Origin of the sequence: Streptomyces sp. NPDC058620, assembly GCF_042717135.1 — a bacterium.
Lineage (GTDB): Bacteria > Actinomycetota > Actinomycetes > Streptomycetales > Streptomycetaceae > Streptomyces.
In genome coordinates this window covers 56,829-108,864 of record NZ_JBHXQO010000001.1, presented here as the reverse complement: position 1 = coordinate 108,864, position 52,036 = coordinate 56,829, and the positions used below count along the sequence as shown (strand labels likewise).

Sequence of the window (52,036 nt, the reverse complement as noted above, 5' to 3'; positions counted from 1 at the left end):
AAGCCACGTCCTCACATCACGCTGGGCGGGTCAGCGAGACCCCCCGCTGCCGCTGCGCCCCCCGGGGGGCGACCCCCCGGGGCGGCGCGGCGGAGCCGGTCTACGGGGTGGGGTAGGCGAACCGGGTGGCCAGGCCGTTGCGCCGGACGTCGGACCAGGTGGTGGTGTCGGCGCAGATGCCGCAGCCTGATCCGAGGAACTCGGCGCCCGCCGTCCGGTCCCCCATCAGGTGCGCGCGGAACCAGGCGGTGGTCGGCGCGGCGAAGGGGCCGGGGTCGCCCACGACCGTGAAGTGGCCGGCCCCGCGCAACTCGCCGTAGATGGCCGGGATGTGGTCGGCGGCGTTGTAGAACGCCTTGACGAGGAACGGGAAGACGACGCTGTCGTTCTGGCCGGCCAGGAGGAGGGCCGGGACCCGCACGTCGTTGATGTCGGCCAGCGGCCCCGGCTGGATCGGCAAGATGGTGTCCACACGGGGGTCCGCGCCGACGACGATGGCAGCCGCCCCGCCCTGTGAGTGACCCGAGGCACCGATGTGTCCGAGGTCGACACGGTCGCGGAAGATGCTGTCGGGGTCGGCGTTCCTGCGCGTCAGCATGTCGATGCCGGCGCGCATGGAGACGCCGAGGTTGGACTGCGGAGTGTTGGCGGCGGCGACGACGAAGCCCTGGCTCGCCCAGTGGAGCAGCAGGTCCCGGTAGACGACGGGGAAGGCGAACGTGCCGTTGCCCCACACGATCACGGGGTGGCGGCGGTCGCTCCGCGCGATGTCACGCGGGTAGTACAGGGTGGTCACCGCCCCGACCTCCACGGCGGTGGCGTAGGGGCCCGGGGCCCCCAAGTCACTGGGGGCCGAGATGGCGTCGGTGGGGGTGGACGCCGATGCGGCGCCCCCACCGGCGAGGGCGGACAGGGCGAGGGTGAGCGCGATCAACGGGACGAGAAGGTTCTTTCTCCACACCACGGCGACTCCAGACGTCAAGGTGAACCGGACGTTTCGTCCGGCTCACATCTGCGTGTGATCGCATCCTGAAGCAGCGTCCGGCGGCCGTCTCTGCGCAATCGCGGCAATCACCGACGGCCGGGTTCGTGCAAGGTGCCGAAAGCCGTGACACCGGTGTCCGTCGACCGCAGGCACCGCGGCGCGACCGGCGCGCTCAGCGTCCGCCCTCGCGCCGCAGGGTCGCCGCGAGGTGGTGCTGGAGCGGCTGACCGACCGCAGCGAGGTCGTGGACGAAGTCGAGCGTGTCCTCGTCCGTCAGGGTGTAGCGGCGCCGGGTGGCCGCGACCTCCTTGGCGGTGGGCGTGCGGGCCACCTGCTGCGTGGCGAGGTCCACCGAGCCGTCGCCCGCACGGCCGGTGGAGATCTCCGCGATGCCGGTGGGCTGCGTGATGAGCGCCTCGACGTGCCCGTCGGGCTGCAGTCGCCACCAGCCGCTCTCCCGGGCCGACGGCCGCAGCGGCGTGTTGTCCGCGTCGAGCAGCCAGGCGCGTGCCTCGTAGTGCAGGAAGGGCCGCCCGTCATGGCTGAAGGTCACCTCCTGCGCGTACGCGAACTCCGCGTCGAGCGTCGGGTATCCGCCGCGGCCCCGGCCGGTCCAGGTGCCCAGGAACCCGAGCACCGGCGCGAGCAGCGGATGCGGCGCCGGCACGTCGTCCGCTCGGAGGGCGTCGGGAAACGGGTACTTCTGAACGGGGTCGGACATGAGGTGCGCTCCTTGGTCGGGGCCGGTGCCGAAGGGCAGCCTAGGGCCTGGCGTTCGGACCAGGCCGGAACAGGCCGGATCAGGCCGGAACAGGCCGGAACAGGCCGGAACAGGGAGCGGGGTCCGGTGCGTGCAGCTCGCCTCCGGACGGCCGGTCGACCTGGATGCGGTTGACCGGGGCGAATAGTTACGGGAGCGTAACTTACCGATGAGTTACCTTCGGTACGCCCAGGTTGCTAGCTTGCGCTCACCTTCATCGGAGCAGAGCGAGGAGTGAATTGTGAGCCGCAGGAGCACCCGTTCGCGTTCCACTTCCGGCACCGCACGTCCGGCGGTCACCCCCCATCGACGGCAGGGGCCGGGCACCTTGCGCGTGCTGGCCGTCGCGGTGGCGGCGGCGGCCTGCGTGGGGACGTACGCCGTCCCGGCGTCCGCCGATGCCACGGACTCCGAGCCCGTGGTGTCCAGGGGGGTGACCATTCCAGCCTTCTACAACCCGCCGACCGAACTGCCCACGTCCAACGGCGCGTTGATCAGGAGCGAGCCACTGCCGCTCGGTCTGTCCATTCCCGGCCTGGACGGCCGCCCGATGCCGGGCACGGCGACCCGGCTGATGTACAGGTCCACGGATTCTGGCGGACAGCCCGTCGCGGTGACCGGTGCCTACATCGAACCGTCCGCCGCCTGGAAGGGCACCGGCCCGCGCCCGCTGGTGGCGGTGGCCTCGGGCACCGTGGGCCAGGGCGACCAGTGCGCACCCTCACTGTCCCTCCAGTACCCGCTGAACCTGACCGGCGAGACCGTATCGGTCGGTTACGAGGCCCTGGCGATCTACCGCCTGCTCTCCACCGGAGCCGCGGTGGTGGTCACCGACTACGTCGGCCTCGGCACCACCGACCGGCTCCACACCTACGTCAACCGCCTCGACCAGGGCCACGCGCTGCTGGACGCGGCCCGCGCCGCGCGCGCCGTGCCGGGAGCGTCGGTCACGGCCGATTCGCGCGTCGGCCTGTACGGCTACAGCCAGGGCGGCGGCGCCAGCGCATCGGCCGCCGAACTCCAGCCCACGTACGCACCCGACGTCAAGGTCGCCGGCACCTACGCAGGCGCGCCGCCCGCGGACCTGACAGCCGTCATGAAGGGGATCGACGGCAGCGCCCTGGCCGGTGCGCTGGCCTGGTCGGTCAACGGCTTCGCGCAGGCCGACCCCGATCTGCGCGAGGTCGTCGAGGCGAACATCAACGCCACGGGCCGGGCCGCGCTGAAGGACGCCTCGACCATGTGCGTCGGCGACGCGATCTTCGGCTACGGCTTCACGAAGAGCGCCAAGTGGACCACCAGCGGCACGTCCCTCGGCGACATCATCGCCGCGGAGCCACGGGCGCAGGCGGCACTCGACAAGCAGCGCATCGGCGCTTCGAAGCCCGTGGGGCCGGTGCGGGTGGCGACCGGCGTCCAGGACGACATCGTGCCGCACGGCCAGGCCCGCCGGCTGGCCGTGGACTGGTGCCGCAAGGGGGCCGCCGTCACCTACGACGCCATCGAGCTGCCCAACCTGGGCGACAAGCTCCTCACGAACCACCTGGTGCCTCTCATCACCGACCAGGGCGAGGCGATCTCCTGGCTGACCGACCGCCTCTCGGGCAAGGCCGCCGTCTCCAACTGCTGGACGATGCCCTTCCAGCGCTGACCGGACACGGCTGTCGAGCGCGCCCGCGCTTAGCAGCCGCACACCGCCCGGCCGGACCGCTCGCACCGCCCGACCGGGCAGACTGTGCGGTCCGGCCGGGCAGACTGTGCGGATGAACGACTATCCCGCGGTGGACCGCGAGCCCGCGCCCGGACACTACGGACGCCTGCGTGTACAAACATCCGCTCTCGACCCGGCCCGCTGGCTCACCGAACGCGCCCCGGGGCACGGCGACTTCGGTACGGTGGCGGGCGTCTCGGCGCCCGGGTTCGACGCATACGCCAGGGTTCTGCACCCGGCTTCCCTGGACGAGCGGCCGGTGCGGTGGGCGGCGGTGGCCGCCGCGTACGGACGCGAGGTGCCGGCGGGCGCCCGCTGGCACGAGGTGGTCGGGATGGACCTCGACTACCACAACGCCTCCGAGTACGGTCTGCCCGGCGTCTGGGACGAGCATCCGGCGGAGGGTCCGACGCCGCCCGCGGTCGCCGAGACCCTGATCCCCGTCCTGGCCCGGCACACCGCGACGCCCGAACGCTGCTGGTTCGGGCTGTGGCACGGCTACGGGCGGTGGGACTTCGGCCACGTACCGACGTTCGTGACTCCCGAACGGGATGAAGTGCTGCTCTCCGGCACGCTGGCCGACGCAGTCTCCCCCGTGTCCCTGGACGAGTTCGCCGAACTGCCCGACCTGTGGTGGCCGCACGACCGTGCCTGGTGTCTGGGCGGTGACGTGGACCTGGTCAGCACCTACATCGGCGGGTCCCGCGAACTGATCGCCGAGCTGCTGGCCGCACCGGACCTGGAGACACAGCCGGTGGCGCCCGGCGACAGAGTGGGCTGAGCCGTCGTTCCCATGGGCACAGCGAAAATCCCCGGCCCGCAATTGCGGACCGGGGATTTTCACGAGTATATTGAGTGTTTCTGTGCGCTCACAGAAAAGGCCCCACACCGGGGGCCACTAAGCAACACCATATCCGGCAGGGAGTCATGTTGTCAACTCGGGAAAGCGCCGAATTGCATAAGGAGCAGGAATTCATCGGCCGGCTCTACGACCGGGTCGACGTGCTGCGCGGAGTCGCCGCCGAGCACGTCGAGGACGCGCTGACGCCGGTGGGCACCGGTATGCAGGCCCGTCTCGAACGCGAGGTGCTCGTCGCCGAACGCTCAGGTCTGCTCGCCGCCCTGAATGCGGTGGACGGCTCTCTCTGCTTCGGCCGTATCGATCTCTCCGACGGCGCCGCGCACCATATCGGCCGTATCGGAATTCGCGAGGACGACCCCGCGCACACACCTCTTCTGATCGATTGGCGTGCGCCGGTCGCCCGCCCCTTCTATCTGGCCACCGGTCACACACCCATGGGGCTGCGCCGTCGCAGGCACATCACCACCGAGGGCCGCGTCGTCACCGAGCTGCACGACGAGATCCTCGACCTCGGCGACCGGGAGCGCACCGGTTTCGAGGACCCGAGCGGTGACGCCGTGCTGCTCGCCGCCCTGAGCTCCGCCCGCACCGGCCGCATGGGCGACATCGTGCGGACCATCCAGGCGGAACAGGACCGCATCATCCGCGCCCCGCACCAGGGCGTCCTCGTCGTGGAGGGCGGTCCCGGCACGGGCAAGACGGCGGTGGCGCTGCACCGTGCGGCCTTCCTGCTGTACGAGCACCGCGAGCTGCTCGCCAAGCGCGCCATCCTCATCGTGGGCCCCAATCCGGCGTTCCTGAGCTACATCGGCGAGGTGCTGCCGGCGCTCGGCGAGACCGGTGTCCTGCTCGCCACGCAGGGCGAACTCTTCCCAGGGGTTCACGCACGGGGCACGGACACGCCACGCGCCGCCGCCGTCAAGGGCGGTGCGCCGATGGCGGAGGCGCTCGCCCTCGCCGTCCGCGACCGGCAGCGGCTGCCCGAGCCCGGCGCCCCGCTGGTCGTCCCGAACGACGACGGGGACCTCGTCCTGGACTGGGAGATCGCCTACGAGGCCCGTCAGGCGGCCCGCGACACACGCCTTCCGCACAACCTCGCGCGTCCCCACTTCGCCTTCCGGATCATCGACGCCCTCACCTCGCAGCTCACCGAGCGCATCGGCGCCGACCCCTACGGCGGCCCCAACTTCCTGGGCCCGGACGACATCGCCCAGCTCGGCAAGGCCGTCGCGGTCAGCAGGGAGGTGCACTCCGCCATCGATGAGCTGTGGCCCGCGCTCACCCCTGAGGGGTTCGTGACCGACTATCTGGCCGAGCCCGTGTACGTACCGGAGGCGGATGCGGAAGCCATCCGGCGTGCGCCCGGCGAAGGAGCGTGGACGCCCGCGGACGTTCCGCTCCTCGACGAGGCGGCGGAACTCATCGGGGTGGACGACAGTGCCGAGCAGGCCGCCGCCGAGGCCGTGCGCCAGGAGCGGATCGCCTACGCACAGGGGGTGCTGGAGCTGTCGCGGGGCTCGGAGACGTACGAGTTCGAGGACGAGGAGTCCGAGCGCCTCGCCGCCCACGACATCATCGACGCCGAGCGGATGGCGGACCGGCACGAGGAGGCCGATCACCGCAGCGCGGCCGAGCGCGCCGCCGCCGACCGGACCTGGGCGTTCGGGCACATCATCGTCGACGAGGCGCAGGAGTTGTCGCCGATGGCGTGGCGGCTGCTGATGCGCCGCTCGCCGACCCGCTCGCTGACCCTGGTGGGCGACCCCGCGCAGACCTCCGAGGAGGCCGGCGTCGGGTCGTGGGAGAGGATCCTGGAGCCGTACGTCGGTGACCGCTTCGAACACGTGCGGCTCAAGGTCAACTACCGTACGCCCGCGGAGATCATGGAGCTGGCGGCCCGGGTCCTGCGTGCCGAGGACCCCTCCTTCGAGCCGCCGGGCTCGGTGCGGTCCACCGGCGAGGTGCCGTGGACGCGGGACGCCGGAGATGACCTGTCGGGCGCGGTGGCGCGAGCGGTCTCGGAGCTGACGCCCGAGGAGGGGCGCCTCGCGGTGATCGCCCCGGTGGCGCTGCACGCGGAGATCGCGGCTCCGCTGGAAGGGGTCACGGCCGGTGCCGAGCCCGATCTGACCCGCACGGTGGTCCTGCTCGACCCGCGCCAGGCCAAGGGGCTGGAGTTCGACCATGTGCTGGTCGTGGAACCCGCCGGTTTCGGGACCAGTGACCTGTACGTGGCGCTGACCCGTGCCACGCAGCGCCTGGGCATCGTCCACCGGGAGGACCTTCCCGAAGCGCTGCGCGGACGCTGACCCGGGCGCGGCACCCCGACGGTTCCGGCCGGGGGTGCCGCTCCCGCGCCCATGGTGTGCCTGCCCTGCCCGTAGCGCGCGAACGTGGCTTCTCCGTACGCGAGTTGGGTAACAGTCGCGGTGAACCCCGCGTTCGTCGTGAGCGAGGCGTTCACCCGTCGTCCGTGGCGTCCGCCGGCTGGACACCCGGAGCCGACCCGTCATCCGGCATTCACCGTGACGTTCCGCCGCCCACACCGGACCCCCATAGCGTCTCGCAGGTCCGTAACGCTACTGAGGAGTATCGTGAGCGCTTCCGCTCTGACAGCTTTGGCCGCCTCCCTCGTGATGGTCACCGGAGCTTCCGCGACCGGCCCGGTTTCCGTCAACGCGCGCGTGGAGACGCCCGCCGTCCACGACGACGAGGCGGGCGGCAACGCCGACGCCGACGACCCCGCGGTCTGGGTCGACCCCGCCAACCCGGGGCGCAGCATCGTGATCGGGACCCTCAAGGAAGCCGGCCTCGACGTGTACGGCCTCGACGGCCGGAGGCTGCAGCACATCGCCGCTCCGGCGGCGCCCGGCGAGGACGCGTCCCCCGGCCGGTTCAACAACGTCGACATCGTCTACGGCTTCGAACTGGGCGGAAAGAAGCGGGACCTGGCGCTCGTGAGCGACCGGGGCCGGGACCGGATACGTGCCTTCGTGATCGACCCCGCCGCCGTCGCGGCGGGGAGGGCGCCGCTGAGGGACGTGACCGCGCCGGGCGTGAAGCCGGTCTTCGCCACGAGCGAGTCCGAGGTGGACGACCAGCGCACGTCCTACGGCCTCGCCGCGTTCAGTGACGACGACGACGCCTATGTCGTTGTGTCGCAGCGCGAGGAGAGCAGGCTCCGGCTCCTCGAACTGGAGGACGTCGGCGGTCGGGTGGGATACAAGACCGAGGACACCCTGGACCTGCCCGGCACGTTCACGCTGCCCGACGGCACCGACTGGGCCCCCTGCGCGGACCCGGGCGAGCGCCCGCAGGTCGAGGGCATGGCCGTCGACCAGGAGGAGCACGTCCTGTACGCCGCCCAGGAAGCCGTGGGCCTGTGGCGCATCGAGCTCGACGACGAGGAGTTCGAGACCCCCGAGATGATGGACCGTGTCCGCGAGTACGGCACTCCGTGGACGTACGACACCGCGGAGGAGGAGTGCGTCATCGACACCGCCGACGACCCGGGCTTCGGTGGTGAGAACCTGAGCGCGGACGCCGAGGGTGTCACCGTCTACCACGCGGCCGACGGTGCCGGTTACGTGCTGGCCTCCAGCCAGGGCGACAACGCCTTCGCCGTGTACGAGCGGGAGGGCGGCAACGACTACGTCGGGTCCTTCACCGTGGCCGACAGCGCGGCCACCGACGGTGTGCAGCACTCGGACGGCTCGACCGTCGTCAACGTCCCCCTGGGTTCGGGCTTCCCGAAGGGCCTGCTGATCACGCATGACGGTGAGGCGACCCCGGCGGACGGCGACAGGGAGGGCACCAACTTCAAGTTCACCGCGTGGGACGCCGTCGCCGGTGCGTTCCCCGAGCCACTGACGGTCGACACCAAGTCGTTCGACCCGCGCGTGACCGACTGAGCCGCCAGGCGCGCTTCCCGGCACGGACGTCAGGGGCGGGGATGCACGCGGAGCCGGGGGCCAGGGGGTCGGCGGGCTCCCCCAACCCCGCCGACCCTGCTGTCAGCAGACACCACTGACTACGGAGCTGGGAGGCGTGCGCCCGGCGCATTGAACCGGTTCCCGCCGAAACCAAACGCGCCGCCGCGGCGTTGGGAGGGTGAAGCGCACATGGCAGGCGACCCCCCACGCGCCTGTGAGGCCCGAACCGTCGGCGGTTCGGGCCTCACCCATGCCGGGGTCCCGCACTCCCTGCTCCCTCGCGGGAGACAGCCGTCGTCAACGCCCCCGGCTGGTCGGCCTCCATGATCTGCGAGGCTGTCGTCACGACACCGTGGCGCCACCCGCCCCTGGCCTTCGAGGAGTTCACCATGAGCAGCACCCACCATTCCGTCGGCGTCATGCTGCCGCGCGATCTGCCTCCGCATGACTTCCTGCCCTTCGCGCGCCGGGCCGAGGAGCTCGGTTTCCACGACCTGTGGGTCGTGGAGGACCTGGGCTACCGGGGAGGCATCGCCCAGGCCGCGGCCGCACTGGCCGCCACCAGCCGTATCCGTGTCGGCATCGGCCTCCTGCCCGTGGGAAGCCGAAATCCGGGCTTCGCCGCCATGGAGATCGCCACCCTCGCCCAGCTCTTCCCCGGCCGGCTCGACGTCGGAGTGGGCCACGGCATGCCCCACTGGATGCGCAGCGTCGGCGCCTGGCCCGCCAGCCCGCTGACGCTGCTGGAGGAGTACATCACCGCTGTCAGGGAACTCCTGCGCGGCAAGAACGTACAGCGCGACGGCCGTTACGTCCGTCTGGACGGGGTGGGCCTGGAGCCCTCGGCCATCCCCTCCGCCGTTCCCGACGTGCTCGCCGGGGTCCGGGGGCCGAAGTCGCTGGCCGTGTCGGGGAGGGTCGCCGACGGCACCATCCTTGCCGAGCCCACAGCACCCGAGTACGTGCGCGAGGCCCTCGGTCACATCGCCTCCCACCGGCCGCACCGGGTCGTGGCGTACAACGTCGCCGCCGTCGATGCCGACCCCGCGGTGGCCATCGCCGCCGTGCGCCCCGCACTGGAGTGGATCGGTGAGCCCGACTGGAGCGCCCACATCGCCGCCCTGCCCTTCGCCGACGCGTTCAGGGACCTGCGGTCCCAGTGCACGTCCCGGACCGAGTTCACCCGGCGCATGCCCGACGCGTGGGTGGCGGAACTGGCCCTGGCGGGCACCCCGGAGCAGGTACGGGCGCGGCTCACCGCGCTCCGGGAAGCGGGCGTGACCAACTCGGTTCTCGTACCTGTCGGCGAGAACCCCCTGGTGACCCTGACGTCCCTGGCGTCGGTGCTCTGATGGGCTGACCCCGCCCGGGCAGGCCGGGCCCCGGCCTGCCCGGATGTTCACCCCGTCTTGCGGCGGAATTCCGCTGCCCGTCCGCGACGGACGCGTTCACCCGTTCCCATGGAGCAGCAGCTTCGAACCGGGGGACGGATGACGGACACACCATGCGCGGAGCCACGGGGACGCGGGCGTCTCGTGTTCGCCTTGCCCGCGGCCGCGACCCCGAGAGGGGAAACGGTGCTGCCGCTCCTCGACGGACCGGCCCGCTGAAACGCACGGGCCGGTCCAGGCAGCGGCCGCCGGTCAGCCCTGGTACTGGGCGAAGACGCGCGTGAACTCCCACGGTTGCTGGGCGACACCCGAGCAGGTGTCGGCCCCGCCCCCGGTGCAGGGCCGGTCCCGGTTCACGGACCAGAACGTCAGCCGCGCGAGGTGACGTTGCTGGGCGTAGCCGAGGATGGTGCGGAAGTCGGCGACGGTCACGGTCTCGCCGTTGTCGGTGACGCCGTTCATCGAGGAGATGCCAGTGTGCCGGTACGCTTGGTCGTCCGAGTACCCGTAGGCGCTCTTCACCGCGTTCTTGAGGCCCTCGGCGGCGCGGACGGTCAGCTGTCCCATGTCCTGGCCCGCACCCCCGAAGTTGAACGGCATGATCGTCCAGCTGTCCACGGTGAGCCCGGAGGCGGCGGCCCTGGTGATGAGGCTGTTGTCGGGGCCGTTCTGGCCGGTGCCGAAGGTGACGTACACCTTGATCCCCGGGTTGTTGGCCTTGATCGTCCTCAGCGCGTCGACCGTGCGCTGCTGCACGGTCGGGCTGTCGTACGCCGCGGCCTCGATGTCGATGTCGATGGCCTTGAGCCCGTACGCGTTGATGACCTTCTGGTACGCGGCCGCCAGCTCGCCGGCACTGCCGCAGGAGCTTTCCAGTTTGTTGCCGCTCCAGCCACCGAAGGACGGGATGACGTCACCGCCGTTCGCCCGCACGGTGGTGACGGTGTGCTGGTCGACGCCCCCGCTCAGGGGACGGCTGCCGTCCCACTGCGGGTTGCAGTAGCCGTTACTGAGCACGAAGGCGAGCGTGAACCACTCGACGCCGGTCGCGTTGGTCACCGTCGTGGGACTCGGCGGGCTGCCCCAGCCGTTGTAGAGGTACGGGGCGACGGCCATGGCTCCGGGTCCGGGGGCCGGGGTTCCGCCGCCGCTCGGCGCCGTCCACTTCTGGTTGGCGGCGCCCGTGCAGGTCCAGATCTGCAACCGGGTGCCGTTCGCGGAGCTGTTGCCCGTGACGTCCAGGCACTTGTCGGCCTGCGGGTTGACGATGTCGCGTGCGGCGGTGACCGTCCACCGCTGTGCGGCGCTCCCGTTGCACTCCCACAACTGGGTGCGCGTCCCGTCGGCCGTACCGCCCGACGCCACGTCCAGACACTTGCCGAGCGCACGGATCGTCCCGTCAGCACCGACGTTCCACTGCTGCGCGGCGGTGCCGTTGCAGTCGTGGAGCTGAACGGCCGTGCCGTCGGCGGTGGCGGCTCCCGCGACGTCGGCGCACTTTCCGCCGAGCCCGGTGATCTGCCCGGTGGCCGCCGCCGCGCCGCTCGCGGGTGTGCCGCTCAGCCCGGTGAGGAGGGCCGCCGCGACCGCTGTCCCGACGATGCCGCGGACCGCGGGCCCGCTCGGGAGCCACGTGGTCATCGGGTCACCGACCACTTCTGGTTGGCGGCGCCCGTGCAGGTCCAGATCTGCAACCGGGTGCCGTTGGCGGAGCTGGCACCTGCGGCGTCCAGGCACTTGTTGGCCTGGGGGTTGACGATGTCGCGGGCCGCGGGCACGGCCCATTGCTGTGCGGCGCTCCCGTTGCACTCCCACAACTGGGTGCGCGTCCCGTCGGCCGTACCGCCCGACGCCACGTCCAGACACTTGCCGAGCGCACGGATCGTCCCGTCAGCACCGACGTTCCACTGCTGCGCGGCGGTGCCGTTGCAGTCGTGGAGCTGAACGGCCGTGCCGTTGGCGCTGTTCGCGCCGGCCACGTCCACGCACTTGCCGCCGATGCCGGTGATGGGCCCGCTGCCGCCCGGCTGAGCGGTGCCGGTGCTCACGCGGACGTAGTCGACCAGGAGTTGCTGGGGGAAGACCGTGCTGCCGTCGGGGTCACCGGGCCAGTAGCCGCCGACCGCGAGGTTGAGGATCAGGAAGAAGGGCTTGTCGAAGACCCACTGGCGCCCGCCGAGGTCGGCCGGGGTGCGCCGCTGGTAGACGGTGCCGTCGACGGACCAGGTGATCGCGTTCGGGCTCCAGTCGACGGTGAAGGTGTGAAAGGCGTCGGCGAACGCCTGGCCGCCGGGCAGGGTGTATCCGGCGCCGATGCCGCCCGAGCCGGAGTAGCCGGGGCCGTGGAGCGTGCCATGGACGGTGGACGGTTCGAAGCCGACGTTCTCCATGATGTCGATCTCGCCCGAGTTCGGCCAGCCCACCTGCCCGATGTCGTTGCCCAGCATCCAGAACGCCGGCCAGATGCCCTGCCCGCGCGGGATCTTCATCCGGGCCTCGACGCGCCCGTACGTCGTGGTGAACCTTCCGGCCGTGTTCAACCGGGCGGAGGTGTACTCACAACGGCCGTACCAGCACTGGTAGTTGGCCGGGTTCTCCCGGCGCGCGGTGATGACCAGATGCCCCTGGCCGTCGAGCGCGGCGTTGCGGTTGCCCGCGGTGTAGAACTGCCGCTCGTGGTTGGCAACGTTGTCGCCCGTCTCCACCTGCCACTTCCCACCGTCGACGGCCGATCCCGCGGGTCCGTCGAACTCGTCGGAGAACGTGACAGCGGCGGCCGCGGCGGTAGCGGAGGGTTCCGTCACGGGTGGGGGCGCACCCTGCGCCAGTCCGGTGGACAGCGATGCGAGGGCGAGGACCGAGACGAGCGACACCAGCAGACGCCGGGATAAGCGCGGGGAATCCATGACTGTCCCTTCATGAAGCATGGCGGGGGAAAGGGGTTCTTATGTCATGCATATGACAGATCTTGGCGTACGGGAAACCGGGCGGTTCCTCGCCGGAGGGGTGGGGGGCGTGAACCCGCCCCGATGAGGGCGCTTAGTTCACTACGTGATTTAAGGAGTGAGTGATAGCCCTGTCAAGGGTTTGGTACGGACCAGCATCCCCCTACTCCCGCACAGCCGGCCCGAACGGCTACTCCGTGCAGCTGAAGTCCCCCGGCGAGGTCCGCAGCCTGCCGAGCAGTCCCCGCAGAGCGGCGAGCTCACGTTCGGACAGGTCCGCGAACAGCTCTCGCTCCACCGTGTCGAGCGCGACACCCGACATCCGGAGGCGCGAGGCTCCTTCAGGGGTGATCTCCACGATGTGCCGGCGCCGATCGGCGGGATCGCGCCTCCGGCGTACGAGATCGTCGCCCTCGAGATCGTTGAGCAGGGCGACCAGCACACTCGGGTCCACGTCGAGCTTCTCGATGAGCGCCTTCTGCGTGACCGGACCGTCGGCGAGCTGGAGCAGCGTCATCACATGCCTGGGTGTGAGCCCGGTCGTGGCGAGCGCCTTGCGGATCAGCGACTCGGTGACGCCCCCGTGATAGGCGAGCAGGAATCCGAGGCGGGAGTCCGGGTCACCGGGGGACGCGGACGAGCCCGCCGATCGCTGGGTGACCCTGCCCTGAGCTGCCATACCCATACCGTATCAGGGCCTCTATTGTGAACCACGATCAATCATTGATACTCTTCAACGATATCGAGGTATCCACCATTGAAGACCCTGGGGTAAAACCATGTTCGTCGCCTACGCGATAGTCGGCATCCTTCTCGCCCTCGCCCTCAGCGCCTCGGCCACGCTGACCTTCACCCGCCACCAGGCCATCACCGCTTCGATGAGCAAGGTGGGCGTGCCCGACTCCTGGCTCCCCGGCCTCGCCGCGCTCAAGGCCGCGGGCGCCGCCGGACTCGTCGTGGGCCTCGCGGTGCCGGTGATCGGGGCGGCGGCCGCGGTCGGCGTCGTCCTCTACTTCATCGGTGCCGTCATCACGCACCTGCGCGCCAAGGACTTCGAGATCGCGCCGCCGGTCGTCCTCGCCCTGCTGGCCGCTGCCGCGCTCGTGCTCCGGGTGATGTCGGCCTGAGCCCCCGGCGAAGCCTCCCGGCGCTGGGGCCGCATCCGGATCACCACCTGCTCACCGTGGTTCTCCCAGGCGAAGCCGACGTAGCCGGCGACCTTCTCCGCGGGCAGATAGCGCGCCGACACCTCTTCCAGGTCGGCGCGGGTCGCGGCGCGGGTCTCGGTGACGGGTCCCTCGACGGACACGCAACGGATCGTCGGCTCCACACGGTCGACGAGCAGTGAGAACCGGCCCGCCGCGCCGATCAGTTCGGCCTTGCGCGAGGTGCGTCCGGTCAGGACCCAGATGTCTCCGCCCGGCGCGTACTGGTACCAGACCGGCACGCTCAGCGGAGCCCGGTCACTTTCCTGCGCCACCACGGCCAACGCGGCGACATGGGGCTCGGCAAGGAACTGTTCGCGCTCTTCACGGGTGAGTGCCACAGCAAACTCCTTCGTACGGGGTCGGGGCCTACGTGCCCGCCCAGTCTGCCGCCGCTCCCCGCACCCGATCGGTTCCCTCCCTGGGGGCGTGTCGCGTCTCCGGCCGGTCCACCCGGCGGAACGGTCAGCCGAAGCGGTGGAACAGCTCCTCCACGTACTCCTCCAGCCTGCTCGCGAGCAGGGCGGGGGTCAGGTCCTCGCGTCCCAGTTCCCGCCACGGCACCGCGACCTTCTCGGCGTCCGGGGCGAAGGCGAGCGCATCCAGAACGCGCCAGTACAGATGAGCCGCAGGGTCCTCGCTGAGCGTGCCGCCGTGAGCCACGTAGCAATCAGCCAGCCGCATTCCCTCCTGGACACCGTGCAGAAGAGCCAGCGCCGTCGAGCAGTGGGCCACGTCAAGATCGGCCGGTCCCCAGGACGTCTCCACCCAGTCGACGACACCGGTGATCTCCAGCGCGGAGCCCCGGCCGCTGAAGAGCACATTGCCGGGGTGGAAGTCCCGGTGCAGAAAGCAGGGCCGGTAGTCAGGAGGATCGCGCCGGATGATGTCCACCGCGCGCCGCCACACGTCCGGTCGTGCGGTGGACGCGGGCAGCCGCACCCGGTCGGGCGAGGTCCATGCCTCGTACACGCGCGGTCGGGCCTCGACGGGCACGCGCACCCGGTGGATACGGGCGAGTTGGGCGGCCAGGAGACCGGTCCGCGCCCCCGCCTCCTCTTCGTCCAGCCGCACACCGCCGGGCAGCAGCGACATCAGCAACGACGGGTGGTCGCAATGCGCCGCCGTCGCGTCGACTCCCGCGAACACGGCGGCCGGCACGTCGGTCGGCGCGAGCAGACGCAGGATGTCCGCCTCGCGGGTGAGCAGTCCCCGCGCGTGCCGGACGTAGAAGGGTGTGACGAATGACCTCAGTACGAACCACTGCGGCTCTCCCGCCCCACTGAGACGCAGCCGCCTCATCTGCGACGTCCATCCGCCGCGCAGCCGTTCGGTGGTGTCGATGCGACGCCCTCCGCCGGCACGCTCCTCCACCCAGGCCCGCGTGCGGTCGTCAACGCCCGGGCCCGCAACCGCCCCACGCCCACCCGCAACCATGCGGTCAACCTATCGACCGGCCCGGCCCCTCGTCAGGCGGATCCCGCCCCGCCTCGGAACCGCCCTGCCCTGACCGGGCGCGACTGCGCGGTGCACGGGCGGGCGAAGTGGCCGCACCACGAACCAGGAGTTTCGTGGACCTTAACGAGAAACAGCGGAAGCGATAACGCAGGACAACGGTTGTTCGAGAGTCTCCGAAATACCGTCAATTCGTTGTCCTGGAATAACCTTCCGCCGTTACGCTGAGGCCGCTTCGCCGAGTGGCGTGGCGGCTGCCGAAGCGCCCAGGGAGGGGCGCTGACCGCAGTTTCCGGGGGTGTGGGGGGAAAGTTCATGGATCGCGTCGCCATGCGGAGGAACACGTCCCGGCGTGCGCGAAGCGGCTGTCGCCGTTGTGCCGTGAATTCCTGAAAAGGCAACCGGAAGCCCCTGGGCGGGCCCGGTTTCTCGCTGCCCCCGGAATCCGTTTGACGAAAGGTAAGGAATACCTGTGCGACGCATAACCTCCGTCCTTCTTTCTCTGAGCGCCCTGGTGGCGGCCTCCGCGATGACCGCACCCGTGGCCGGAGCCGCCCCGCAGGCCGACCGGCCGGCCGCGGTACCCAGCGGGTGGGAGGCAGTGGACGGCGCCGAACTGGCGCGGATCGCCGGGGAGGCGGAATCCCTGCGGGCCCCGTCCGCCACCGGTGAAGGGCTCACCACCTCGGCCGAGGAGCCCGAGCTGCTGGCCATGCAGTCGGTCCGCAACGGGCGGTTCACCGCGACCGAGCTCAACTACGCCGCCCCCAACACCGGTGTGCTGCGGGCTCGTTCCGCCGCGTACGGCGGCGCCTGGGAGGGATTCGCCTTCGAGTGGGACGCGACCACCGAGACGTATGCCCTGAAGTCTCTGGCGAACAACCTCTACGTGGCGGTCGAGAAGAACTTCACCGGCAGCGCCCAGAACGAGCTGCGGGCCCGCTCCACCAGTGCGGGCGGCTGGGAGCGGTTCGTCGTGTACTACAACGAGGACCTGGGCCACTGGGCGCTCCAGTCCACGCTGAACGGGCTGTTCGTCACCATGGAGAACAGCTACACCGGATCGCTGCAGTACGTACTGCGCGCCCGCTCCGCCGACATCACCGGCGCCTGGGAGGAGTTCGTCCTCCACGACATCAGCGCCTGACGCCCGTGTCTCCGCCACCCATCGGTGCCTGTGCGCCGGTGGGTGGCGGTGGGCCGACAGCCGGAGCCGACGAGCGGCAGTGACCGCTCAAGCGGCGTCACCCTCTGGTGCGACCGCTTCAACGTCTCCTTCGGGGCGGCCGGGCTCTCCCCTGTCCGAGCGCCGGGCCCCGGGTCACGAGGCGAACTTCCTCAGCTCGGCGGCCAGGGAGCTGATGGCTGCGGGATTGCGCGGGCTCTCCACCAGGTCCACGTAGTCGAGGACGACGATCCGGTCGTTCTTGATCGCCGAGACGTTGGCGAGCGGCTTGTAGGACTTCAGGAACTTCCGCTTCTGGTCCGCGCTGGTGTCGCCGTAGTCATTGATCACGATCACCTCGGGGTCGCGGTCGACAACCGTCTCCCAGCCCACCGTCGTCCAGCTGTCCTTGAGGTCCTTCATGATGTGGTCCCCGCCCGCCTTGGTGATGATGTCGTGGGGCCCCGCGAACGCGCCGGAGGTCAGCGGCTTGTCCTGCCCGTCGTCGTAGAGGAAGACGCGCGGGCGGTCGGTTCCCTCGGCGGCCTTCGCCTGTGCTGCGGCGACCTGCTTCCGGAACGACGCGATGAGGGTGTCGGCCCGGTCCTCGACATCGAATATCCGCCCCAGATTGCGCAGGTCGGTGTAGAGCGCGTCGAGCGGCGCCATCACCCCGCGCGCCTTGCCCTGCCCGTTGCGGCAGGACTCGCTCAGCAGGTAGGAGCCGATGCCCACGCGCTGCAGTTCGGCAGGGGTGAAGCCCTCCCCCTCGTTGAAGCCGTAGTTCCAGCCCGCGAAGACCAGGTCGGCACGGGCGTCGAGGACCAGTTCCTTGTTGATGGTCTCCTTGGAGAGCCACTCGGTCTTCTGGTAACCGCCCTTCCAGGGCACGGAGGTGAGATCGCCCTTGTCGTCGGGCATGACGTATCCCGCCATGTGGTCCTCGAGACCGAGCGCGAACATGATCTCGGTGATGCCGACGTCGTTGGTGACCACGCGTTGCGGGGCCTTCTCGTAGGTCTTCCTCTCACCGCAGTTCTCGACCGTCACCGGATAGTGGCTGCCGGCGGCTCCGGAGCCGCCCTTCCGGTCGCCCTGTGAGGCGACCTCCGCTCCGCAGCCGGTGAGGGCCAGGGCGACGGCGAGCGCGAGTGCGGCGGGTCGTACGGGGTTCGTCATGGTGACGGGGACTCCTTGGGACATCGGTTACGCGGCGAGGAGACGGTCGAAGAGCAGCTGGATCGCGCCGGTCTCCGGGTGCGGTACGCGGTGCGCCCGTACGCCGAAGACCTCGGCCAGCAAATCGGGTGTGAGGACGTCGTGCGGAGGGCCGGAAGCGACGATCCGGCCGCCGTCGATGACGTGGATGAGATCGCAGTGGAGTGCGGCGAGGTTGAGATCGTGCAGCGCGGTGAGAACGGTCAGCCCGCTCTCGCGCACCAGGGCCAGCACCTCCAACTGTTGTGCGATGTCCAGGTGGTTGGTGGGTTCGTCGAGGACCAGGACCCGGGGCTGCTGGGCCAGCGCGCGGGCGATCAGCACACGCTGCTTCTCACCGCCGGAAAGGGTGAGGAAGCCGCGATCGGTGAGGTGGCCGGCGCCGACTCCCGCCAGCGCGGCCTCGCACGTACGCCGGTCCTCCTCGGTGGTCCGGGCCATGGACCGCTGGTGCGGCAGCCGCCCCATCGCCACGACCTCGGCGACCGTGAAATCGAACTCGGTGACCGCCTCCTGGGGAAGCGCGGCCAGCCGGCGGGCGCTCTCGCGCGCGCTCATCGCGGAAAGGTCGTCCTCGCCGAGCCGGACGGTGCCGGCCGAGGGGCGCAGGGCTCGGTAGACGCACCGCAGCAAGGTGGACTTTCCGCTGCCGTTGGGCCCGACGAGGCCGACGAACTGCCCTGTACCGGCGCGCAGTGTGACGTCGTCGACGAGTCGCGCGCCGGCGATCTCGACCGTCAGTTCATCGATGTCGATCCGCATCACGCGCCTCCGAACGTGTAGGAGCGGCGGCGCATGAGCAGGACGAAGCAGGGAACACCGATGACCGCGGTCAGTACGCCCACGGGCAGTTCGGCCGGTGCGAGCACCACACGGGAGAGGATGTCCACCCAGATCAGCAGGACGGCGCCGGCGAGCGGTGCGACGGCGAGGAGCCGGCGGTGGTCCGCGCCGACCAGCATCCGTGCGGCGTGCGGGACCATCAGGCCGACGAAGCCGATCGCACCGCTCACCGCGACGACGGCCCCCGTGACGGCCGCGGAGACGAGGAAGAGCTCCTTGCGCAGCCTTCCCGCGTCCACGCCCAGCGCTGCGGCGGTCTCGTCGCCCATGGCGAGGGCGTTCAGCCGGCGCGCCGACCATGCGAGGTGGGCGAGGCCGGCGAACACGGCGGTCGCGGCGATCGGCACGGATGCCCAGGTGGCTCCGCCGAGGCTGCCGAGCATCCACATCATCGCGGAGCGGGCCGCCTCGCCGCGCTCGGCCGCGAACACCATGAACGTGGTCACGGCCGAGAAGCCGTAGTACATCGCGGTGCCCGTCAGTACGAGCCGCAGCGGGGTCAGGCCGCGATCGGTGCGGGCGATGGCGTACACCAGCACCATGGCCAGGAGGGCGGAGACGAAGGCCGCCGACGACAGGGCCCAGATGCCGAAGGCGCCGAACGCGCCGAAGATGAGGACGGCGTTGGCGCCGACGGCCGCGCCGGAGGAGATACCGAGGACGAACGGGTCGGCCAGGGCGTTGCGGACCATGGCCTGCACGGCGACGCCGATGGCCGAAAGGCCCGCCCCCACGACGGCAGCCAGGACGGCTCGCGGGAAGCGCAGTTCCCAGACGATGGTGTAGGCCGCGACCTGGTCGGGGGCGATGGTTCCGCCCGTCAGCCCGGCCCAGAGATGGCGCACCACCTCTCCCCAGGAGAGCCCCGAGGCCCCGGTTCCGGCGCCGAGGACGAGGGAGACCGGGAGCGCGATGCCCAGGCAGGTCAGGAGCAGTGGCAGTGAGACGCGCTTGGGGGGCGCGGGCCCGGCGCCGGTGGGGGCGGCGAGCAGCGGTGCGGCGGGTATGCGTTCGAGCGATGTGGCCACGGGCGGGTCGCTTTCGCCTCGGGCCGTGCGCCTACGTTCCAAAGGAGCAGCCCGGGACTCGGGGCCCCTGCGCAGCACCTCTCGCAGTCCACGGCGAATTGACAGGAGCCATCACCACCGCGGGAAATCGGGCTTACGGAGACCTGTGTGGGCTCCGCCTACCGTTGCGGGTCAGCGCCGGACTTCGACCGGACTTCCCCCGCGGGGCGCATGCAGCTTAGCGCGGAACGGTTCGGCTACGTCGGGAACAAGGCACTACCCGCGGTCCACGTGGTGCGACCGGGCTCCCGGCGCTCAGCCCCTGGGATGTGTGCCCGGCGTGTGGCCGAAGGCGCGGCGGAAGACGTCGATGAAGGCGCTGGCGGAAGACCAGCCGCAGAGGTGCGCGACCGCGGTGACGGGCGTGTGACAGGCCAGCAGGACCAGTGCGTGGTGGAGCCGCGACTGGGTGCGCCACTGCGGGAACGTCATGCCGAGGTCGCTGCGGAACAGCCGGGACAGCGTGCGGTCGCTCGCTCCCACCTCACGGCCCAGTTCGGCGAGGGTACGGCCGTCCGCCGGATCGGCGCACAGGATGTCGCACAGCGTCCGCAGCAGCGGCACGGTCGGTGTGGGCAGGTGCAGCGGCTCCTGGGGCGAGGCTCGCAGCTGGTCGAGCAACACCGCGCGCAGTCGGGCCCGTTCGGGGCTGTCGGCGCCCGGGGGGCGGGTATGGGCGACGATCAGTTCGCGCAGCAGGGGGCCCACGGCGAGCACGGTCGGCGTGTCCAGGGCGAGCGGGTTCTCCGTCCTGGGCAGCCCCACGAGGTGCAGTTCGAGTTCGCCGTGGGCCTGGTGGGCATGCACGGTGCCGGCGGGGATCCAGATGGCGCGGGTGGCCGGGGCGACCCACGAGCCCGCGTCGGTGGTGACGGCCAGCACTCCGCGTCCGGCGTAGACGATTTGGTGGTCGTCGTGCCGGTGGGCATCTATCGCGGCGCCGGGCGCCATCCGCTGGGTGCGGGTCGGGGCGACCGACGTGTGGCGGATGTTCGTCATTGCCTGGCAGATTATCGGAAGTGCGACACGGTGCCGGGATCCGATCATGACGGGGTGCGAAGAAAACCGTCCCTCACACTGTTGTCCGTCGGGCATGCCTGCGTCGACGTCTACCAGGGCGCCGTGGCGTCCCTGGTGCCGTTCTTCGTCGCGGAGCGCGCCTACAGCTATGCGGCCGTCTCGGGCATCGTGCTCGCCGCCTCCCTGCTCTCGTCCGTGGCACAGCCGGTGTTCGGTGTCCTCACCGACCGTTGGCCGATGCCCTGGCTGCTGCCCGTCAGCACACTGCTGGGCGGTCTCGGAATCGCGCTGAGCGGGGTGAGCGGCTCGTACGCGCTGACCCTGGTGTTCGTGGCGGTGTCCGGGGTGGGCGTGGCCGCCTACCACCCCGAGTCCGCCCGGGTGGCCCGGATCGTCAGCCGGGGCAGTCACAGCGGGATGGGCTGGTTCTCGTTGGGCGGCAACCTCGGCTTCGCGGCGGCCCCACTCCTGGTCACCGCCGTCGTCTCCGTCGGCGGTCTGCGCCTGACACCGCTCCTGGTACTGCCCGCGCTGGTCGGCGTCTCCCTGTGTGTGCCGGTGCTCAGGGCGCTGGAGCGGCGCCGGTCCGACGGAGGCGGTACGGCGGTGGCGGCCGGGCCCGACGACCGGGCGTCGTTCGTGAGACTGTCACTGGCCGTGGTGTGCCGGTCGGTCGTCTTCATCGGCCTGAGCACCTTCCTCTCGCTCTACGCCACGGAGCGCATGGGCGGCAGTGGGACGGCGGGCACCGCGGCGCTGTTCGTGCTCTATCTCGGCGGTGCGGCCGGGTCCGTGCTGGGCGGCGCGCTGGCCGACCGGTGGGACCGGGTCACCGTCGCGCGCTGGTCGTACCTGCTCGCTTCCGGCTCCGTCGCGGGCCTCGTCCTCGTACCGGGCCCGGCGTTCTACGTGTTCGTCGCCCTGACATCGGCCGGCCTGTACGTCCCGTTCTCGCTGCAGGTCACGCTCGCGCAGGACTATCTGCCCTCGCGCGTGGGCACGGCCGGCGGGATCACGCTCGGTCTGACCGTCAGCATCGGTGGTCTGGTGAGTCCCCTCATCGGCAGCATCGCCGACGCGACGTCCCTGCGGACCGCGCTGGCACCCCTGGCCCTGATGCCCGCGCTGAGCTGGCTGCTGTTCCGCACCCTGCCCGAACCGACCGTGCCCGCTTCACTGCGCAGCCCCTGATTCCGGCCGGTGCCGCCGCGCCCGCCGGGCCTGAAGGGAGGGCATGGGTTCCTCGTCGGGGACTGGATCAGCAACACCTTCGGCGGCACGGTCGCCGACAGTTCGAAGTTCGGCACAGCCGTCTCCGGCAACCCCGGCGCGAACAGGCCCACCCCCTGTCCGGGCGGCCAGGACGAGACCGGCACGACCGGCGCCTTCCCGGCGGCACCTTCGGCGTGACCGTCTTCGCCAAGGTGACCCTGCGGAAAATTCTCGGCCGCCTTCCGGTACGTCCTCGTGCCGGACCGGCCCCAGGAATTCGCGTGCCGCTCTCCCGCGGGTACACCAGCAGGAGCAGGAAGCGGCCGACCGGCCGTCCGCTGCCCGCACCGGCGTCACCCGAGGGGCGAGAAACAGCTACCTCCGGAGACACCGGTTGTCGAACGCGCAAGCGCATGTGAGAGATTGGCACTCCTCTTGTGAAGGCGCTTCAGCAACTCCGGGGGCCGGGGGCACAGTCGTGGCTACCGGTCGGGGACGGAGGCGAACGCCCTTCTCAACATGCTTGCTTGCAGGGCGTGTTGGCCGATATCGGGACCATGACCTGTCTCGATTGAAGGGAAGATTCCGGTGATAGCATCCGGGCATCTGTGATCTTGATCCACTGGATTCAGATGCTGATTTGCGATCGGCGGCCTGTTCCACGCGACAGCGGCCGCGGGCAGCGCCCGAGCGGCTGTACCGCGGCTCCTCGCGAGGTGCACCGGTCGCCGTCCGCCTGCCATGCGCCCGGGAAGGTTTCCATGATTCGAGATGCACTTGTGTGGTGCTTGGTCGCGGTGGCGGCGACAGCCGTCGTCGCGGTCGTGGCACTCGCCGCCCGCAATAGAGCCCTAGGGGCGAAGAAGCAACAGACCGAGGCCGAGCTGAGGCGCCAGCTCCACACGTCCGACAGTCAACTGCACGTTTCGCGTGCCGAGTTGCAGAGGTTCAGGAGCGAGCAGGACCGGACCCTCCGGGAGGCCAAGGAGGCGGCGGAGGAGAACACCAAGGCGGTCCTCAAGGGCGCCGCCAGCTTCCTGCAGAGTCTCGCGGCGGAGCAGACGACACTCCTGGACGGGATTCAGCGGACGTACGGCGGTCACGCCGTGCTCAGCGACCTGCTGGAGGTGAACCACGCCAACGCCCAGATGGCGCGCAAGGCCCAGGGCATCGCGGTCATGTGCGGTGCGCCGCTCGGCCGCCGCAACAGGCCCGCCAGCGTGTACGACGTGGTGCGCAGCGCCCAGGGGCAGATACGCAACTTCCACCGGGTCGCCATCATGCAGCAGACCGGTCTCGCGCTGAAGGCGTCCGCGGTCGCCCCCGTGGCCCTCGCCGTGGCCGAACTGCTTGACAACGCTGCCAGCTTCTCCCAGCAGGACGCCCCGATCGAGGTGACGTTCCAGCGGGTCCAGAACAACCTGTGCATCGTCATCGACGACGCCGGTGTCAGCATGAACGACGAGGACCGGCAGCGGGCCACCGAGCTGCTGTCCGGGGATGTCGTCCCCCGGCTGTCACAACTCGGGAACCAGCCGAAGTTCGGCTTCCCGGTGATCGGCCTGATCGCGCGTCAGTACGGCTTCAAGGTGGATGTCACCGGAGTCTCCCGGTACGGCGGCGTACGGGCCGTCGTCCTGCTGCCCGAGGAGCTGTGGACCATGGAGGAGACGCCGCCGGCCCAGGAGGCCCCCGTGAGCAGCATCCTGCGTGCCGAACGGCCACAGACCGGGACGACGCGCACGACACACGGTCTGCCGAAGCGCGGAGCGCGCCAGGCACCCATCGCGAGCGTGCCCGATCCGGAGGAGACCCGGCCGGTGTCACAGGCTCCCCAGGAGACCGGCCGCGCCTCCGGGCGCAGCCTGGGGGCCTTTCAGCGCGGCACGCTGTCAGGCCGCAACCTAGATGCCACGTCGCTCGAAGGGTCCGAAGACGCATGACCGCCGACCTGTCGTGGATGCTCGAGGACATCGTGCACAACGTGCCCCGTGCACGGCACGCCGTCCTGCTGTCCGCGGACGGCCTTCCTCGTGGGGCCACGGAGGGCCTGGCCGAGAAGGAGGTGCGTACCATCTCCGCCGCCATGGCGGGGATGCAGTCACTCAGCCGGGCCACGGCCCACTTCGCCGGGCCCGAGGAGGACCGGCAGTGGAATCAGACGATCATCGAGTTCTCCCACGGCTGGAGCTTCCTGATCGGCGCGGGGCAGGGGGCCTACCTGGCCGCCGCCGCGGCGCCCGATGTGGACATGCAGCAGATCTCCTTCCGTATGCACCGCCTGGTCGCCCGGCTGGGCAACAACCTCACCTCGCCGCCGCGGGTGAACACGGATGACGACGCCGGAACGCGCGGCACCGGCCCGGCCCGGCGTGAGAACACCGGCGCCCCGGGTTTCGTGCTCGCCGACCTCGACCAGGTGATCTCCGAGGTGCGGGGCGCCCGTCACGCCGTACTGCTGGGGGCCGACGGTCTGCCCCGCGGGGCGACCAGCGGGCTGAACAGGGACCTGGCGGACACGATCTCCGCCGCCATGACCGGCATCCACGCCTACAGCAGGGTCACCTCGCAGTTCGCGGGTGTCCTGGAGGACGCCGAGTGGCGGCAGACGGTCATCGAGTTCCAGCACGGCTGGATCTTCCTGATCGCGGCGGGTACCGGGGCCTTCCTGGCTGCCGCCGCCGAGCACGACTGCGACATCGAGGAGTTCACCACGCGCCTGCACGAAGTGATCCCCAAACTGACCACATCGGCAGCGCAAGGACAGGGAGCAGGCCATGCCTGACGAACCCGAGCTCGAGCTGGAACTGACGTCCCCGTTAGTTCCCCTCTTCGTGATCACGAACGGACGGGCGCTGCCCCCGGACCACGAGTACGAGCACACCACGCTCGTCATGGCGGCGCAGGACGCGTCGGCCGCGGCGCGCACGCTCTCTCCGGAAGCGGGCCAGGTCATGGATCTGGTCACCGATGGCTTCCTGTCCGTGGCCGAGGTGGCCGGCCATACGCACCTGCCGCTGGGCATCGTGCGCATCCTGCTGGCGCAGTTGGAGGAGGACAGTCTCATCCTCGTGAGAAGGCCGATACCGCGCGCCGAACGTGTCGACAGAGAACTGGTCAGCGCCGTACTCGAAGGCCTGAAGAACCGATTCGGAGCGTAACGCGTGTACCTGGATCCAGATGTCTCCCATGCGGTGAAGATCCTCATAGTGGGGCACTTCGGGGTCGGGAAGACCACCTGCATCGGAAGTCTCTCCGAGATCGAGCCACTGCGCACCGAAGAGGAGATCACCGAGGCCAGCGAGGGTTTCGACGACCTGTCGGGCACACCTCACAAGAAGACCACCACGGTGGCCATGGACTTCGGCCGCCTCACCCTCAGTGACACGCTGGTCCTCTACCTCTTCGGAACGCCCGGTCAGGAACGTTTCAAGGAGATGTGGGAGGAGCTGTCCCGGGGCGCCCTCGGCGCGCTCGTCCTCGTCGACCCCGAGCGGCTGCACGAGTCCTTCCCCGTCCTCGACCTGGTCGAGAGCTTCGGTCTGACGTATGCCATCGGCGTCAATCACTTCGAGGGCACCACGGACTACCCGCTCGACGAAGTCCGCGAGGCACTGAATCTGACGGCCGACACCCCCGTAGTGAAGTGCGACGTACGCGACGAGACCACCTCGGCGCAGGCACTCATCACGCTCGTCACACATCTCATGTCCCAACTCGGCTAGGAGAGCGCCGGAATGCAACAGCCGCTTGACGCCCAGGAGATACCGCCCGGATGCCCCGCACACGGGAACGTCCAGCTGTACGGCCCCTCGTTCGGAGCCGACCCCGACGGCCACTACGCGCATCTGCGTTCGTTCGGCCCGAGCTCCCCCGTGGACATCGCTCCGGATGTCCAGGTGGAACTGATCACCAGCTATGACGCCGCCTTGTACGTCCTGCAGAACCCCGCGTCCTTCGTCCGCGACTCCCGCCGCTGGAACGCGCTGAACGAGGGGCGCGTCCCCGCGGACAGCCCGGCCCTGCCGATGATGAGTTACCGCCCCAACGCGCTCTTCAGTGACGGTGCCGCGCATGCCCGGCTGCGCCAGGCGGTCACGGACAGCCTCGCCACGGTCAACGAGCTCCAGCTCGTCAGGCAGACGCAGCAGTCGGCCGACTACCTGATCAGCCGCTTCAGTTCCGAGCCCCGCGGCCAGGCGGAGCTGATGTCGGAGTACGCGCAGCCGCTGCCGCTGCTGGTGTTCAGCGACCTGTTCGGCTGCCCGCCCGAGATCGGTGACCGCGTGATCGCCGGGATCAGCGGCATCTTCGAGGGCACTCCCGGGGCCGACGAGGTGCTGGGAGGTGCGCTCACCGAGCTGATCGCCCTCAAGCGGCGCCGCCCGGCGGCGGACCTGACGACGCGTCTGATGGAACACCCTGCGCAGCTGAGCGACGAGGAGGTGCTGCACCAGCTCGTGACCCTGCTCTCCGGCGGGACGGCACCTCTGACCGCCGCCATCGGAACCAGCAGCGCGCTGTACCTCGGCGAGGAATGGCAGAGCGGACTCCCGGTCGAGGACGCCATCGCCCAGACCCTGTGGAACTACGCGCCGATCGCCAACTACGCGGCCCACTACCCGGCCCACGACGTCGAACTCGGCGGCAGGCTGCTCCGGGCCAACGATCCGGTCCTGGTGTCCTTCGCCGCGGCCAACACCGACCCGAAGCTGACCGAGCACCGCCAGCAGCTCAGCGCCAAGGCGCACCTGGCCTTCGGCGCGGGCCCGCACGCGTGCCCCGCCAAGGACCCGGCGTTCATGATCGCGGTCACCGCCGTCGAGACCCTTCTCAACCGGCTGCCCGACGTCGAGATGCGCGTTCCGTTCAAGACGCTGGCGTGGGCGCCGACTCCGTGGAGCCGTTCGCTGGTGACCCTGCCGGTCCGCTTCACCCCGCGCACGGTGTCGTCGGGCGCCGAGCCCGCCCATGCGCAGGCCCAGGCTCCCCAGGCACCCGCCGAACAGCGCTCCGCCGCCCGGTCGTCCCAGCCGCCGACCACCGCGGCGCCGCAGCACAAGGGGGGCATGTTCAGCCGATTCCTGGCGTGGACGAGGGGAGAGTGACGTAAGTAACTCTCTGAGGCACCTGTGTTACTGGATGCTTCAACGATCTTGTGGGTATGCATGGCGGCTGGTTCTCGGAAAGGAGCCGCCACATGGGAGTTGTCACAACCCCGTCGTATGACCGCAGGGCGTCCGCCTCCCTCTTCTCTCGTCTACGGACGGCAAGGGGGCAGGCCGATCCCTTCCCGATATACGAGGAGCTGCTGGCGAGGGGGGATGTCATCCCCGCCCCCTGGGGCGGCTCCGTCGTGTCGAGCTTCGCCGTCTGCGACCAGGTGCTGCGCAGCCGTGACTGGTTGGAACCCGACAAGCGGTGGCGCGAGCGCCAGGGATCGGGCACGCGCTGGAACGCCTCCTCCTCGCGGGAGATGAGCAACACGCTGGCCGCGCTCAACCCCCCGGACCACACACGGGCGCGCCGGGCGGCCGGCACCTTCGACCGGGGCGCCGTGGAGCAGATCGGCCGGACCGTGAGCCGGACGACGGATCAGCTCCTGGACTCCCTGTCGGAGCAGGTGCGCGAGGGGGAGGCGGACTTCGCGGCCCTGGTTGGCGAGCAACTGCCGGTCGCCACGATCGGCGACTGGCTCGGCATCCCGGCCGCCGACTGGCCTCGCCTGCGGGAGCTCACCCACGACCAGGTCTTCACCCAGGAACTGCTGCCCTCGGCAAGCCAGCTGGCCGGATCGGACGCGGCCACGGCCGAACTGCGCACCTACTTCACGGCCCTGGTGGCGGACCGGCGCGCCCACCCCGGTGAGGACCCCGTGTCCCGCTGGATACAGACGTGGGACTCCATGGAAGCCGACCGCGACAAGGCCGACGAGGCGGTCTACTTCCTGGTCCTGTTCGTACTCCTGGCCGCCCTGGAAACCACCGCGACACTCCTGACGACCATGACGCTTCTGCTCGTCGAGAGCCCGGAGCGCTGGGACATGGTCGCCGACCACCCCGATCTGGTGCCCGGGTTCGTAGAAGAAACGTTGCGCTACGACCCGCCCACCCATGTCATCAGCAGGGTCGCGGGCCAGGACTGCGTCCTGGGCGGAATGGAGATACGCAAGGACGAAATGGTCCACCTCATGGTGGGAGCCGCCCACCGGGACCCGGCCAGGCACAGTGACCCCCACCGGTTCGACCCCCTGCGCAAACCCGCTCACCTCGCCTTCAGCGGAGGCATCCACTACTGCCTCGGCGCGCCGCTGGCCCGGCTGGAGGCCCAGATACTCCTCCGTCAACTCATTCGGCGCCTCCCCCGACTCACCCTCGTGCGCCGCCCGTCGATGGCGCCCCGGGTGGCGTTCCGGCGCCTGCTGAACTTGGATGTCGCCCTCGCATGACCGACACAACGCACCCCCTCACCCGGCCCTCCGGCAAGGCGATACGCGTCGACCAGGACGGCCCCGTACTCCATGTCCGCCTCAACCCGTGGGAGGAGGACGACACACTGGGCGTCGCCGTCCTCGACGATCTCCTCCTCGTGCTCGATGATCTCCACGACCGCCCGGACATCCGCGTCCTGACCCTGTCGTCCCTGGGCACGGACTTCTGTCTGGGCGCCGACCGGACCGAGTACCGGGCGGCCCTCGTCGCGGACCCGAGCGGGGCCGGACTGCGGCGCATCGCGGACAAGGCCCACCGCCTGTGCCAGGCCCTGGAGAACACCCATGCGGTCACCATCGCCCTGCTCCACGGCCGGGTGATCGGCGCGGGGCTCGCGCTGGCCTCGTTCTGCGACCTGCGCGCGGGAGCGGACACCTGTCGCTTCCGCATGCCGGAGGTCGGCGTCGGACTGCCCCCTGCCTGGGGAGGCGCGATGGGCCGTCTGGTCTCCGAGGTGGGCGCCGCCCGCGTTCGCGAACTCATGCTCACCTGTGACGTCTTCGACGCGGCCACCGCCCACCGGCTCGGCCTCCTCCACAGGACCGCCCCGCTCGACCGGCTGGACGAGGTCGTCGATGCCTGGACGAGACCGCTCGTCCGGCGCGCTCCCGAGGCCCTCGTCCTGACCAAACGCATGCTGGCAGGCTACGCACGGGCCGACCGCACGGCAGACGTCTCCCTGCTCGACTCCCACCTCCTGACGGCCTCCATCAACCAGCCCCGGGGACCGGGGCCGTCCGCCGCCGGGTAAGGGATGCAGCCGCACCCCGTGTGATCCGCAGGTGTGCGAAGCACACGGGGTGCGGCTGCATCACAGGACAGGGCGCTCGGTCCTCCGGAATCCGCCGCCGGGAACCACTTCCGGAGCCAGGTATCCGGCTGCCTCCCGGCTCAGCGCTTCCGCTCGGAGCGGCGATCACGAATCGGGAACGTCGTGACTGTCGTTGCCGTCGCCGCCGTCGCTCTGCAGACGCACCCTGTGCTGCCCAGCGACGCCGGGCGCGCAGACCGCCGCTCCGGCAGGTCCGGCCGCGTCAGCGGCTCTTGCGCACCCGGGCCGCCGCGCGTGCTTCCGCCGTCTTGCGGGCCTCGGCCGTCTTGCGGGTCTCCTTCGGGCGGCCCGGACGAGTGCCCATGCCACGGAAGGGGGCGTTGCCGCTGCCCTTGCCCTCGATCGGCGGGCGCTTCGCCCCGGTGATGGCGGTCAGCTTCTCCTCACCGGAGTGCACCTGTGTGACGGTCGGCCGGATCCGGGCGTCGGTCATGATCCGGTTCACGTCCCGTCGCTGGTTGGGGGTGACCAGCGTGACCACGTTCCCGGACTCCCCCGCGCGTGCCGTGCGCCCGCCGCGGTGCAGGTAGTCCTTCGCGTCGGCGGGCGGGTCGACGTTGACGACGAGGTCGAGCGCGTCGATGTGAATGCCTCGCGCCGCCACGTTGGTGGCCACCAGCACGGTGATCTCACCGTCCCTGAACTGGGCGAGCGTGTGTGTGCGCTGCGGCTGCGACTTCCCGCTGTGCAGGGCGGCAGCCCGCACACCGCTGGCCCGCAGGTGACGGGTGAACTGGTCCACACCGGCCTTGGTGTCCAGGAACATCAGGACCCGGCCGTCCCGCGCGGCGATCTCGGTCGCGGTCGCGTACTTGTCGGCGGCGTGGATGTTCAGCACATGGTGTTCCATCGTGGTGACCGCGCCCGCCACACGGTCGAGCGAGGCGAGTACCGGCTCGTGCAGGTAGCTCCGCACCAACTGGTCGACGTTGCGGTCGAGCGTGGCCGAGAACAGCAGCCGCTGCCCGTCCGGGCGGACCTGGTCCAGGACTTCCGAGACCTGCGGCAGGAACCCCAGGTCGCACATCTGGTCCGCTTCGTCCAGCACCGTGATCCGCACCTCATTCAGGTGACAGTGCCGTCTCGACACCAGGTCGGCCAGCCGCCCCGGCGTCGCGACGACCACCTCGACGCCGGTCCGCAGCAGCGCCGACTGCCGGTTCATCGACAGCCCGCCGACCACCGTTGCCATGCGCACGTTCAGCGCCTGTGCGTACGGGGCCAGGGCGTCGCTCACCTGCTGCGCGAGTTCCCGGGTCGGCACCAGGACCAGGGCGAGCGGCCGCTTCGACTCGGCTCGCACGCCTGCCGTACGGACCAGCAGCGCAAGCCCGAAGGCAAGCGTCTTGCCGGACCCGGTCCGGGCGCGACCGAGGACGTCGCGGCCGGCCAGCGCGTTGGGGAGGGTCGCCGCCTGGATCGGGAAAGGTTCCCTCACCCCGAGGCCGGTCATCGTCTCCGTCAGCACGGGCGGCAGCCCGAGTGCGTCGAAGGACTCGGCCGGCGGCAGGCCCGGGGCCGTCGTCTCCGGCGTCGCGAGTTCACCCTCCGGAGCTGTCGCCCACTGAGGCTTTCCGGCACGGGACCCGGCGACCGGCGGCTTGGCGTTCATGGGCAACCTTCCTCACTCTGGCGCCCGGAACGCACCGGGGCCCGTACCCCTCGGTACGGGCCCCGGCGGTGTCGAAGCGTGCCTGCAGTTTACCAGCGGGTGCCGAGGCGCCGGGGCGGCCTCCCGTGGCCGGCCGCCTCTGCCGCCGTGGGGCACCAGGGCCACGGTCATCGCCCAGCGCGGCCCCTTTGCGCTCGACCAGTGTGAGTGGCGTTGCGCTCGACCAGTGTGGGCGGGCGCGACGTCGAGGCTCAGGCGCGGCCCGCCGCCTTCTGGCTCCTGCGGGACAGCGAGTCGACGACCACGGCGGCCAGCAGGACCGCACCCGTGATCATGAACTGGACGGCGTTGCTGACGCCCATGATGTTCATGCCGGACTGGATCGACCCGATCACCAGGGCACCGAGCAGTGCCGACCAGACCGAACCACGCCCGCCGAACAGACTCGTGCCGCCGATGACGGCCGCGGCGATCACGTTCATGAGGAGGTTGCCGCCGCCCGAGGTCTGGCTCGCGGACTGGATCTGTCCGGCCAGGAAGATACCGCCGACCGCTGCCATCGCGCCGGCGATCGAGAAGACGGTCATACGGATCATCGACACGCTGATACCGGCACGGCGCGCACCCTCGATGTTGCCGCCGACGGCGAAGATCTGCCGGCCGTACGTGGTGCGGCGCAGGACGAAGTCCAGGACCACGAGGAGGATCAGGAAGATCAGGAGCGCCAGCGGAAGGCCCTGGTACTGGTTGAGGATGTAGGCCGTGGTGAACGCGATGGCAGCCAGGACCACCGTACGCAGCACGATCTCGGCGACCGGCCGGAACGGCACTCCGGCGGCCCGGCGGCGCCCGGCGTCCATGAGGGACGACGCGAGAAACAGCCCGACTCCCACGGCAGCTGTCACGTAACCGGCCGCCGGACTGCTGAAGACGGTCGAGTAGAGCTTGGCGACGATGCTCTCGCTGGGGATGTTGACCGTGCCGCTGGCCCCCAGCACCTGCAGCATCAGCCCGTTCCAGGCAAGGTTGCCCGCGAGGGTGACCACGAAGGCCGGCACACCGACCCGGGCGAAGAAGAAGCCCTGGATGAGTCCGACGGCCGCTCCGCCCCCCACGGCGAGCAGGAGCGCCAGCCACTCGTTCATGCCGTTCAGCACGTTGAGCACCGCGAAGATGGCGGCGCAGAGGCCGCTCACCGAGCCGACGGAGAGGTCGATCTCGCCGAGCAGCAGGACGAAGACGATCCCGACGGCGATCATGCCGGTGCCGACGATCTGCTGGCTGAGGTCGGAGAGGTTCTGCGCCGAGAGGAACGTGCTGTTCAGGCTGCCGAAGACCGTCCAGATGATGATCACGGCGATGACGACGGGAATCGAGCCCAGCTCGCCGCTCCGCAGCCTGCGCCGGAACTCCCCGAGATACCCCTTGACGCCCTCCTCACGGACGAGCAGCCGGGTGTCGACGGCGGGCATGGCGTCGCGCGCCGGTTCCTGCCCCGCGGAGTCGTCCGGGCCTCTGTCGCGCCTCATGACTCCTCCTCCCGCTTTCGGGCCTCGCGGCGGGTGACAGCGCTGTCGGTGGCACCGGTGATGGCCGAGATGATCTCTTCGGTGGTGGTGGTGCGCCGGTCGAAGAAGCCGTTGTTCCGGCCGAGGCGCATGACGGCGATCCGGTCGGCGACCGCCATCACGTCCACCATGTTGTGGCTGATCAGGATCGTCCCGAGGCCACGTTCACGGAGCCGCTCGACGAGGTCGAGGACCTGGGCGGTCTGCTCCACTCCCAGGGCGGCCGTGGGCTCGTCCAGGATGACGACTTTTGGTTCGCCGATCAGCGAGCGGGCGATCGCGACCGTCTGGCGCTGACCGCCGGAGAGGGAGGCGACGGGGATACGGACGCTGGGAATGCGGATGGACAGCGTGTCGAGCAGTTCGCGCGAGCGCTTGTCCATGCGGACCTCGTCGAGCACACCGAACCGGGTGATCTCACGGCCGAGGAACAGATTGCCGACCACGTCGAGGTTGTCGCAGAGCGCCAGGTCCTGGTAGACGGTGGCGATCCCGAGGTTCTGGGCGTCGTGGGGACGGTTGACGGTGACCCGGCGACCCTCCCACTCGATGACGCCCTCGTCCGGCGGGTTCACCCCGGCGATCGCCTTGACCGCGGTGGATTTGCCGGCGCCGTTGTCGCCGACCAGGGCGACGACCTCACCGGGATGGACGTCCAGGTCGAACTTCGAAAGCGCCTGGACCGCACCGAACCGTTTGGAGATGCCCCGCAGTGTGAGCACAGGTGCTTCCAGCAATGGAACCGCCTCTTCCGCTCGCCCGCTCGCGCGGGCCGCGCCTCTCCCCCGCCTCAGCCGCTTCGCGGTTACTGGAGTCCTGCCTCCTTGCAGGCGTCGGCGTAGGTGGGAGTGCAGATCTCCTTGACCGTGTACAGGCCGTCCTTGACGACGGTGTCCTTGATGTTGTCCTTGTTGACCACGACCGGGGTCAGCAGGGTGGACGGAACCTTCTCGCCGCTGCCGCTGGTGACGGTGGTGCGGGTCAGGGAGGAGGGGATCTCCTTGCCCTCGGCGAGGTTGACCGCCATCGTGGCGGCGGCATCGGCCTCCGGCTTGTACGGCTTCTCGACCGTGATCGTCTGCGTCCCGAGAAGGATCCGCTGGATCGCGTCGAGCTGGGCGTCCTGGCCGGTCAGCGGCACGTTCATGCCGGCGGACTTCAGGGCGGTGGCGATGCCGGCGGCCAGTCCGTCGTTGGCGGAGTAGACGCCGACGATGTTGCCCTTGCCCAGTGCGCTGATGGCACCCGACATCTGCTGGTTGGCGTTGTTCGGGTCCCAGTTCGGGGTGTCGTACTCCTTGCCGATCTTCACCTTGCCGTCGAGGACGGAGTGCGCGCCTTCCTTGAACTCGGCGGCGTTCGGGTCGGTCGGGGAACCGTTGTGCATCACGATCTGCCCGCTCCCGGCCTTGTCACCGAGCGCGTCCAGCAGGGCCTTGCCCTGCAGTTCGCCGACCTTGCGGTTGTCGTACGAGACGTAGGCGTCGACGGGGCCCTGGGCGAGACGGTCGTATGCCACGACCTTCACGCCGGCGTCGCGTGCCTTCTGCACCGAGGACTGGATCGACTTCGCGTCCACGGCATCCAGGATGAGCACTTGATCACCCTTGGCCAGGGCGGTGTTGACCTGCTGCTGCTGCGTGCTGGCGCTCTCGGCCGCGTTGTAGTAGTCGATCTGGGCCCCGGGCGCCAGCTCCTTGATCTTCTGTTCGATGTACGGTCGGTCGAACTTCTCGTACCGCGTGGTCTTGCTCTCCGGCAGCAACAGTCCGATCTTCACCTCTTGCGCCGCCGCGGGCGCCGCATCAGGTGCTGCCGCACCGGTCGTCGCCACGGCACCCAGCGACAGGGCCGCCGCTCCGGCCAGGGCTATCGCGCCCCGCAATGTACGGGTCATGAGAGGCTCCTTTCGCGCGACGCCTCCCCTTCGCCGGCTGACGCGGCAACGAGGGACGCGCAAATGACCTATATATCGACATTAGCGGGAAGCGGGAGAGCGGCAAGCGGGTGAAGCGACCCCGCCCCGCGCGCGGCTCCTGCCAGGTCCTCGCCCTCACTCGAAGCTGTCACGCGCCAGGCGAAGCGCCAGCTCCTGGAGGATCAGTTCGGTTCCCGGCTCGGCGACCGCCCGGTCGTAGGCGTCGGCGAGGGTCCCGAAGGCGAGGATGAAGCCGTTGACCAGTGCGCTCAGCGGCTCGGAGAGCTGGCCGAGCACCGCCAGGGTGACTTCTTCCGTGCTCGCCCCCGCCGGCACGGCGAACTGCCCGGGAGTCACCTCGCCGAGCAGGTCCGACACAAGGCCCTCGTCGACCCCGCCCCGCAGGGCGGTCAGCGCTGCGATGGCCTTGAGCTTGATCTCGTTCTCCGTCACGCACCGAGCCTAGAAGCCGGCGGGGGCGCGATGCCGCATTGCGCCCCGCCCGGTCACCGCTGTCCTGTTCCGGCCCGGTCCGGCGCCCTCCCGAGGGGTACGCGCTCGCCAGCAGGTACGCGCGTGGCCGTCAGCCTCGTCGGCGTACAGCGGCCGGAGGGATTCCGTTGTTACGCCAACCCGTCGGACAGGTGTGACGGCATTGATCACGCGCCGTCGGTTTGCTGGGTACCCTCCGGTAGCGTCAGGGTATGAGTCATCCCCATCCAGAGCTGAAAACTGCCCCGCCGTTGCCCAAGGGAGGGCTCAGGGTCGTCGCCCTGGGCGGCCTGGGTGAGATCGGCCGCAACATGACGGTCTTCGAGCACGCGGGCAAATTGCTGATCGTCGACTGCGGCGTGCTGTTCCCCGAGGAGAGCCAGCCCGGGGTCGATGTCATCCTGCCGGACTTCACCTCGATCCGGGACCGCCTGGACGACATCGTGGCTGTCGTGCTGACCCACGGCCACGAGGACCACATCGGCGGCGTGCCCTACCTGCTGCGTGAGCGGGCGGACATTCCCGTCGTCGGCTCGAAGCTGACGCTGGCGTTCCTGGAGGCCAAGCTCAAGGAGCACGGCATCAGGCCGCGTACGGTCCGGGTGCGCGAAGGCGACCGACGGAGCTTCGGGCCCTTCGACTGCGAGTTCATCGCGGTCAACCACTCCATCCCCGACGGACTCGCGGTCGCGATCCGTACCGGCGCGGGCATGGTCCTGCACACCGGTGACTTCAAGATGGACCAGTTCCCGCTGGACGACCGCATCACCGATCTGCGCGCCTTCGCCCGGCTCGGCGAGGAAGGGGTCGACCTGTTCCTCACCGACTCGACCAACGCCGAGGTGCCGGGCTTCACCACATCCGAGCGCGAGCTGAACCCCGCGATCGAACAGGTCCTGCGCACCGCGCCACGCCGGGTCATCGTCTCCAGTTTCGCCAGCCATGTGCACCGGATCCAGCAGGTACTGGACGCCGCTCACCAGCACGGACGCAAGGTCGCCTTCGTGGGCAGGTCGATGGTCCGGAACATGGGCATCGCCCGGGAACTGGGCTATCTCAAGATTCCCTCCGGTCTGGTGGTCAGCACCAAGGAACTCGAGAAGCTGCCGGACCACAAGATCACCCTCATCTGCACCGGCTCGCAGGGCGAACCGATGGCCGCTCTCTCCCGCATGGCCAACCGCGACCACATGATCCGCATCGGCAAGGGCGACACCGTCCTGCTCGCCAGCTCCCTGATCCCGGGCAATGAGAACGCGATCTACCGGGTGATCAACGGACTGACCCGGTGGGGCGCCAATGTCGTGCACAAGGGCAACGCGAAGGTGCATGTCTCCGGACACGCCAGCGCCGGAGAGCTCGTCTACTGCTACAACATCGTCAAGCCCCGCCATGTCATGCCGGTGCACGGCGAGTGGCGCCATCTGCGCGCCAACGGTGACCTGGCCATCCGTACCGGCGTCGACCCCGACCGGGTCATCCTCGCCGAGGACGGGGTCGTCGTCGACCTCGTCAAGGGACGTGCTTCGATCACCGGCAAGGTACCCGCCGGCAACGTCTACGTGGACGGCATGACCGTCGGCGGCGCCACCGAAGCCTCCCTGAAGGATCGTGTCACCCTCGCCGAGGAAGGCGTCGTCACCGTGGTGGCGATCGTCGACTCCGGCACGGGCGCCCTCGCGGAGCCCCCGGACTTCCTGGCCCGGGGCTTCGTCCACGACGACACGACCTTCGAGCCGGTCATCCCCGTGATCGAGAAGACCCTGGCCAAGGCCGCCGAGGAGGGCGTCGGGGACGCGCACCAGCTGGAACAGCTCATCGCCCGCGCCGTCGCAGCCTGGGCATTTCGTACCCACCGTCGCAAGCCGCTCATCATCCCCGTCGTCATCGACGCCTGACCGGCCGCAAGAGGAGAACCGAAAGGTGAACGGATGAGCGTGCGTTTCCAGGAGATCGACTGGCGCCCGACACCCATGGGTGACATCAGCCTGCGACGTCGCCGGGACCCGGCGTCGGGCGTCGATGTGCACGAGGTGAAGCTCGGTGACGAGTTCCTCATGTCCAGCCTCTTCACGGCGGGCGAGATCGCGCTCACCCGGCTCGGTCTGGCCGGGGCGACGGGTGGCGAACTGGACGTCGCGGTGGGCGGGCTCGGCCTCGGATACACCGCCAGGGCGGCCCTGGACGACCCGCGCGTGCGATCGCTCGTCGTGGTCGACGCCCTCGCCGAGGTGATCGAGTGGCACGAGCGGGGACTGGTACCACTGGGCAGTGGCCTGGTGTCCGACCCCCGCTGCCGCCTGGTCCACGGCGACTTCTTCGCACTGGTCGCAGACTCCTGCCTCGATCCGCAGGAGCCGGACCGCCGCTTCGACGCGATCCTGCTGGACGTGGACCACTCGCCGCGCCATGTGCTGCATCCCCGGCACGCGGCGCTCTACCGCCCTGCCGGACTGCGGGCCCTGGCCGGCTGCCTCCACCCCGGCGGCGTCTTCGCCCTGTGGTCGAACGACCCGCCGGACGAGGAGTTCGTCTCCGCGCTCGGGGACGTCTTCACCGGAGCCGAAGCCCATGTCGTGGAGTTCGACAACACGCTGCAGGGCGGGACCGCGACCAACACCGTCTACGTGGCGGCAAAGGGCCGGGCATGACGTAGGGCTTCGCCCTCAACCCGGGCTCGACGTGGGAACGCGGCACCACCTCCGCCCCATGCGAGGTGCGTCGGCCAACCAGAACGCTGGTTGGCCGACGCCCACGTACCGCGGCGAGTGGGGCGTCGTGTTCGGCACGATCGTGCGCCGCGATCTCGCCCAGGTCGCCGCAGCCGAGGCAGTCCGCGAACCGCGACCGCCCGGGTACGACTCTTTGTGCTGCGCCCGTTCCCGCGGCCCGCACAGCGCTAGCGTTGGGTCCCATGATCGTATGGCTCAACGGCACCCACGGCGCAGGCAAGACGACGACCAGTGCACTCGTGCAGCAACTGATCCCGGATTCACGGGTGTTCGACGCCGAGAAGGTCGGCGAGACACTCATGGACATCACGCCGGGGCTGCCAGGGACGGACAACTTCCAGCACTGGCCGCCGTGGCGGCCGCTCGTGGTCGAGACCGCCCGCCGCGTACTCGACTACACCGGCGGCACTCTGGTGATGCCCATGACTGTCCTGGTCGAGCAGTACTGGCGCGAGATCAGCGCGGGCCTCGCCCAACATGCCATTCCGGTACGGCACTTCGTCCTCCACGCCGACCAGGACACCCTCCGCGGGCGCATCGAGGGGGACACCTTCCTCGGTCCCTCCCCCTTCCGTCTCAAATACCTCGAGCCCTACGCCGAGGCAGCCCGCACGTGGCTGCACGACGAGGCCGAGGTCGTCGACACCACACACCTCACGCCCGCCCAGGCCGCCCTGCGGATCGCAGAGGCCGTCAAGAGTTGAGGGTCCGCCCGACGAGCGTCGAGAACGCTCGTGCTCAATACACCTGGGGCCTGGCGGCGGGGAAGGAATTCGAGCCACCCTTCGCGAGCTCGGACCCGCCTGCCCGCCCGGCGGCATGGCCTTCTCGGCCAATGTGGTCTCAAGCGGCGCACGAGGCAGATGAGTTGTGGGTAAGTTCAATGGGAGTGTGATCGACGCAGGCAAGCGGGGAGAGGCTGCATGGCAACGGCACCGCCGGCTCGCTGGCACAGGCTGGCCGTGCTCGCGGCCCTGATGCTGGCCGCGTTCACTTTCAACACCACGGAGAACCTGCCGATCGGGCTGCTCAAGCTCATCTCGGCCGACGTGCAGGTGTCACTCTCGGCGGTGGGCTATCTGGTCACCGCCTACGGGCTGACCGTCGCCCTGGTGTCCCTGCCCCTCGCGCACGCCACCCGGTCCATGCCGCGCCGCCATGTGCTCACCGTGCTGCTGGGCGCGCTCGTCCTGTCCAGCCTGATCTCGGCGCTGGGTTCCAGCTACTGGCTGCTGATGGCCGCCCGGCTGGTGACCGCGCTCGCCCAGGCGCTGTTCTGGGCGGTGATGGGGCCGGTGGCGGTCGGCATGTTCCCACCGGCTGTCCGGGGGCGGGTGATCGGGGTGCTGTCCGTGGCGGGTTCGCTGGCCCTGGTGCTGGGTGTCCCGCTCGGTACGTGGCTGGGCCAGCAGAGCGCGTGGCAGGTCCCGCTCGTCGTGCTGGCCGGGCTGGGGCTGGTCTCCCTCGTCACGATCGCTGTTCTGCTCCCGACGTCCCGTCCGGAGGAGGGGCACGCGGCCTACGGTTCGGCACCCGACAAGCGGCGGTTCAGGATCGTGCTGGTGACCACCGCCCTGTCCGTCACGGGCGCGTTCGCCGGCTATACGTACCTCGTGAAGTTCCTGGGTGACGTGAGCGGTTTCTCCGACACCTCCGTCAGTGCTCTGCTGATGGTCTCCGGCATCGCGGGCGTGGTCGGTGTGGCGATCGTGGGGCCGCTCCTGGACCGCTGCCCGCGCGGCACGCTGGCCGTTCCGGTGGCCACCCAGGCGGCCGGCATGCTGGGCCTGTACGCGTTCGGTACCGCCCAGACCGGAGCCGTCGCGTGCCTGGCGCTGCTGGGCGGCTCGCTCGGCCCGGTGTTCATGGCCACGCAGAACCAGATGCTGCGCTTCGCTCCCGGCCGTACCGAAATCGCCCTGGCGGCCAACTCCGGTGCCTACAACGCCGGGGTCGCGGGCGGGGCGCTGCTCGGCGGCCTCATCCTGCCCGCCTGGGACGTGCGGGCCACGTTCCTGGTGGGCGGGCTGCTGACCGTCGCCGCGTTCGCGGCACTGCTCACCGAGCGGATGCTGCCGCCCGTGGAGCAGGCCCGTCCGGCCGAATCCGGCCGGACGGTGGACAGCAGCCCCGCCGAGCACCGCTGATACCGACGGGCGGCGCCCCGTCGGGCCCTCTCACCAGGCGTACGCCTCCGGGGCGGGCCCGCCGGGTCCGGGGAAGAGCGCGTCGAGCTCCTTGAGCTGGCTCCTCTCCAGGGAGATCTTCAGCGCTGCGAGGCCCTGGTCGAGCTGCTCGGCCACGCGTGGCCCCAGGATCGGCGCGGTGACCCCCGGCTGGTGCAACAGCCAGGCCAGGGCCACTTGGGCGGGCGGCAGACCGAGGTCGGCGCACCACTTCTCGTACGCCGCGATCCGCTCGCGGTGCCGCTCCAGCTGCTTGCCCGATCTGGGCTCCGCCGCGCGGCCGTCAGCAGTGCCGCGGCGCACCGCTCCGCCCAGCAGACCGCCGTGCAGCGGGCTGTACGGGAGCAGGCCGATGCCGTAGTCGCGGCAGGCGGGAAGCACTTCCAGCTCGACGGTGCGCTCCAGGAGGTTGTAGACGGACTGCTCGCTGACCGGGCCGGGTGTGTTGAGGTGACGGGCATGCTCCTGTGCCCTGGTCAGGTGCCATCCGGCGAAGTTGGAGGTGCCGACGTAGGTGACCTTTCCCTGGGCGACCAGCAGGTCCAGTGCCTGCCAGGTCTCCTCCCACGGTGTGGTCCGGTCGATGTGGTGCACCTGCAGCAGGTCGATGTGGTCGGTCCGGAGCCGGCGCAGCGAGTCCTCGCACGCCTTCCTGACGTGGAAGGCGGACAGCCGGCCGGAGTTGGGCTTGAGGCCCATCATTCCGTAGACCTTGGTGGCCAGAACGATCTGGTCGCGACGTGCCCGATCCTCGGTGAGCCAGTTGCCGATGATCTGCTCGGTGATCCCCTCGCCCATCTGCGCGCCGTAGGTGTTGGCGGTGTCGAAGAGGTTCACGCCCTTCTCCAGGGCCAGGTTCATGATGGAGTGCGCCTCGGGCTCCGGTGTGTGGGGGCCGAAGTTCATGGTGCCCAGACCGAGGCGTCCGACGACCAGCCCCGAGCGTCCCAAGTTGGCGTACTTCATGATGCGGGTGCCTCCACCTCGTGACGGGAGCCCGGGGACCGGGCGGATTGAATGGATCGGACGGACCGGACGGCGCTCAGCCGGTGTTCCAGATCTGCGACCAAGGGGCCCGGCGACCGCTGGACGAAGTAGTGGTCGCCGGGCATCCGTACGACTGCCGCCCGCCCCGTGGTGTGTTGCTTCCAGGCGAGTGCGGGCACGTCGTCCTGGTCCCCGTAGTAGGAGACGATGTCGCAGGACAGGGGTGCGGCGGGCGGCAGGTGGCCGTCGTACAGCTCCAAGTCGGCCCGCAGGATCGGGGTGGTGAGCTCGATGATCTCCTCCAGCAGCGCCGGGTCGGCCGGGCCCAGGGACGTACTGAACGCCCGGGTGGTGCGCTCCAGTTCGGCGGGGCCGAGCCGACTGTGGTCCTGGGGTGTGCTCGGGTGCGGAGGGGAACAGCCCGCCACGCACAGCAGGTCGGGCTCGACCAGAGCGGCGACGTCCAGGGCGAGCAGAGAACCCAGACTGTGGCCGAGGTAGACCAGGGGGCGGCCGGTGCCGCCCAGGCAGGACCGCACGGCTGCGGCCACCTCCTGCGCGGCCGTTGCCGTGTCGGTGTGCGGGTGCTCCACGAAGCGCTGTCCACGCCCGGGGAGGCACACGGCGGAAAGCCTCCAAGCCGCCGGTATCCGCCGTGCCCACGGCAGAAAGACCGACGGTCCGCCACCACCGAACGGCATGACCACGATGTCCGCTTCCGCGTCCGCCGGGTCGGTCAGCGTCGTCAGGACCGGGAACGAGGCGTGCTTCGTCATTGCCGCTCCCCGTCCGGCAGACCGTCGCTGTGGAGGGACGCGGGACGCATGTCGGTCCAGGTGCGCTCCACGTGTTCCAGGGTGGCCGCGCGGCTGTCCGGGCCGAACACGGCGTGCCAGCCCGCCGGCACCTCGGCGGACGCAGGCCAAAGCGAGTGCTGGCCCTCGTGGTTGACCAGGGCGAGGAACGATCCCGTCGGGTCCTCGAAGGGGTTCGGCACGGTTCTGCCTCCTTGTCTCCCGGGGTCGGGAATGGCGCGTCTGTGTCTCTGTGCGTCTACGCCTCCGCGTGCAGGCGCGCGGCGAGTGAGGCCACGGTGGGCGCTTCGAAGAGGGCCCGGACGCGGATGCTCGCATCGAGGTCGGCCCGTATGCGAGCGACCAGTTCGGTGGCGAGCAGGGAGTGCCCGCCGAGGTCGAAGAAGCTGTCGTCGATGCTGACCCGCGGCACCCCGAGAACCTGCTCGAACAGGTCGCACAGTGCCTTCTCGTCCGGCGTGCGCGGGGCCCGCCCCGCCCCGTGTCCCGCGGTGTCCGGTGCGGGCAGGGCGCGGCGGTCGAGTTTGCCGTTCGTGTTCAGGGGCAGCCGGTCCAGCTCGACGAACGCGGCGGGGAGCATGTATGCGGGCACGGTCCGCTCCAGGTACGTGCGCAGTTCCTCCTGCTGGGGCGCCGAGCGGAGAGCTACCGCGTCCCGCGTGCCGCGGCTCGGCACGTAGTACGCGACCAGCTTCCTGTCGCCCGGCCGGTCCTCCCGTACGGTCACGGCCGCTTGGCCGACGCCGGGGTGGCCGGTCAGGGCGGCCGCCACCTCATCCGGTTCAATACGGAATCCACGGATCTTGACCTGGTCGTCCGTCCGTCCGATGAACTCCAGGCAGCCGTCCCGGTGGCGGCGGACCAGATCGCCGGTGCGGTACATCCGCTCTCCCGGGCCGCCGAAGGGATCGGCGACGAAGCGCTCCGCGGTCAGCACGGGGCGGCCGAGGTATCCGTGTGCAAGTCCGGCGCCCGCGATGTACAAATCACCTGCCACACCGGGCGGAACGGGCTGGAGGTGCCGGTTCAGCACATGGACGCGAGTGTTGTCGAGGGGGCGGCCGATGGGCGGAGTGCGGTGGCCGCAGTCCTCGCCCAGCCAGGCCGTGGCGTAGACGGTCGTTTCCGTCGGCCCGTAGATGTTGGCGATTCGGGCGCCGGGGACGGCGGTCCGCAGTTCCGCGACGACATGGGCGGGCAGAGCCTCGCCTGCCAGTACGACGGTCTCCGCCTTGAGGTCCACGTCGTGGTGTCCGACGAGGTTGGACACGGCCGAGGGCACTGCGCTGATCAGACTGCCCGTCCAACGTCCTGCCGGGCGTTCCGCCACCGCCAGCACATCACGGACGATCTCGATGCTGCCGCCGCACAGCAGGGGGCACAGGATCTCGAAGACGGAGACGTCGAAGGTCAGGGAGGTGGCGGCCAGGACATGGGAGAGCCCCTCTCGCCCGAAGGTGCCGCGGGCCCAGAGCGCGAGGTTCACGGCAGCGGAGTGCGGGACCGCTACGCCCTTGGGGCGGCCGCTCGTCCCGGATGTGTAGATCACGTACGCGGTGTTGCCCGGGAGCGGTGCCTGCGGCCGGTCGTGGCCGGCGAGGCGGTCGTCGGCCAGGCCGTCATCGGCCGGGCCGTCGACGCGGAGCACGGGAAGGCCGTCGGGAAGCAGTGCGGAGGTCTCGTCCGTGGCGACCGCGCAGACCGGGGTCGCGTCGTCCAGGACCAGGGCGATGCGCCCTGCGGGGTGGCGCGGGTCCAGGGGAAGGTAGGCGGCGCCGGTCTTCAGTACGGCCAGTACGGCCACCACCATGTCAGCCGACCGGGGCAGGGCCAGGGCCACGAGCCGCTCGGGTCCCGCTCCGGCGGCGCTCAGCCGCCTGGCGAGCCGGTCGGCACCGGCGTCCAGCCGGGCGTAGGTGAGACGGTCGCCGTCGCAGATCACGGCCGTCGCGTCCGGGGTGCGGACGACCTGGTCATGGAAGAGGGCGGGCAGGGTGGTGGCGGGCCGGGGGCGGTCGGTGCGCGTGCGTTCCGCCAGCAGCTGGTGGTGCTCCTCGGGGGTCAGGACGTCCAGGGCCTCGACGGGCGTGTCCGGAGCGGCCACCGCCCTGGTGAGCAGGAGGGTCAGCCGGGCGACCAGGCCGAGGACGGTGTCCCGGTCGAACAGGTCGGTGCTGTACTCGAGGAATCCGGTCAGCCCATCCGGTTCGCCGTCCGCCGTCTGCTGCTCGGTGAGGTTGAGCAGCAGGTCGAAGCGGGCTGCCCCGGGGTGCAGGAGCTCGCTGTCGATCTGCAGCCCGGGGGTGGTCCAGCGGGGTTCGGGAGCGTTCTGCAGGGCCAGGGACACCTGGAAGAGCGGATGGCGGCCGATGGCGCGGGCCGGGTTGAGGTCCTCGACGAGGTACTCGAAGGGCACGTCCTGGTGTGCGTACGCGCCCAGCGCGGTGTCGCGTGTGCGGTGGAGCAGTTCCCGGAAGCTCGGGGAGCCAGAGGTGTCCGTCCGCAGGACGAGGGTGTTGACGAAGAATCCGACGGACCGGTCCAGGGCCTGGTCGGTGCGTCCGGCGACGGGTGAGCCGATGGGTATGTCGTGTCCCGCGCCCATCCGGGTCAACAGGGCGGCCAGGGCGGCCTGCAGCGCCATGAAGAGGCTGGTGCCGCTGTGGTGGGCCTGGTCGGCCAGGGCGCGGTGGAGTTCCGCGTCCCAGGCGACCGGCACCGTCGCGCCCCGGTACGTGGGGTCCGCGGGGCGCGGGCGGTCCGAAGGGAGGTCCAGTTCCGCGGGCAGACCGCTGAGCTCTTGCCGCCAGTAGGCGAGTTGGCGGGCCAGCCGGCCTGCCGGGTCGCCGGGGTCGCCGAGCAGGTCACGCTGCCACAGCGTGTAGTCGGCGTACTGCACGGGCGGCCCGGGCCGTTCGTCGGCATGGGCGTCGTCGGCCTGGGCGTCGGCGGGTGTCCCGGCCGGGACGGGGGGCGTGGCAGCGGCCTCGGGCACGGCCCCGGCGTGGACCTCGTATGCCGCCATCAGGTCCTCGGCCAACGGGGCGAAGGACCAGCCGTCGCAGGCGATGTGATGGATCAGGAGCAGCAGTACGTGCCGGTGCGGGCCGAGGGAGAAGAGGTGGGCGCGCAGCGGCATGCCACCAGCGAGGTCGAAGGGCTGGTCGATCGCCTCGTCGAGGGCGGTGGTCAGCGCGTCGTCGGTGACGCGCCGTACGGGCATGGCCGCGGGGGCGTCCGCCGGGTCGAGGATCCGCTGGCAGGGCTCGCCGTCCTGGTCGGGGAAGACCGTGCGCAGGACTTCGTGGCGGGCGATGAGGTCCTGGAGGGCTGCGCGGAGCGCGCCGGTGTCCAGTTCGCCGGTCAGCCGGAGCAGCCAGGGCACGTGGTACGCCCGGCTCTGTCCTTCCAGGTGGTGCAGGAACCACAGGCGGCGCTGGGCGAAGGACAGCGGCAGCGTGCTGGGGCGGTCGGCCTGCCGCAGCGCGGGACGGGCGTCGGTGTCGAACCCGCGGTCCTGGATCCGGTCGGCCAGCTGGGCGACGGTGGGGCTGTCGAAGAGTGCGCGGATGGGGAGTTCGGTGCCCCGCGCGGCACGTACCCGCGCCACGAGGCGGGTGGCCAGCAGGGAGTGACCACCGAGGGCGAAGAAGTCGTCGTCGATGCCGACGTCCGCGACGCCGAGTATCTCGCCGAACAGCTCGCACAGCTCGCGTTCGAGGTCTGTGCGCGCGGGGCGGCCGGAGCCGGCCTCGACGGCCGGGGCGGGCAGCGCCGCCCGGTCGAGCTTGCCGTTGACCGTCAGGGGCAGCCGCTCCAGGAGCACGATCGCCGTCGGCACCATGTAGTCGGGCAGCCGTTCGCGCAGGTACGCGCGCAGTGCGGCGGTCAGTCGCCTGCCGTGGCGCGCCGCTGCCGGAGTGGTGGCGTACGCGGCCGGTGCGCCCAGGTCGTCGGCGGGCTCGTACGCCTGCGGGGTGGCGCCGGCACGGGAGAAGAGGACGTCGACCGCGTCCACGTCCGTCGGCGACGGTGCGACCGCCACCTGGTAGCCGAGTTCCGCACCGAGTGCGTACAGCTCGTCGGGCTCGACCCCGTGCGGTGCGGCTGACAGGAGGTTCAGTGCCTCGGCCGGGGTCGCTCCCTCGTCGAGGGCCCGGGCGGCCGCGGCCTCCTGGGTCGTTCGCCGGTTGGGGATCGCGGACATCCGCAGGTTCGCGGGGCGGTGCTCGCGCAGGTACTTCGTGAGGGCGGCCGGGGTGTCCTCGATGTCGGGCCTACGCATCCGGAGGGTCGCGTCGTGCGGGCCGGGTAGGGGCGGTGTCGTCGTCTTGTGCAGCACGGCGTCGTAGCGGTAGCGGGTCATCTCGTTGTGGTGGCGGCCGCGGCGCACCTGTATGTCGACCGCGCCGACCGACGGCTGCCGACGGGCGAAGGCGTGGAAGTAGTCGGGCGCCAGAAGCAGTTCCTCCTCCAGCGTCAGGGCGCGTTCCACGGCCAGGCGCAGCCTGGCCGTGTCGTCGTCCGCAGCGGCGCGGTGCAGCTCCACGGCGGTGGTGAAGCAGCGCAGGGAGCGCGCGTCACGAACGTCGCCGACGAAGAGGGCCCCGCCGGGTGCGAGCAGCGCGAGGGCCTGCGTCAGCACGTCGTGGAGATAGCCGGAGTCCGGGAAGTACTGCAGGACGGAGTTGAGGACGACGACGTCGAAGTGGCCGGCGGGCAGCTCACCGACGGTGTCGGCCGCCCGACGGCTCAGCCGGATCCGCGGGGCCAGGGCGGGCCGCGCCGCCACTTCGCGGCGCAACAGGTCCACGGCTTGCTGGGAGACGTCTGTGCCCCAGTACTCCTGGCAGCCGGGAGCCAGCCGCGACAGCAGCAGGCCGGTGCCGACGCCGATCTCCAGGACGCGCTCGGGGTGCAGGGCACGAATGCGGCGGACGGTTTCGTCGCGCCATTCCCGCATGTGGGGTGCGGGCAGGGACGCGCCGTCGAGGTAACTGTCGTGCCAGCCGGAGAAGTCCTCGCCGAAGGCGGGGGTAGGGGCGGAGCGCGTGCGCGCGTACTGGGAGTCGAACACCTTCGCCCAGTCGCCGACCTGCTCGGCGGCCGTGTCATCGGGTGCCTCGCCGGTCCGGGGGGCGGTGACGGCGTAGGCGGTCAGGCGCTGGTCGCCGGGGCGGTCCTCGCGGACGACGACGGCTGCCTGGCTCACGGCGGGGTGGGTGGTGAGGACCGACTCGATCTCGCCCGGCTCGATGCGGAAGCCGCGGATCTTGACCTGCTGGTCCGCGCGGCCGAGGAACTCCAGTGCGCCTTGGTCGTTCCAGCGCGCCACGTCACCGCTGCGGTACATGCGGCTGCCCGGCGGCCCGAAGGGGGCGGCGACGAAGCGTCCCGCGGTGAGGGCGGGCCGGTTCAGGTAGCAGCGTGCGACGCCGGGCCCGGCGACGTACAGCTCGCCGGGGACTCCGGCCGGTACGGGGCGCAGGGCCTCGTCGAGGACGTGGGTGGACAGGTCGGTGAGTGCGGTGCCGATCCTGCTGGCGGGCCGGCCGATGGTGTCGTCCCTGGTGAGCGCCGTGTAGGTGACGTGGACGGTGGTCTCGGTGATGCCGTACATGTTGACCAGGACCGGTGCGTCGTCGGCGTGGCGCTCGTACCAGGCGGCCAGCTTCCCGAAGTCGAGTGGCTCGCCGCCGAACACGACGGCGCGCAGGACGAGCCGGTCTCCTTGCGCTGGCCGGTCCCGGTCGGCCTGGATCAGGGGGTAGAAGGCCGACGGGGTCTGGCTGAGGACCGTGACGCGTTCCTCGGCGAGCAGGGTGAGGAAGCGGTCGGGTGTGCGGCTGATGTCGTAGGGGACGACGACCAGTCTTCCGCCGTGCAGGAGGGCACCCCACATCTCCCAGACCGACACGTCGAAGGCGTAGGAGTGGAAGAGGGTCCACACGTCCTGTTCGGTGAAGTGGAAGTGGGACGCGCTGTGGGTGAAGAGGCGGACCACGTTCCGGTGGCTGACCACGACCCCCTTGGGCCGGCCGGTGGATCCCGAGGTGTAGATGACGTACGCGGCCGTGTCCGGACCCAGGGGGGCGGTGCGGTCCACGTCGGTGGGGGCGGTCGCGTCCTGTTCCGCCAGCTCCGCGGCGGTCTGCGGGGTGGAGAGCACGAGTCGTGGCGTCGCGGCGCGCAGGTCGAGGGGGTCGAGGCTGAGCAGGAGCAGCGGGCGGGCGTCCCGCAGAATGCTCTCCAGCCGTTCCTCGGGGTGGTGCAGGTCCAGCGGGAGGTAGGCGGCGCCGGACTTGAGGACCGCGAGAATGGCCACGACGAGGTCGATCGAGCGCGGCAGGGCGAGGGCGATGAGCTGTTCGGGTCCCGCGCCGCGCCGGATCAGGACGCGTGCCAGCCGGTTGGCACGTGCGTCGAGTGCGGCGTAGTCGACGCTGTCGCTGCCGTAGTTGACCGCCGTGCGACGAGGATGGCGCAGCGCCTGAGCCTCGAACAGGTCTGTTACGGCCGTACCGTCGGCCGCGTGCCGGTGGCACGCCGGTACGCTTTCCGGTCCGGTGATTGCCATTGCTCAGTTCCTCACTTGTTCGTCCGGCGAATCCCGCGGCCGGTCGGTTCCAGGTCTCTGTTCCAGGTACGGCGGCCCGGTCTGTTCCAGGTTGCGGCGGGCGGGGTGTCCACGGTCCGTCGTGTCGTCAGCCGGCGACGTCGGCGGCCCCGTTGTGCGGTGCGGCCGACGTCTGCGGAGCGGGGCGGCTGCCGGGCGCCAGGACGCGCAGCAGGTTGTCGCACAGGAGGAGTCGTTGGTCGGTGCGGGAGACGCCGGAGAAGACGGTCGGTCCGTGCAGGATTTCGTCGGTCAGGCGTTTCAGCCCGCCGCCCATGCGGCCCAGCGGCCAGTCCGTCCCAAAGATGATCTTGTGGTTGATGCCCGCCCGGAAGAGCCGGTTGAGATGCTCCGGCCAGTCCCGGAGGGTCGGGGTGCTGGCGAACCCGCCGATGTCCAGGTACACGTTGGGCCGGTATGCCGCGAGGTAACCGCCGGTGTCCACGTGGGTCAGCCCCGCGTGCCCCAGGACGAAGTCGACCTGCGGGAAGTCGCGTGCCGCCCGGTCGGTCTTGATCGGGTCCGCGGGCTCGTAGTCCAGGCTCGCCGCCGTGGGACCGGTGTGTACGAACACGGGCAGCGACAGGGCCGCGCAGATCTCGTAGTACGGGTAGAGGTCCGGGTCGGAAGGCGAATAGCCGCATGGCGGATACAGCTTCACCCCGTCCAGGGCGTACTCGTCCACCATCTGCGCGAAGGCTCGCACCCCTTCGGGGCCGCGCCGCGGATCGACCCCGATGTAGACCCAGAAGCGATCGGGGTGGCGCTGCCGGATCTCGTGGTGGAGCCGGGCCGCCTCGGGCGGAGCCACGCTTCCGGGCATGCGCAGGCTGAAGTCCGGTACCAGCAGCACCGCCCGTGCGATCCCGGCGGCGTCCATCTCGGCGACCAGCCCGTCGGCCAGGTGGTCCTGGTGCTGGTCGGCGTAGCCGCGGGCGATGCGGGCGACCGACGGCGACGCGCCCCTCGCGGAGAGCTTGCTGTGGACGTTGCCCGCGACGTCCTCGACGAACGCCTGGGGGATGAAGCGCGTAGATGCCACATGGCAGTGGCCGTCGTAGATGGTGGTCATCCGACGCAGTGCTGCACGATGCCCCGGACGGTGACGCCGTCACTGTGGTCGAAGGTGGCGAAGTCGAAGGTCGTGTCGAACTGTTCCTCCAGGTGAGCGATCAGGCCGACGAAAGCCATGGAGTCGAGCAGACCGGTGTGGCTGAGATTGGTGTCCGCGTCGACGACGGTCTGCGTCTCCCCGGCGTTCCAGTCCTCCACCCATGCGATCAGCGACTTTTCCAGTTCCGCGCTGTCCTGCTTCATATCAGGCCACTCCTGTGCGTCGTTGCGGCGTCGTTGCGGCGTCGTGTGGTTGAGGTGGTGGGCGGTGGGGCTCTCCCGGAGCGGTTCCCGTGGACTTCCTGCGGCCGGTCAGGCGCAGGCTGTTGCCGCTCATCAGCAGTCGCCGGTCGGGCTCCCGCAGTCCGGCGACGGCGGGAGAGCCCTGGGCGAACGCGCCGACCAGGCCGCTGAGCGACTCCGTCAGCCGGTAGGAGGGCCAGCAGGTACCGAAGAGGATCTTGTGGCAGATCCCCGTGCGGAGGAGCCGGTTCAGGTGCGCCCGCCAGCCGTCCGCGGCCAGGACCGAGTGGAACTGGCTGATGTCCAGGTGCACGTTGGGCCGGTGGGCGCACAGATAGGTCGCCTCGTCGACGTGGGTGACCCCGCCGTGCCCCAGGATGAAGTCGACCTGGGGGAAGTCGCGGGCCGCCCGGTCCAGCAGGAGCGGACTGCCGTAGGAGAAGTCCAGGGGCCCCCAGCCGGGACCCGTATGGGTGAGGACGGGCAGTCCGTAGTGCGCGCAGATCTCGAAGTACGGGTCCAACCGCGCGTCACTGGGCGAGTAGCCGCACAGCGGATACAGCTTCAGCCCGGCGAAGCCGTACTCCGTCACGCAGCGTTCGAAGAGGTCGACGCCGTCCTGGCCGGCTCGCGGGTCGACGCCCCAGAAGACGTGGAAGCGGCCCGGGTGGCGACGGGCGATCCGGTCGTGCCAGGCCGCGAGTTCGGGACGGGACAGGCGGCACCGCGCCACCTGGGAGAAGTCGGGGACGACCAGGAACGCCTGGTCGACGCCCGCCTCGTCCATCTCGGCGACGAGCTTGTCGGCCTCGTCGTCCTGGTGGAGGGCGAGTACGTGGTCCAGGGTGCGCGAGGGTCGCACCCGGTGGCCGTACGAGGTCAGCCGATGGTGGACGTTGGTGGCCTGGTACTCCAAGAAGGCGCGCGGGATGGCCAGTTCGCTGCCGAGCTGTACTTGCGCGTCGATGACGAGCGGCCGGCCGGAACTCCCGGCCGCCGTGCCGTTGCCGGCAGGTCCGGCGGTCGCCGGCTCGGCCGATTCGCTCACCGGCCCCCCTCGTCCGCTACGGGGTCCGCTGCGGGCGCGGCGGAGAGCGTGCCGGCGAAGTGCTCCGCCGCACGGGCCCTGCTCAGCTTGAGATTGCCGGTCAGGAAGGCGGGGTCGGAGCGCAGCGGCCGCTCGGAGAAGACCATCGACATCACGCGCTGGTGGGCCGGGAGCGACCCGTTGACCTCCTCGACGCGCTTGCGGAGCTGCGTGCGCAGGGCGGCGTCCTTGGGGTCGGTCGGGGTGATGATCGCGCCGAGCCTGGCCGACTGCGAAGTCGGCACCACGATGATCTCGCTGAGGCCCTCGACGGAGACGAACGCACTCTCGATCTCGGCGGGGTGCACCTTGCGACCGCTGCCGAGCACGATGACGTCCTTCTTGCGGCCGATCAGGGTGAGGTACCCGTCCTCGTCCAGCCGCCCGTAATCACCGGTCAGGATGGAGCCGTCGGAACGGAAGCAGTCTTCGGGCGTCGAGCCTTCGTCGGTCTCGAAGTAGCCCCGGCTCAGCGGCGCCGGGCGGTTGATGACCACCTCCCCGTCGTCCAGGAAGGTCACCGCGTCCGGGTCTATCAGCTTGCCGACGGAGCCGAGGCGGTAGGCGTCATGGGTGTTCCAGGCGACCATGCCGGTCTCTGTCAGCCCGTACGCCTCAAGGAGTCGGACATCCTGTTTCCAGTACCCTTCGAGGGTTTCACGCCGGATCGGCGCCATCCCCGTGATCAGGAAGCGTATGCGCCCACCGAGAAAGTCGCCCAGGGTGATGTCCGCGCCGCTTGAGGAACAGAGCTGCAGCGCGGTGTCGTAGAAGACGGGTGGGCCTATCAGGAAGGTCGGCTGTTCCTTGCGAAGGGTCTGGAAGACGCGCTGGTAGGGGGCGAGCACCAGATCCGCCCCCAGCCACAGGCAGCAGTAGACCGACAGCCGCTGCTGGTAGTTGGAGAGCGGCAGGAAGATCAGGTGCCGGTCGGCGGCGGTCAGACGGAAGCTGTCGATGAAGCGGTTGATGACGTAGTCGGTGCCGCTTCCGCTGATCTGAAGTCCCTTGAGCCGGCCCGATGTGCCCGAGGAGTAGACCAGGCTGTGCACGTCCTCGCGGTCGTACACCTCAGCACTCGGCGGCGCCACGTTCTCCCCGGGGACTCCGTCGGGCCGGATCACGGTGAGTGCCGTGAGCGGTACGGAGTCGTCCGCGATCAGCAGGGCCAGGCCGTGCCGGGCGACGAACTCCGAGGGGTCGGCCACCTCCGTGGAGTCCGGGAACGCCTTGAGCAGGGCGCCGGTGGCCAGTGCCGCGAGGTCCCAGGCCAGCCAGTCGAGGCTGTTTCCCGCCTTGATCCCGATGACGTGGCCCCGCCGCACACCAGCGGCGGTCAACTGCCCGGCGCGGTCGGCTGCCAGGGCGTGCAGATCACTGTGCGTTATTTCTCGACGACTGCCCGAGACGTCGATCTCCACCACGCGGGCGTCCGTGTGGCCGCCGTACCGGTTCGTGAGGTCGTGCAGGGTCATGCTCACTTCGGGTTCGCCTTTCGTTGCCGCTGTTGCCGTCTCGTCGTTCGGGCGTTCGCAGGGCAGCCCACAGGGGGCTGCGCCCGGTTCACACGGTC

44 protein-coding genes, 1 pseudogene and 1 riboswitch (1 of these 46 running past the window's edge) are annotated in these 52,036 nt (G+C 70.4%); of the genes and pseudogenes, 20 read left to right on the top strand and 25 right to left on the bottom strand.

Annotated elements, in window-relative coordinates; translation table 11 throughout:
- Positions 1-100 precede the first annotated feature (100 nt).
- Both ACFWSK_RS00475 and ACFWSK_RS00470 read right to left on the bottom strand, forming a co-directional pair.
- Positions 101-964: an alpha/beta hydrolase family protein gene (locus ACFWSK_RS00475; protein ID WP_383779899.1), complete on the bottom strand. Its 864-nt coding sequence runs from the start codon at positions 962-964 to the stop codon at positions 101-103.
- 193 nt (positions 965-1,157) lie between these two features.
- A complete protein-coding gene (locus tag ACFWSK_RS00470) occupies positions 1,158-1,706 on the bottom strand; it encodes an FABP family protein (protein ID WP_383779896.1) in 549 nt (182 codons plus the stop codon).
- Positions 1,707-1,986: 280 nt separating this feature from the next.
- Between ACFWSK_RS00470 and ACFWSK_RS00465 the strand changes: the two genes are divergently transcribed.
- The 5 genes from ACFWSK_RS00465 to ACFWSK_RS00445 all read left to right on the top strand — a co-directional run bounded on the left by ACFWSK_RS00465 (position 1,987) and on the right by ACFWSK_RS00445 (position 9,602).
- Positions 1,987-3,396 carry a lipase family protein gene (locus ACFWSK_RS00465; protein ID WP_383779893.1) on the top strand — a complete coding sequence of 470 codons (1,410 nt, stop codon included), beginning with the start codon at positions 1,987-1,989 and terminating at the stop codon, positions 3,394-3,396.
- A gap of 112 nt (positions 3,397-3,508) precedes the next feature.
- The gene (locus ACFWSK_RS00460; protein WP_383779890.1) at positions 3,509-4,237 is read left to right on the top strand and encodes a hypothetical protein; all 729 of its coding nucleotides are present in this window, start codon (positions 3,509-3,511) and stop codon (positions 4,235-4,237) included.
- Positions 4,238-4,410: 173 nt separating this feature from the next.
- Positions 4,411-6,627, top strand: a complete 2,217-nt coding sequence (locus ACFWSK_RS00455; protein ID WP_383779887.1) for a HelD family protein — start codon at positions 4,411-4,413, stop codon at positions 6,625-6,627.
- Positions 6,628-6,912: 285 nt separating this feature from the next.
- A complete protein-coding gene (locus tag ACFWSK_RS00450) occupies positions 6,913-8,229 on the top strand; it encodes a phytase (protein ID WP_383779884.1) in 1,317 nt (438 codons plus the stop codon).
- Between the two features lie 410 nt (positions 8,230-8,639).
- Positions 8,640-9,602: an LLM class flavin-dependent oxidoreductase gene (locus tag ACFWSK_RS00445; protein ID WP_383779881.1), complete on the top strand. Its 963-nt coding sequence runs from the start codon at positions 8,640-8,642 to the stop codon at positions 9,600-9,602.
- Positions 9,603-9,893: 291 nt separating this feature from the next.
- Here ACFWSK_RS00445 and ACFWSK_RS00440 read toward each other — a convergent pair whose 3' ends face one another.
- The 3 genes from ACFWSK_RS00440 to ACFWSK_RS00430 form a co-directional block, all read right to left on the bottom strand.
- A complete protein-coding gene (locus tag ACFWSK_RS00440) occupies positions 9,894-11,282 on the bottom strand; it encodes a ricin-type beta-trefoil lectin domain protein (protein WP_383779878.1) in 1,389 nt (462 codons plus the stop codon).
- Entirely contained in the window at positions 11,279-12,547 is a 1,269-nt protein-coding gene (locus ACFWSK_RS00435; RefSeq protein ID WP_383779875.1) for a ricin-type beta-trefoil lectin domain protein, read from the bottom strand. The genes ACFWSK_RS00440 and ACFWSK_RS00435 overlap by 4 nt, the downstream gene beginning before the upstream one ends.
- A gap of 229 nt (positions 12,548-12,776) precedes the next feature.
- Positions 12,777-13,265, bottom strand: a complete 489-nt coding sequence (locus tag ACFWSK_RS00430; protein WP_383779872.1) for a MarR family winged helix-turn-helix transcriptional regulator — start codon at positions 13,263-13,265, stop codon at positions 12,777-12,779.
- A 100-nt stretch (positions 13,266-13,365) separates the two neighbouring features.
- On the opposite strand from ACFWSK_RS00430, the gene ACFWSK_RS00425 reads away from it, so the two are divergent.
- Positions 13,366-13,713: a DoxX family protein gene (locus tag ACFWSK_RS00425; protein WP_383779869.1), complete on the top strand. Its 348-nt coding sequence runs from the start codon at positions 13,366-13,368 to the stop codon at positions 13,711-13,713.
- A 20-nt stretch (positions 13,714-13,733) separates the two neighbouring features.
- On the opposite strand, the pseudogene ACFWSK_RS00420 reads toward ACFWSK_RS00425, so the two are convergent.
- Both ACFWSK_RS00420 and ACFWSK_RS00415 read right to left on the bottom strand, forming a co-directional pair.
- Positions 13,734-14,132, bottom strand: a pseudogene (locus ACFWSK_RS00420) (pyridoxamine 5'-phosphate oxidase family protein); the annotation flags it as partial.
- 124 nt (positions 14,133-14,256) lie between these two features.
- Complete coding sequence (locus tag ACFWSK_RS00415; protein ID WP_383779866.1) at positions 14,257-15,228, bottom strand: phosphotransferase family protein; 972 nt, start codon at positions 15,226-15,228, stop codon at positions 14,257-14,259.
- A gap of 499 nt (positions 15,229-15,727) precedes the next feature.
- Here ACFWSK_RS00415 and ACFWSK_RS00410 point away from each other — a divergent pair, with 499 nt between their 5' ends.
- Positions 15,728-16,393, top strand: a complete 666-nt coding sequence (locus ACFWSK_RS00410; RefSeq protein ID WP_383780763.1) for a hypothetical protein — start codon at positions 15,728-15,730, stop codon at positions 16,391-16,393.
- 174 nt (positions 16,394-16,567) lie between these two features.
- Here the strand turns inward: ACFWSK_RS00410 and ACFWSK_RS00405 are convergent, their stop codons facing one another.
- From ACFWSK_RS00405 to ACFWSK_RS00390, 4 genes are all read right to left on the bottom strand, one after another.
- Positions 16,568-17,590 carry an ABC transporter substrate-binding protein gene (locus tag ACFWSK_RS00405; RefSeq protein ID WP_383779864.1) on the bottom strand — a complete coding sequence of 341 codons (1,023 nt, stop codon included), beginning with the start codon at positions 17,588-17,590 and terminating at the stop codon, positions 16,568-16,570.
- 27 nt (positions 17,591-17,617) lie between these two features.
- Positions 17,618-18,391, bottom strand: a complete 774-nt coding sequence (locus tag ACFWSK_RS00400; RefSeq protein WP_383779862.1) for an ABC transporter ATP-binding protein — start codon at positions 18,389-18,391, stop codon at positions 17,618-17,620.
- Positions 18,391-19,500 (bottom strand): FecCD family ABC transporter permease, encoded by a 1,110-nt coding sequence (locus ACFWSK_RS00395; protein WP_383779860.1) that lies wholly within the window; start codon positions 19,498-19,500, stop codon positions 18,391-18,393. Before ACFWSK_RS00395 ends, ACFWSK_RS00400 begins: the two co-directional genes overlap by 1 nt.
- A 100-nt stretch (positions 19,501-19,600) precedes the next feature.
- Positions 19,601-19,748: riboswitch (cobalamin riboswitch) on the bottom strand.
- 46 nt (positions 19,749-19,794) lie between these two features.
- A complete protein-coding gene (locus ACFWSK_RS00390) occupies positions 19,795-20,538 on the bottom strand; it encodes an AraC family transcriptional regulator (RefSeq protein ID WP_383779858.1) in 744 nt (247 codons plus the stop codon).
- 54 nt (positions 20,539-20,592) lie between these two features.
- Between ACFWSK_RS00390 and ACFWSK_RS00385 the strand changes: the two genes are divergently transcribed.
- From ACFWSK_RS00385 to ACFWSK_RS00345, 9 genes are all read left to right on the top strand, one after another.
- The gene (locus ACFWSK_RS00385) at positions 20,593-21,750 is read left to right on the top strand and encodes an MFS transporter (protein WP_383779856.1); all 1,158 of its coding nucleotides are present in this window, start codon (positions 20,593-20,595) and stop codon (positions 21,748-21,750) included.
- Between the two features lie 9 nt (positions 21,751-21,759).
- A complete protein-coding gene (locus ACFWSK_RS00380) occupies positions 21,760-21,969 on the top strand; it encodes a hypothetical protein (RefSeq protein WP_383779854.1) in 210 nt (69 codons plus the stop codon).
- Positions 21,970-22,532: 563 nt separating this feature from the next.
- Entirely contained in the window at positions 22,533-23,714 is a 1,182-nt protein-coding gene (locus ACFWSK_RS00375; RefSeq protein ID WP_383779852.1) for an ATP-binding protein, read from the top strand.
- Complete coding sequence (locus ACFWSK_RS00370; RefSeq protein ID WP_383779848.1) at positions 23,711-24,556, top strand: roadblock/LC7 domain-containing protein; 846 nt, start codon at positions 23,711-23,713, stop codon at positions 24,554-24,556. Before ACFWSK_RS00375 ends, ACFWSK_RS00370 begins: the two co-directional genes overlap by 4 nt.
- Positions 24,549-24,932 (top strand): DUF742 domain-containing protein, encoded by a 384-nt coding sequence (locus tag ACFWSK_RS00365; protein ID WP_383779846.1) that lies wholly within the window; start codon positions 24,549-24,551, stop codon positions 24,930-24,932. The genes ACFWSK_RS00370 and ACFWSK_RS00365 overlap by 8 nt, the downstream gene beginning before the upstream one ends.
- Positions 24,933-24,935: 3 nt before the next feature.
- Positions 24,936-25,496, top strand: coding sequence for an ATP/GTP-binding protein (locus ACFWSK_RS00360; protein WP_383779843.1), 561 nt, complete (start codon positions 24,936-24,938; stop codon positions 25,494-25,496).
- Between the two features lie 12 nt (positions 25,497-25,508).
- The gene (locus tag ACFWSK_RS00355) at positions 25,509-26,879 is read left to right on the top strand and encodes a cytochrome P450 (RefSeq protein WP_383779839.1); all 1,371 of its coding nucleotides are present in this window, start codon (positions 25,509-25,511) and stop codon (positions 26,877-26,879) included.
- A 92-nt stretch (positions 26,880-26,971) separates the two neighbouring features.
- Positions 26,972-28,219, top strand: coding sequence for a cytochrome P450 (locus tag ACFWSK_RS00350; protein WP_383779837.1), 1,248 nt, complete (start codon positions 26,972-26,974; stop codon positions 28,217-28,219).
- Positions 28,216-29,013: an enoyl-CoA hydratase/isomerase family protein gene (locus ACFWSK_RS00345; protein WP_383779833.1), complete on the top strand. Its 798-nt coding sequence runs from the start codon at positions 28,216-28,218 to the stop codon at positions 29,011-29,013. The genes ACFWSK_RS00350 and ACFWSK_RS00345 overlap by 4 nt, the downstream gene beginning before the upstream one ends.
- A 283-nt stretch (positions 29,014-29,296) precedes the next feature.
- Here ACFWSK_RS00345 and ACFWSK_RS00340 read toward each other — a convergent pair whose 3' ends face one another.
- The 5 genes from ACFWSK_RS00340 to ACFWSK_RS00320 form a co-directional block, all read right to left on the bottom strand.
- Entirely contained in the window at positions 29,297-30,706 is a 1,410-nt protein-coding gene (locus ACFWSK_RS00340) for a DEAD/DEAH box helicase (protein ID WP_383779830.1), read from the bottom strand.
- A 251-nt stretch (positions 30,707-30,957) separates the two neighbouring features.
- Entirely contained in the window at positions 30,958-32,235 is a 1,278-nt protein-coding gene (locus ACFWSK_RS00335; protein ID WP_383779827.1) for a sugar ABC transporter permease, read from the bottom strand.
- Positions 32,232-33,011 carry an ATP-binding cassette domain-containing protein gene (locus ACFWSK_RS00330; protein WP_383779824.1) on the bottom strand — a complete coding sequence of 260 codons (780 nt, stop codon included), beginning with the start codon at positions 33,009-33,011 and terminating at the stop codon, positions 32,232-32,234. The genes ACFWSK_RS00335 and ACFWSK_RS00330 overlap by 4 nt, the downstream gene beginning before the upstream one ends.
- Positions 33,012-33,079: 68 nt before the next feature.
- Entirely contained in the window at positions 33,080-34,171 is a 1,092-nt protein-coding gene (locus ACFWSK_RS00325) for a sugar ABC transporter substrate-binding protein (protein WP_383779821.1), read from the bottom strand.
- A 156-nt stretch (positions 34,172-34,327) separates the two neighbouring features.
- Entirely contained in the window at positions 34,328-34,645 is a 318-nt protein-coding gene (locus tag ACFWSK_RS00320) for a hypothetical protein (RefSeq protein ID WP_383779819.1), read from the bottom strand.
- 251 nt (positions 34,646-34,896) lie between these two features.
- Between ACFWSK_RS00320 and ACFWSK_RS00315 the strand changes: the two genes are divergently transcribed.
- The 4 genes from ACFWSK_RS00315 (at position 34,897) to ACFWSK_RS00300 (ending at position 39,563) form a co-directional block, all read left to right on the top strand.
- Complete coding sequence (locus ACFWSK_RS00315) at positions 34,897-36,582, top strand: ribonuclease J (protein ID WP_383779816.1); 1,686 nt, start codon at positions 34,897-34,899, stop codon at positions 36,580-36,582.
- Positions 36,583-36,615: 33 nt separating this feature from the next.
- Complete coding sequence (locus ACFWSK_RS00310) at positions 36,616-37,335, top strand: spermidine synthase (protein ID WP_383779813.1); 720 nt, start codon at positions 36,616-36,618, stop codon at positions 37,333-37,335.
- Between the two features lie 263 nt (positions 37,336-37,598).
- Positions 37,599-38,120 (top strand): ATP-binding protein, encoded by a 522-nt coding sequence (locus tag ACFWSK_RS00305; RefSeq protein ID WP_383779810.1) that lies wholly within the window; start codon positions 37,599-37,601, stop codon positions 38,118-38,120.
- A 219-nt stretch (positions 38,121-38,339) separates the two neighbouring features.
- The gene (locus ACFWSK_RS00300) at positions 38,340-39,563 is read left to right on the top strand and encodes an MFS transporter (RefSeq protein WP_383779807.1); all 1,224 of its coding nucleotides are present in this window, start codon (positions 38,340-38,342) and stop codon (positions 39,561-39,563) included.
- 30 nt (positions 39,564-39,593) lie between these two features.
- Here ACFWSK_RS00300 and ACFWSK_RS00295 read toward each other — a convergent pair whose 3' ends face one another.
- From ACFWSK_RS00295 to ACFWSK_RS00255, 9 genes are all read right to left on the bottom strand, one after another.
- A complete protein-coding gene (locus ACFWSK_RS00295) occupies positions 39,594-40,568 on the bottom strand; it encodes an aldo/keto reductase (RefSeq protein WP_383779804.1) in 975 nt (324 codons plus the stop codon).
- Positions 40,565-41,365 carry a thioesterase II family protein gene (locus tag ACFWSK_RS00290; protein WP_383779802.1) on the bottom strand — a complete coding sequence of 267 codons (801 nt, stop codon included), beginning with the start codon at positions 41,363-41,365 and terminating at the stop codon, positions 40,565-40,567. The genes ACFWSK_RS00295 and ACFWSK_RS00290 overlap by 4 nt, the downstream gene beginning before the upstream one ends.
- Positions 41,362-41,586 carry an MbtH family protein gene (locus tag ACFWSK_RS00285; protein WP_383779799.1) on the bottom strand — a complete coding sequence of 75 codons (225 nt, stop codon included), beginning with the start codon at positions 41,584-41,586 and terminating at the stop codon, positions 41,362-41,364. The genes ACFWSK_RS00290 and ACFWSK_RS00285 overlap by 4 nt, the downstream gene beginning before the upstream one ends.
- A gap of 56 nt (positions 41,587-41,642) precedes the next feature.
- Positions 41,643-47,981: an amino acid adenylation domain-containing protein gene (locus ACFWSK_RS00280; RefSeq protein WP_383779797.1), complete on the bottom strand. Its 6,339-nt coding sequence runs from the start codon at positions 47,979-47,981 to the stop codon at positions 41,643-41,645.
- A 127-nt stretch (positions 47,982-48,108) separates the two neighbouring features.
- Positions 48,109-49,092 (bottom strand): amidohydrolase family protein, encoded by a 984-nt coding sequence (locus ACFWSK_RS00275; protein ID WP_383779795.1) that lies wholly within the window; start codon positions 49,090-49,092, stop codon positions 48,109-48,111.
- Positions 49,089-49,337 (bottom strand): phosphopantetheine-binding protein, encoded by a 249-nt coding sequence (locus tag ACFWSK_RS00270; RefSeq protein ID WP_383779792.1) that lies wholly within the window; start codon positions 49,335-49,337, stop codon positions 49,089-49,091. The genes ACFWSK_RS00275 and ACFWSK_RS00270 overlap by 4 nt, the downstream gene beginning before the upstream one ends.
- A gap of 1 nt (position 49,338) precedes the next feature.
- Positions 49,339-50,424, bottom strand: a complete 1,086-nt coding sequence (locus ACFWSK_RS00265; protein WP_383779790.1) for an amidohydrolase family protein — start codon at positions 50,422-50,424, stop codon at positions 49,339-49,341.
- Positions 50,421-51,938, bottom strand: coding sequence for an AMP-binding protein (locus ACFWSK_RS00260; RefSeq protein WP_383780760.1), 1,518 nt, complete (start codon positions 51,936-51,938; stop codon positions 50,421-50,423). The genes ACFWSK_RS00265 and ACFWSK_RS00260 overlap by 4 nt, the downstream gene beginning before the upstream one ends.
- An 88-nt stretch (positions 51,939-52,026) precedes the next feature.
- Positions 52,027-52,036, bottom strand: the 3' end of a protein-coding gene (locus tag ACFWSK_RS00255; RefSeq protein ID WP_383779787.1) for an aspartate aminotransferase family protein. It continues 1,700 nt past the right edge of the window; only the last 10 of its 1,710 coding nucleotides appear in the window; its start codon lies beyond the right edge, outside the window — the gene reads right to left on this strand; it ends in the stop codon at positions 52,027-52,029.

Excerpts from the sequence above, each read along its gene's own strand:
- ACFWSK_RS00440 (WP_383779878.1), bottom strand. The coding sequence starts at position 11,282 with ATGACCACGTGGCTCCCGAGCGGGCCCGCGGTCCGCGGCATCGTCGGG.
- ACFWSK_RS00275 (WP_383779795.1), bottom strand. The coding sequence starts at position 49,092 with ATGACCACCATCTACGACGGCCACTGCCATGTGGCATCTACGCGCTTC.
- ACFWSK_RS00370 (WP_383779848.1), top strand. The coding sequence starts at position 23,711 with ATGACCGCCGACCTGTCGTGGATGCTCGAGGACATCGTGCACAACGTG.
- ACFWSK_RS00305 (WP_383779810.1), top strand. The coding sequence starts at position 37,599 with ATGATCGTATGGCTCAACGGCACCCACGGCGCAGGCAAGACGACGACC.
- ACFWSK_RS00260 (WP_383780760.1), bottom strand. The coding sequence starts at position 51,938 with ATGACCCTGCACGACCTCACGAACCGGTACGGCGGCCACACGGACGCC.
- ACFWSK_RS00430 (WP_383779872.1), bottom strand. The coding sequence starts at position 13,265 with ATGGCAGCTCAGGGCAGGGTCACCCAGCGATCGGCGGGCTCGTCCGCG.
- ACFWSK_RS00325 (WP_383779821.1), bottom strand. The coding sequence starts at position 34,171 with ATGACCCGTACATTGCGGGGCGCGATAGCCCTGGCCGGAGCGGCGGCC.
- ACFWSK_RS00290 (WP_383779802.1), bottom strand. The coding sequence starts at position 41,365 with ATGACGAAGCACGCCTCGTTCCCGGTCCTGACGACGCTGACCGACCCG.
- ACFWSK_RS00405 (WP_383779864.1), bottom strand. The coding sequence starts at position 17,590 with ATGACGAACCCCGTACGACCCGCCGCACTCGCGCTCGCCGTCGCCCTG.
- ACFWSK_RS00365 (WP_383779846.1), top strand. The coding sequence starts at position 24,549 with ATGCCTGACGAACCCGAGCTCGAGCTGGAACTGACGTCCCCGTTAGTT.
- ACFWSK_RS00300 (WP_383779807.1), top strand. The coding sequence starts at position 38,340 with ATGGCAACGGCACCGCCGGCTCGCTGGCACAGGCTGGCCGTGCTCGCG.
- ACFWSK_RS00310 (WP_383779813.1), top strand. The coding sequence starts at position 36,616 with ATGAGCGTGCGTTTCCAGGAGATCGACTGGCGCCCGACACCCATGGGT.
- ACFWSK_RS00415 (WP_383779866.1), bottom strand. The coding sequence starts at position 15,228 with ATGGTTGCGGGTGGGCGTGGGGCGGTTGCGGGCCCGGGCGTTGACGAC.
- ACFWSK_RS00435 (WP_383779875.1), bottom strand. The coding sequence starts at position 12,547 with ATGGATTCCCCGCGCTTATCCCGGCGTCTGCTGGTGTCGCTCGTCTCG.
- ACFWSK_RS00335 (WP_383779827.1), bottom strand. The coding sequence starts at position 32,235 with ATGAGGCGCGACAGAGGCCCGGACGACTCCGCGGGGCAGGAACCGGCG.
- ACFWSK_RS00355 (WP_383779839.1), top strand. The coding sequence starts at position 25,509 with ATGCAACAGCCGCTTGACGCCCAGGAGATACCGCCCGGATGCCCCGCA.
- ACFWSK_RS00270 (WP_383779792.1), bottom strand. The coding sequence starts at position 49,337 with ATGAAGCAGGACAGCGCGGAACTGGAAAAGTCGCTGATCGCATGGGTG.
- ACFWSK_RS00390 (WP_383779858.1), bottom strand. The coding sequence starts at position 20,538 with ATGACGAACATCCGCCACACGTCGGTCGCCCCGACCCGCACCCAGCGG.
- ACFWSK_RS00340 (WP_383779830.1), bottom strand. The coding sequence starts at position 30,706 with ATGAACGCCAAGCCGCCGGTCGCCGGGTCCCGTGCCGGAAAGCCTCAG.
- ACFWSK_RS00315 (WP_383779816.1), top strand. The coding sequence starts at position 34,897 with ATGAGTCATCCCCATCCAGAGCTGAAAACTGCCCCGCCGTTGCCCAAG.
- ACFWSK_RS00445 (WP_383779881.1), top strand. The coding sequence starts at position 8,640 with ATGAGCAGCACCCACCATTCCGTCGGCGTCATGCTGCCGCGCGATCTG.
- ACFWSK_RS00350 (WP_383779837.1), top strand. The coding sequence starts at position 26,972 with ATGGGAGTTGTCACAACCCCGTCGTATGACCGCAGGGCGTCCGCCTCC.
- ACFWSK_RS00375 (WP_383779852.1), top strand. The coding sequence starts at position 22,533 with ATGATTCGAGATGCACTTGTGTGGTGCTTGGTCGCGGTGGCGGCGACA.
- ACFWSK_RS00280 (WP_383779797.1), bottom strand. The coding sequence starts at position 47,981 with ATGGCAATCACCGGACCGGAAAGCGTACCGGCGTGCCACCGGCACGCG.
- ACFWSK_RS00400 (WP_383779862.1), bottom strand. The coding sequence starts at position 18,391 with ATGCGGATCGACATCGATGAACTGACGGTCGAGATCGCCGGCGCGCGA.
- ACFWSK_RS00295 (WP_383779804.1), bottom strand. The coding sequence starts at position 40,568 with ATGAAGTACGCCAACTTGGGACGCTCGGGGCTGGTCGTCGGACGCCTC.
- ACFWSK_RS00345 (WP_383779833.1), top strand. The coding sequence starts at position 28,216 with ATGACCGACACAACGCACCCCCTCACCCGGCCCTCCGGCAAGGCGATA.
- ACFWSK_RS00470 (WP_383779896.1), bottom strand. The coding sequence starts at position 1,706 with ATGTCCGACCCCGTTCAGAAGTACCCGTTTCCCGACGCCCTCCGAGCG.
- ACFWSK_RS00425 (WP_383779869.1), top strand. The coding sequence starts at position 13,366 with ATGTTCGTCGCCTACGCGATAGTCGGCATCCTTCTCGCCCTCGCCCTC.
- ACFWSK_RS00460 (WP_383779890.1), top strand. The coding sequence starts at position 3,509 with ATGAACGACTATCCCGCGGTGGACCGCGAGCCCGCGCCCGGACACTAC.